Origin of the sequence: Curtobacterium sp. MCLR17_043 (assembly GCF_003224215.1) — a bacterium.
Classification (GTDB): Bacteria; Actinomycetota; Actinomycetes; order Actinomycetales; family Microbacteriaceae; genus Curtobacterium; species Curtobacterium flaccumfaciens.
Window position 1 is genome coordinate 115,344 of record NZ_QKLH01000010.1, and the last position, 48,749, is coordinate 164,092.

Annotated in this window: 46 protein-coding genes, 3 tRNA genes and 1 pseudogene; 27 read left to right on the plus strand and 23 right to left on the minus strand. The window is 71.3% G+C overall.

Annotated features, from left to right (window positions below; translation table 11 throughout):
• Positions 1 to 101: 101 nt before the first annotated feature.
• From DEJ03_RS11320 to DEJ03_RS11350, 7 genes are all read left to right on the plus strand, one after another.
• Complete coding sequence (locus tag DEJ03_RS11320) at positions 102 to 1,718, plus strand: ABC transporter substrate-binding protein (RefSeq protein WP_071405356.1); 1,617 nt, start codon at positions 102 to 104, stop codon at positions 1,716 to 1,718.
• Positions 1,719 to 1,802: 84 nt separating this feature from the next.
• Entirely contained in the window at positions 1,803 to 2,912 is a 1,110-nt protein-coding gene (locus tag DEJ03_RS11325; RefSeq protein ID WP_372439454.1) for an ABC transporter permease, read from the plus strand.
• Positions 2,913 to 2,914: 2 nt separating this feature from the next.
• Positions 2,915 to 3,940, plus strand: coding sequence for an ABC transporter permease (locus tag DEJ03_RS11330; RefSeq protein WP_110864662.1), 1,026 nt, complete (start codon positions 2,915 to 2,917; stop codon positions 3,938 to 3,940).
• Positions 3,937 to 5,634 carry an ABC transporter ATP-binding protein gene (locus DEJ03_RS11335; protein ID WP_110864663.1) on the plus strand — a complete coding sequence of 566 codons (1,698 nt, stop codon included), beginning with the start codon at positions 3,937 to 3,939 and terminating at the stop codon, positions 5,632 to 5,634. The genes DEJ03_RS11330 and DEJ03_RS11335 overlap by 4 nt, the downstream gene beginning before the upstream one ends.
• Positions 5,635 to 5,782: 148 nt before the next feature.
• Positions 5,783 to 6,712, plus strand: coding sequence for an ATP-binding cassette domain-containing protein (locus DEJ03_RS11340; RefSeq protein ID WP_110864664.1), 930 nt, complete (start codon positions 5,783 to 5,785; stop codon positions 6,710 to 6,712).
• Positions 6,709 to 7,719 (plus strand): D-isomer specific 2-hydroxyacid dehydrogenase family protein, encoded by a 1,011-nt coding sequence (locus DEJ03_RS11345; protein ID WP_258370772.1) that lies wholly within the window; start codon positions 6,709 to 6,711, stop codon positions 7,717 to 7,719. Before DEJ03_RS11340 ends, DEJ03_RS11345 begins: the two co-directional genes overlap by 4 nt.
• 115 nt (positions 7,720 to 7,834) lie before the next feature.
• Positions 7,835 to 7,907 (plus strand) — tRNA-Asn (locus DEJ03_RS11350).
• Positions 7,908 to 8,125: 218 nt separating this feature from the next.
• On the opposite strand, the gene DEJ03_RS11355 is transcribed toward DEJ03_RS11350, so the two are convergent.
• Positions 8,126 to 9,646 carry a phospholipid carrier-dependent glycosyltransferase gene (locus DEJ03_RS11355; RefSeq protein ID WP_110864665.1) on the minus strand — a complete coding sequence of 507 codons (1,521 nt, stop codon included), beginning with the start codon at positions 9,644 to 9,646 and terminating at the stop codon, positions 8,126 to 8,128.
• A gap of 52 nt (positions 9,647 to 9,698) precedes the next feature.
• Between DEJ03_RS11355 and DEJ03_RS11360 the strand changes: the two genes are divergently transcribed.
• Entirely contained in the window at positions 9,699 to 10,187 is a 489-nt protein-coding gene (locus DEJ03_RS11360; protein ID WP_071405350.1) for a hypothetical protein, read from the plus strand.
• Between the two features lie 74 nt (positions 10,188 to 10,261).
• Here DEJ03_RS11360 and def read toward each other — a convergent pair whose 3' ends face one another.
• Positions 10,262 to 10,837, minus strand: coding sequence for a peptide deformylase (gene def, locus DEJ03_RS11365; RefSeq protein WP_110864666.1), 576 nt, complete (start codon positions 10,835 to 10,837; stop codon positions 10,262 to 10,264).
• A 39-nt stretch (positions 10,838 to 10,876) separates the two neighbouring features.
• Here def and DEJ03_RS11370 point away from each other — a divergent pair, with 39 nt between their 5' ends.
• The 6 genes from DEJ03_RS11370 (at position 10,877) to DEJ03_RS11395 (ending at position 15,882) form a co-directional block, all read left to right on the plus strand.
• A complete protein-coding gene (locus DEJ03_RS11370; RefSeq protein ID WP_173033410.1) occupies positions 10,877 to 11,791 on the plus strand; it encodes a DMT family transporter in 915 nt (304 codons plus the stop codon).
• A 158-nt stretch (positions 11,792 to 11,949) separates the two neighbouring features.
• A complete protein-coding gene (locus DEJ03_RS11375; protein ID WP_110864667.1) occupies positions 11,950 to 13,161 on the plus strand; it encodes a glycosyltransferase in 1,212 nt (403 codons plus the stop codon).
• 13 nt (positions 13,162 to 13,174) lie between these two features.
• Positions 13,175 to 13,249: transfer RNA gene (locus tag DEJ03_RS11380), tRNA-Ile, on the plus strand.
• Positions 13,250 to 13,346: 97 nt separating this feature from the next.
• Positions 13,347 to 14,381 (plus strand): AI-2E family transporter, encoded by a 1,035-nt coding sequence (locus DEJ03_RS11385; RefSeq protein ID WP_309146894.1) that lies wholly within the window; start codon positions 13,347 to 13,349, stop codon positions 14,379 to 14,381.
• On the plus strand, positions 14,378 to 15,223 hold the full coding sequence (locus DEJ03_RS11390; RefSeq protein WP_110864668.1) for a DUF1684 domain-containing protein: 846 nt from the start codon (positions 14,378 to 14,380) through the stop codon (positions 15,221 to 15,223). The genes DEJ03_RS11385 and DEJ03_RS11390 overlap by 4 nt, the downstream gene beginning before the upstream one ends.
• 158 nt (positions 15,224 to 15,381) lie before the next feature.
• Positions 15,382 to 15,882, plus strand: a complete 501-nt coding sequence (locus tag DEJ03_RS11395; RefSeq protein ID WP_027465337.1) for a DUF3145 domain-containing protein — start codon at positions 15,382 to 15,384, stop codon at positions 15,880 to 15,882.
• Between the two features lie 240 nt (positions 15,883 to 16,122).
• On the opposite strand, the gene DEJ03_RS11400 is transcribed toward DEJ03_RS11395, so the two are convergent.
• From DEJ03_RS11400 to aceE, 6 genes are all read right to left on the minus strand, one after another.
• Positions 16,123 to 17,367 carry a beta-ketoacyl synthase gene (locus DEJ03_RS11400; RefSeq protein WP_110864669.1) on the minus strand — a complete coding sequence of 415 codons (1,245 nt, stop codon included), beginning with the start codon at positions 17,365 to 17,367 and terminating at the stop codon, positions 16,123 to 16,125.
• An 87-nt stretch (positions 17,368 to 17,454) separates the two neighbouring features.
• Positions 17,455 to 17,703: an acyl carrier protein gene (locus DEJ03_RS11405; RefSeq protein WP_017886710.1), complete on the minus strand. Its 249-nt coding sequence runs from the start codon at positions 17,701 to 17,703 to the stop codon at positions 17,455 to 17,457.
• Positions 17,704 to 17,825: 122 nt separating this feature from the next.
• Positions 17,826 to 18,878, minus strand: a complete 1,053-nt coding sequence (locus DEJ03_RS11410; RefSeq protein WP_071405345.1) for a beta-ketoacyl-ACP synthase III — start codon at positions 18,876 to 18,878, stop codon at positions 17,826 to 17,828.
• Positions 18,875 to 19,816: an ACP S-malonyltransferase gene (locus tag DEJ03_RS11415; protein WP_110864670.1), complete on the minus strand. Its 942-nt coding sequence runs from the start codon at positions 19,814 to 19,816 to the stop codon at positions 18,875 to 18,877. The genes DEJ03_RS11410 and DEJ03_RS11415 overlap by 4 nt, the downstream gene beginning before the upstream one ends.
• Before the next feature lie 95 nt (positions 19,817 to 19,911).
• Positions 19,912 to 21,138: a CdaR family transcriptional regulator gene (locus DEJ03_RS11420; protein ID WP_027465341.1), complete on the minus strand. Its 1,227-nt coding sequence runs from the start codon at positions 21,136 to 21,138 to the stop codon at positions 19,912 to 19,914.
• A gap of 7 nt (positions 21,139 to 21,145) precedes the next feature.
• Positions 21,146 to 23,890, minus strand: a complete 2,745-nt coding sequence (aceE, locus tag DEJ03_RS11425; RefSeq protein WP_110864671.1) for a pyruvate dehydrogenase (acetyl-transferring), homodimeric type — start codon at positions 23,888 to 23,890, stop codon at positions 21,146 to 21,148.
• Between the two features lie 241 nt (positions 23,891 to 24,131).
• Between aceE and DEJ03_RS11430 the strand changes: the two genes are divergently transcribed.
• The gene (locus tag DEJ03_RS11430) at positions 24,132 to 24,620 is read left to right on the plus strand and encodes a peroxiredoxin (RefSeq protein WP_071248033.1); all 489 of its coding nucleotides are present in this window, start codon (positions 24,132 to 24,134) and stop codon (positions 24,618 to 24,620) included.
• A gap of 56 nt (positions 24,621 to 24,676) precedes the next feature.
• A complete protein-coding gene (locus tag DEJ03_RS11435) occupies positions 24,677 to 25,603 on the plus strand; it encodes an alpha/beta fold hydrolase (protein WP_181422687.1) in 927 nt (308 codons plus the stop codon).
• 167 nt (positions 25,604 to 25,770) lie between these two features.
• Here the strand turns inward: DEJ03_RS11435 and DEJ03_RS11440 are convergent, their stop codons facing one another.
• The 5 genes from DEJ03_RS11440 to DEJ03_RS11460 form a co-directional block, all read right to left on the minus strand.
• Positions 25,771 to 27,357 carry an alpha/beta fold hydrolase gene (locus DEJ03_RS11440; protein WP_110864672.1) on the minus strand — a complete coding sequence of 529 codons (1,587 nt, stop codon included), beginning with the start codon at positions 27,355 to 27,357 and terminating at the stop codon, positions 25,771 to 25,773.
• Positions 27,354 to 28,334, minus strand: a complete 981-nt coding sequence (locus tag DEJ03_RS11445; protein WP_204166209.1) for an amino acid--[acyl-carrier-protein] ligase — start codon at positions 28,332 to 28,334, stop codon at positions 27,354 to 27,356. The genes DEJ03_RS11440 and DEJ03_RS11445 overlap by 4 nt, the downstream gene beginning before the upstream one ends.
• Positions 28,331 to 29,506 (minus strand): acyl-CoA dehydrogenase family protein, encoded by a 1,176-nt coding sequence (locus DEJ03_RS11450; RefSeq protein ID WP_071405339.1) that lies wholly within the window; start codon positions 29,504 to 29,506, stop codon positions 28,331 to 28,333. Before DEJ03_RS11450 ends, DEJ03_RS11445 begins: the two co-directional genes overlap by 4 nt.
• Entirely contained in the window at positions 29,503 to 29,790 is a 288-nt protein-coding gene (locus DEJ03_RS11455) for an acyl carrier protein (RefSeq protein ID WP_110864673.1), read from the minus strand. The genes DEJ03_RS11450 and DEJ03_RS11455 overlap by 4 nt, the downstream gene beginning before the upstream one ends.
• Before the next feature lie 81 nt (positions 29,791 to 29,871).
• Complete coding sequence (locus DEJ03_RS11460; protein ID WP_181422688.1) at positions 29,872 to 30,246, minus strand: holo-ACP synthase; 375 nt, start codon at positions 30,244 to 30,246, stop codon at positions 29,872 to 29,874.
• Between the two features lie 106 nt (positions 30,247 to 30,352).
• Here DEJ03_RS11460 and DEJ03_RS11465 point away from each other — a divergent pair, with 106 nt between their 5' ends.
• Positions 30,353 to 31,423 carry a hypothetical protein gene (locus DEJ03_RS11465; protein WP_110864674.1) on the plus strand — a complete coding sequence of 357 codons (1,071 nt, stop codon included), beginning with the start codon at positions 30,353 to 30,355 and terminating at the stop codon, positions 31,421 to 31,423.
• Positions 31,420 to 32,994, plus strand: coding sequence for a CoF synthetase (locus DEJ03_RS11470; protein ID WP_258370775.1), 1,575 nt, complete (start codon positions 31,420 to 31,422; stop codon positions 32,992 to 32,994). The genes DEJ03_RS11465 and DEJ03_RS11470 overlap by 4 nt, the downstream gene beginning before the upstream one ends.
• Positions 32,995 to 33,012: 18 nt before the next feature.
• Here DEJ03_RS11470 and DEJ03_RS11475 read toward each other — a convergent pair whose 3' ends face one another.
• The 5 genes from DEJ03_RS11475 to DEJ03_RS11495 form a co-directional block, all read right to left on the minus strand.
• Complete coding sequence (locus tag DEJ03_RS11475) at positions 33,013 to 33,564, minus strand: hypothetical protein (RefSeq protein WP_110864675.1); 552 nt, start codon at positions 33,562 to 33,564, stop codon at positions 33,013 to 33,015.
• Positions 33,561 to 34,541 (minus strand): aldo/keto reductase, encoded by a 981-nt coding sequence (locus tag DEJ03_RS11480; protein WP_110864676.1) that lies wholly within the window; start codon positions 34,539 to 34,541, stop codon positions 33,561 to 33,563. Before DEJ03_RS11480 ends, DEJ03_RS11475 begins: the two co-directional genes overlap by 4 nt.
• A 65-nt stretch (positions 34,542 to 34,606) precedes the next feature.
• Positions 34,607 to 35,140 (minus strand): hypothetical protein, encoded by a 534-nt coding sequence (locus DEJ03_RS11485; RefSeq protein WP_110864677.1) that lies wholly within the window; start codon positions 35,138 to 35,140, stop codon positions 34,607 to 34,609.
• A 42-nt stretch (positions 35,141 to 35,182) separates the two neighbouring features.
• Positions 35,183 to 36,049 (minus strand): hypothetical protein, encoded by an 867-nt coding sequence (locus tag DEJ03_RS11490; RefSeq protein ID WP_110864678.1) that lies wholly within the window; start codon positions 36,047 to 36,049, stop codon positions 35,183 to 35,185.
• Entirely contained in the window at positions 36,049 to 36,693 is a 645-nt protein-coding gene (locus DEJ03_RS11495; RefSeq protein WP_110864679.1) for a SatD family protein, read from the minus strand. Before DEJ03_RS11495 ends, DEJ03_RS11490 begins: the two co-directional genes overlap by 1 nt.
• A gap of 85 nt (positions 36,694 to 36,778) precedes the next feature.
• On the opposite strand from DEJ03_RS11495, the gene DEJ03_RS11500 reads away from it, so the two are divergent.
• Positions 36,779 to 36,851: transfer RNA gene (locus tag DEJ03_RS11500), tRNA-Val, on the plus strand.
• 47 nt (positions 36,852 to 36,898) lie between these two features.
• Here DEJ03_RS11500 and DEJ03_RS11505 read toward each other — a convergent pair.
• Entirely contained in the window at positions 36,899 to 37,255 is a 357-nt protein-coding gene (locus DEJ03_RS11505) for a putative quinol monooxygenase (protein WP_110864707.1), read from the minus strand.
• A 172-nt stretch (positions 37,256 to 37,427) separates the two neighbouring features.
• On the opposite strand from DEJ03_RS11505, the gene DEJ03_RS11510 reads away from it, so the two are divergent.
• Positions 37,428 to 38,360, plus strand: a complete 933-nt coding sequence (locus DEJ03_RS11510) for an AraC family transcriptional regulator (RefSeq protein WP_110864680.1) — start codon at positions 37,428 to 37,430, stop codon at positions 38,358 to 38,360.
• 8 nt (positions 38,361 to 38,368) lie between these two features.
• On the opposite strand, the gene DEJ03_RS11515 is transcribed toward DEJ03_RS11510, so the two are convergent.
• Positions 38,369 to 39,208 carry a helix-turn-helix transcriptional regulator gene (locus DEJ03_RS11515; protein WP_110864681.1) on the minus strand — a complete coding sequence of 280 codons (840 nt, stop codon included), beginning with the start codon at positions 39,206 to 39,208 and terminating at the stop codon, positions 38,369 to 38,371.
• A gap of 106 nt (positions 39,209 to 39,314) precedes the next feature.
• Here DEJ03_RS11515 and DEJ03_RS11520 point away from each other — a divergent pair, with 106 nt between their 5' ends.
• Positions 39,315 to 40,286 (plus strand): SDR family NAD(P)-dependent oxidoreductase, encoded by a 972-nt coding sequence (locus DEJ03_RS11520; RefSeq protein ID WP_110864682.1) that lies wholly within the window; start codon positions 39,315 to 39,317, stop codon positions 40,284 to 40,286.
• Between the two features lie 52 nt (positions 40,287 to 40,338).
• Here the strand turns inward: DEJ03_RS11520 and DEJ03_RS17965 are convergent, their stop codons facing one another.
• Positions 40,339 to 40,716, minus strand: coding sequence for a hypothetical protein (locus tag DEJ03_RS17965; protein WP_110864683.1), 378 nt, complete (start codon positions 40,714 to 40,716; stop codon positions 40,339 to 40,341).
• On the opposite strand from DEJ03_RS17965, the gene DEJ03_RS11530 reads away from it, so the two are divergent.
• The 3 genes from DEJ03_RS11530 (at position 40,715) to DEJ03_RS11540 (ending at position 42,385) form a co-directional block, all read left to right on the plus strand.
• Positions 40,715 to 40,957, plus strand: a complete 243-nt coding sequence (locus tag DEJ03_RS11530; protein WP_110864684.1) for a hypothetical protein — start codon at positions 40,715 to 40,717, stop codon at positions 40,955 to 40,957. The genes DEJ03_RS17965 and DEJ03_RS11530 overlap by 2 nt on opposite strands.
• 195 nt (positions 40,958 to 41,152) lie before the next feature.
• Positions 41,153 to 41,824, plus strand: a complete 672-nt coding sequence (locus tag DEJ03_RS11535; RefSeq protein ID WP_146237704.1) for a hypothetical protein — start codon at positions 41,153 to 41,155, stop codon at positions 41,822 to 41,824.
• Between the two features lie 78 nt (positions 41,825 to 41,902).
• A complete protein-coding gene (locus DEJ03_RS11540; protein ID WP_110864686.1) occupies positions 41,903 to 42,385 on the plus strand; it encodes a hypothetical protein in 483 nt (160 codons plus the stop codon).
• A gap of 143 nt (positions 42,386 to 42,528) precedes the next feature.
• On the opposite strand, the gene DEJ03_RS11545 is transcribed toward DEJ03_RS11540, so the two are convergent.
• Positions 42,529 to 44,700, minus strand: coding sequence for a phosphocholine-specific phospholipase C (locus DEJ03_RS11545; RefSeq protein ID WP_110864687.1), 2,172 nt, complete (start codon positions 44,698 to 44,700; stop codon positions 42,529 to 42,531).
• Between the two features lie 239 nt (positions 44,701 to 44,939).
• Here DEJ03_RS11545 and DEJ03_RS11550 point away from each other — a divergent pair, with 239 nt between their 5' ends.
• Both DEJ03_RS11550 and DEJ03_RS11560 read left to right on the plus strand, forming a co-directional pair.
• Positions 44,940 to 45,689 carry a GntR family transcriptional regulator gene (locus tag DEJ03_RS11550; RefSeq protein WP_146237705.1) on the plus strand — a complete coding sequence of 250 codons (750 nt, stop codon included), beginning with the start codon at positions 44,940 to 44,942 and terminating at the stop codon, positions 45,687 to 45,689.
• Between the two features lie 249 nt (positions 45,690 to 45,938).
• Positions 45,939 to 46,955 (plus strand): annotated as a pseudogene (locus DEJ03_RS11560) (cation:dicarboxylate symporter family transporter); the annotation flags it as partial.
• A gap of 26 nt (positions 46,956 to 46,981) precedes the next feature.
• Here the strand turns inward: DEJ03_RS11560 and DEJ03_RS11565 are convergent.
• Positions 46,982 to 47,494: a hypothetical protein gene (locus DEJ03_RS11565; protein WP_146237706.1), complete on the minus strand. Its 513-nt coding sequence runs from the start codon at positions 47,492 to 47,494 to the stop codon at positions 46,982 to 46,984.
• A 129-nt stretch (positions 47,495 to 47,623) separates the two neighbouring features.
• On the opposite strand from DEJ03_RS11565, the gene DEJ03_RS11570 reads away from it, so the two are divergent.
• Positions 47,624 to 48,466 carry a hypothetical protein gene (locus DEJ03_RS11570; RefSeq protein ID WP_110864690.1) on the plus strand — a complete coding sequence of 281 codons (843 nt, stop codon included), beginning with the start codon at positions 47,624 to 47,626 and terminating at the stop codon, positions 48,464 to 48,466.
• The last annotated feature ends 283 nt before the right edge of the window (positions 48,467 to 48,749 follow it).

A 48,749-nucleotide genomic window follows, 5' to 3' on the forward strand; every position in this document is an offset into this window, starting at 1 on the left:
TCCGTGACAGGGTGATACCAATGAGCGTTCCTGGCCGGGCACACAGACGTTCCACCCTCCGGCTCAGGACTCTTGCAATCATGACCAGAGAGGCAGCGGACATGGCATCCGTGACCAAGTGGGGCAAGCGCGGCATCGCGCTCGGCGCCGGTGCAGCAGCGACGGCGCTGGTGCTGACCGGCTGCGCGAGCAGCAGCGTGAGTGACACCGAACTGAACGGCCTGAGCATCGGGACGACGGACAAGATCACGTCCCTCGACCCGGCCGGTTCCTACGACAACGGCTCCTTCGCCGTGCAGAACCAGGTGTTCCCGTTCCTGATGAACACGCCCGTGGGGAGCCCGGACGTCGAGCCGGACATCGCCACGAAGGCGGAGTTCACGAACCCGACCACCTACGAGGTCACCCTCAAGGACGGGCTCGAGTTCGCGAACGGCAACAAGCTCACGTCGAGCGACGTGAAGTTCTCGTTCGACCGCGAGCTGAAGATCAACAACGAGAACGGCCCGCAGTCGCTGCTGGCCAACCTCAAGAGCATCGACACCCCGGACGACACCACCGTGGTGTTCAACCTCGACCACGCCGACCAGACCTGGCCGCAGGTGCTCTCGAGCCCCGCGGGTCCGATCGTCGACGAGGACGTCTTCAGCGCGACGAAGCTCACCAGCGCCGACGACATCGTCAAGGGCAAGGCCTTCGCCGGGCAGTACCAGATCAGCTCCTACAAGGAGAACGACACGATCCAGTACAAGACGAACCCGAAGTACGACGGCCTGCTCGGCAAGGCGAAGACCGACGAGGTCACCGCCAGCTACTACACCAAGGAGACCGACCTCAAGCTCGCCGTGCAGAAGGGCGACGTCGACGTGGCGTACCGCTCCCTGACGCCGACCGACATCTCGGACCTGCGCAAGGACGACTCCCTCAAGGTCACCGACGGCCCCGGCGGCGAGATCCGCTACGTGGTCTTCAACTTCAAGACGCAGCCGTTCGGCACCGGGCAGGACGACGCCGACGAGGCGAAGGCCCTGGCCGTGCGCCAGGCCGCTGCCGACGTGGTCGACCGTGCCCAGCTCGCGAAGGAGGTCTACAACGACACCTTCACCCCGCTGTACTCGATGGTCCCGGACGGCCTGACCGGCGCGGTCCAGCCGTTCAAGGAGATGTACGGCGACGGCGACGGCGGCGCGGACGTGTCCAAGGCGAAGAAGACGCTGTCGGACGCCGGCGTCAAGGGCAAGGTGCAGCTCGACATCCAGTACGCGCCCGACCACTACGGTTCGGCCTCGGACGACGAGTACGCGCTGCTCAAGCAGCAGCTCGAGGACTCCGGTCTGTTCACCGTCAACATCCAGTCGACGGTCTACACGACCTACGCCCAGGAGCGCACCAAGGACGCCTACCCCGTGTACCAGCTCGGCTGGTTCCCGGACTTCTCCGACGCCGACAACTACCTGTCGCCGTTCTTCACCAAGGAGAACTTCGTCCAGAACCACTACGACGACCCGGAGATCCAGGACCTCATCGCGAAGGAGCAGGCCGAGTCCGACCCGGACAAGCGTGCTGACCTGATCGAGCAGGCCCAGGAGCGCGAGGCCACCCAGATCTCGACGCTGCCGCTGCTGCAGGGCAAGTCCGTCGCGGTCGCCGGCAAGGACGTCAAGGGCCTGACCCTCGACGCCTCGTTCAAGTTCCGGTACGCCACCCTGAGCAAGTAGCACCAAGCCCCACGTGCAGGCCGCGGGCGTTCCCACGAGGAACGCCCGCGTGCCTGTGCAACGGCGACGAAAGGCACACACCCCGTGACCCTCAGCACTCCCGAGGCGACGCAGGACGTGAACGGCACCGATCCCACCAAGCCACAGGCACAACGCAGTGCCAAGAACAGTGGCGGCGGACTCGGCCGGTACATCCTCGTCAGGTTCCTCCTCATCATCCCGACCGTCTTCATCCTGGTGACGCTCGTGTTCTTCCTGATGCGCGTCATCGGGAACCCGATCACCGCGTCGGTCGGCGGTCGACTCACGCCGAGCCAGCTGCAGGAACGCCTGCACGCGGCCGGGTACGACCGGCCGGTGCTCGTGCAGTACTTCGAGTACCTCGGCAACATCCTGCGCGGCGACTTCGGCACCTCGTCGACGGACAACCGTCCGATCACCGACATCATCGTCACGTACGGCGGTGCGACCGCGGAGCTCGTGTTCTACGCGCTCATCGTCGCGCTGGTGCTCGGCATCCCGCTCGGCATGCTCGCCGCGTACACGCGTGACAAGTGGCCGGACGTGCTGCTGCGTGCGCTCGCGATCCTGACCTACGCCACGCCGGTGTTCTTCGGCGGTCTGCTGCTCAAGCTCGTCTTCTCGGTGTGGCTCGGCTGGCTGCCCCTCGGCGACCGGGCCTCGACCCGGGTGTCGCTCATCCTCGACGGCATCCCCGGCGCGAGCGGCATCTACATCATCGACGCGCTCCGCACCGGCAACGCCCAGGTCATCGGCGACGTGCTCCAGCACGCCGTCCTGCCCGCGCTGACGCTCGGCCTGCTCACCGCCGGCATCTTCCTGCGCCTGGTGCGCGCGAACATGATCGGCTCACTCGGCTCCGAGTACGTCGACGCCGCCCGGTCCCGCGGTGTGCGCGAGTCGCGGTTGGTGCGCACCCACGCGTTCCGTCCGGCCCTCGTGCCGATCATCACCGTGATGGGGCTGCAGATCGCGATGCTCCTGGGCGGCTCGGTGCTCACCGAGACGACCTTCGGGTGGCGCGGTCTGGGCTTCGAGCTCAACCAGTACCTGTCGGCCCGTGACTTCGTCGCGGTGCAGGGCATCGTCGCGATGCTGGCGGTGATCGTCGCGGTGACCAACTTCATCGTCGACGTCGTCGCCGCCCTGATCGACCCGAGAGTGAGGTTCTGACGATGGCCGACACCACCCTCGTCGATCGCCACGAGCCGCTCTGGAAGCGACTCCCCGTGGTGGTCCAGCTGCGCCGGAGCACCGGCTGGCAGCGCGCCATGCTCATCGTCGGCGTGGTCATCTGCGCCCTCTACCTGCTGGTCGCGGTGTTCGCACCGCTCCTCGCCCCGTACGGCTTCGGCCAGCTGCAGGGCGCGGACGGGCAGAGCTTCCCGCGCACCGGTGCACCGAGTGCCGAGCACATCTGGGGCACGACGGTCGGCGGCTTCGACGTGTTCAGTCGCGTGCTCTACGGCGCCCGCACGGCCGTGCTCGTCGTCATCGTCGCCGTGATCGTCTCGATCATCGTCGGTGTCCTGCTCGGCATGGTCTCCGGGTACCTGGGCGGCTGGCTCGACCGCGTCCTGGTGGTCGTGGCCGACGCCATCTACGCGTTCCCGTCGCTGCTGCTCGCGATCATCGTGTCCATCGTCATCTCCGGCGGCAACTCGAGCTACTCGGGGGGCATCATCGCGGCGGCGATCTCGATCACCGTCGTCTACGTGCCGCAGTACTTCCGCGTGGTGCGTGCCGAGGCCGTCCGGCTGAAGAACGACGCGTTCGTCGAGTCGGCGCGCGTGATGGGCACGAACCCGTGGCGCATCATGACGCGGCACGTCCTGCGCAACTCGACCCGTTCCCTGCCGCTCATCCTGACGCTCAACGCGAGCGACGCGATCCTGACCCTGGCCGGCCTCGGCTTCCTCGGGTTCGGCATCGGCCCGACGTCCGGTGCCGAGTGGGGCTACGACCTGAGCCGTGCACTCTCGGACGTCGCGAGCGGCGTCTGGTGGACCGGTGTCTACCCGGGTGTCGCGATCGTGGTGCTCGTGCTCGGCGTGACCTTCATCGGCGAGAGCCTGAACGACATCTCCGACCCCCGCCTGCGTGCACGCCGACGCCTGAAGCAGCTCGTGTCGACGCGCGACACGCGCGACGCCGAGGCACCGCGCACCGCCGGGAACGACACGGAAGGGACGGGCGTATGACCCCGACCACCCGCCTGCAACCGGGCGACACCACCACCGAGCCGGTCGTCGTCGTCGACGACCTGACCGTCACCTTCGCGACCGACGGCGGCGCCGTCGACGCGGTCAAGGGCGTCAGCCTCGACGTCCGCCCCGGCGAGGTGCTCGCCCTGGTCGGCGAGTCCGGCTCGGGCAAGTCCGTCACGGCCCGCAGCATGCTGCGGCTCATGCCGGAGACGGCGACACTCGGCGGCGCGGTGCTGCTCGACGGCACCGACGTCGTGTCGGTCGGCTCGCAGAAGCTCCGCGAGCTGCGCGGGACCGCCGGTGCGATGGTGTTCCAGGAGCCGTCGACCGCGCTCAACCCCGTCTTCACCGTCGGGTGGCAGATCGCCGAGGGGCTCCGTGCCCACGGCGGCGTGTCCAAGAAGGAAGCACGGGCGAAGGCCATCGACTACCTCGGCCGCGTCGGCATCCCCGACCCCGAGACCCGCGTCGACCACTACCCGCACCAGTTCTCCGGTGGGCAGAAGCAGCGCGTGGTCATCGCGAGCGCACTGGCCCTCGAGCCGAGCGTCATCATCGCGGACGAACCGACGACGGCACTCGACGTCACGGTGCAGGCCGAGATCCTCGACCTGCTGCGCCGGTGCCGCGACGAGTTCGGCACCGCGATCGTCGTCATCACGCACAACATGGGCGTGGTCGCCGACCTGGCCGACCGCGTCGCCGTGATGTACCAGGGCGAGATCGTCGAAGAGGCCACGGCGACGGCACTGTTCGCGACGCCGCAGGCCGACTACACCAAGCGGCTGCTCGCGGCGGTGCCCCGGCTCGAGGCGTCCACCGGGGTGGCCCGGCGCGCCGCGATCTCCGAGGACGTCACCCCGCTGGTGGAGGCGAAGGGGCTCGAGATCGAGTACCCCGGGCGGCTCGGTTCGCCGGCGTTCAAGGCGGTCAAGGGCGTCGACCTGGCGATCCGTCCGGGCGAGGTCCTCGGCCTGGTGGGGGAGTCCGGCTCGGGCAAGACCACCATCGGCCGGGCCATGGCGGGGCTGACGAAGGTCACCGGCGGCTCGCTCAAGGTCCTCGGCGCCGAGATGCTCGGGTACCGCGAACGCGACTTCAAGCACCTGCGCAAGGACATCGGGTTCGTGTTCCAGGACCCGGCGACCTCGTTCAACCCGCTGCTGACGATCGCCGAGTGCGTCGCCGAGCCGCTGGTCGTGCACAAGGAGGTCTCGAGCCCCCGTGCCGCGCGCAAGCGGGTGGACGAGCTGCTCGAGGCCGTGCAGCTGCCGGCCGCGTACGGCGACCGCTACCCGCACGAGCTCTCCGGCGGGCAGCGCCAGCGTGCATCGCTCGCCCGGTCGCTCGCGCTCCGGCCGAAGCTGCTCATCGCCGACGAGCCGACGAGTGCGCTCGACGTCTCCGTGCAGGCCCGGGTGCTCGAGCTCTTCCTCGAGCTGCAGCAGGACCTCGGCTTCGCCTCGCTGTTCATCAGCCACGACCTCGCGGTCGTCGGCGCGCTGTCCGACCGGATCGCGGTGCTGTACCGCGGCGACCTGGTCGAGACGGGCACGACGGCGCAGGTCCTCGGCGCGCCGCAGCACCCCTACACGCAGCGGCTCCTCGCGTCGCTGCCGGTGCCGGACCCAGCCGAGCAGGCGGAGCGACGGCGTACGCTGGAGCGACTGGAGAACGTCGGGTCCTGACCCGACGTGACCCGCCCTGGAGGCCCGCCCAGCGTCGTCGACGCACGCCGGGCCTCCAGGGCGGTCGTCTCCACTGCTGCACGCACGACGGACCTGCCAGGGCGGCCCGTCGCGAACCGCCGCCTGGGGGCGGCGTGGAAGGGGACCCATGATCGCGGTCAACGGACCGGCGGTCGTCGCGGACGACGTGTCGATCGAGTACCGGGGGGGACGCGGGGGCGAGTCCATCCGGGCCGTCGACGGCGTGAGCCTCACGGTCCGGCAGGGGGAGATCCTCGCCCTGCTCGGTGAGTCGGGATCGGGCAAGTCGACCTTCGCCGCCGCCATCGCCGGCCAGCTCGGATCCCACGGCGAGGGCGAGGGCGCCCTCCGTCGGCACATCGTCGGCGGCGAGCTGACCGTGCTCGGCCAGAAGACCCGGGGCCTCCGTCCCTCGTCGCGCAAGCTCGAACGGCTGAGCGGCCGGATCGGGTACCTGCCGCAGGACGGCGCCGACCGGCTCAGCCCGGACCTGACCGTCGGCGAGGCCGTCGCCGAACCGATCTACGCCCGCGACCGCCGGTTCGACCGGCGCGAGGCCGGGCTCATCGTGGCCCGGCTGCTCGACGCGGTGCACCTGCCGCTCGGGGCGATGCGCCTGAACACGTGGGAGCTGTCGAGCGGTCAGCGCCAGCGTGTCGCCCTGGCGAAGGCGCTCGTGCTCGAGCCCCAGCTCCTGGTCGCGGACGAACCAGCGCGCGGCGTCGACGTGCTCGTGCGGCAGTCCGTGCTCGAGGCCCTGGCGACGCTGCAGCGCGGCCGGCAGTTCTCCGCCGTCGTCGTGTCCAGCGACCTGCGCGAGGCCCGCGCCCTCGCCGACCGCGTCGCCGTGATGGCCGACGCCCGGCTCGTCGGGCTCGGCACCTTCGACGAGGTCCTCGACAACCCGGTCGACCCCTACGTGAAGACCCTCGCCTCGACCGCGGCCCGCGGCGTGAAGCGTCGTCCGGCGCCGACGACGGCCCGCCGTTCGTCGGCGCCGCGCCGTCCGCTCGCCGCCGGCACCGGCCCGCGCACCGACCGTCAGGAGAACGCGTGAGTGCCACTTCCCAGGGCCCCCGCGGCCACCGCGCCGTCGTCCCCACGTCGGGTGCACCGCTGCCGATCGACGCCCCGCAGCCCGGGCCGGTCGCCGTGCTGCCGGAACCGACGGACCTGCACGTGGACGCCGTGACCGAGGCCGGCGGCACCGTCGCCTCGCTCGACGCCGACACCCGCGGCGTCGTCTGGCTCGACCCTCGCGACCCGGCCGGCCTCGCCGACGCGCTGTCGTCGGCACCGGGGGTGGGTTGGGTGCAGCTGCCGTTCGCCGGCGTCGACGCCTTCGCGCACCTGATCCAGGAGCACGGCGACCGCGTGCTGTTCACCTCGGCCAAGGGTGCCTACGCGGAGCCGGTCGCCGAGCACGCGCTGGCATTGACCCTCGGCACGCTCCGTGTCCTGCAGAAGCGCGCTCGTGCGTCGTCGTGGGCCACCGAGCCCGAGGGTGTCTCGCTGTACGGGCGGAACGTCGTCGTGATCGGTGCGGGCGGGATCGCCCTCGAGTACCTCCGGCTGCTCGCGCCGTTCGACGTCGACGTCACGGTCGTGCGCCGCTCGCCCGAGCCCGTGCCGGGAGCCGCGCGGACCGTCACCACCGACGAGCTCGACCGGGTCCTGCCCGACGCCGACGTCGTGATGATCGCGGCGGCGATGACCTCGGGCACCGCGAAGCTCTTCGGTGAGCAGCAGTTCCGGATCATGAAGCCGTCCGCCCGGCTCGTGAACATCGCCCGCGGCGGCCTCGTGGACACCGATGCACTGGTCGCCGCCCTGCGCGCGGGGGAGATCGCCGCGGTCGGCCTCGACGTCACCGACCCCGAGCCGCTGCCCGACGGGCACCCGCTCTGGTCGGAGCCCGGCGCGGTCATCACCCCGCACCAGGCCGACACCCCGGAGATGGTCGCACCGCTGCTCGCCGAGCGCGTCCGGCTCAACGCCGCGGCGTTCCTCGGGGGCGACGGCGAGGGCTTCGTCGGCGTCGTGGACCCGGGCGCCGGGTACTGACACGGGGGCCTCGAAGCGCGGCGCGCCCGGGCGGCGTGTCCGATGCGGTGGAGGGCCTCAGCGTCCTGCTATGCTGTTACCCGTTGTTCGCACGTCATTCGCCAGCGGACAGTGATCCTCGATAGCTCAATTGGCAGAGCAGCCGGCTGTTAACCGGCAGGTTGTTGGTTCGAGTCCAACTCGGGGAGCGACAGGTCCTCATCCCTTCGGGGGTGGGGACCTTTTGCGTTGCGGACGGTGATGAAGACGCCGGCGTCTTCGATGCACGCCGCCCCGTGCTCGAGACGCCTCCGGATTCGGCGGTGTCTCGCCGGTTCGGGTGCGTCCTGGCGGGACGCCGGCGTCTGCGCGGGACGCCGGCGTGTGCCTGGACGCCGGCGTGTGCCTGGACGCCGGCGTGTGCGGGTCAGCGGTCGTCGGGCTCTTCGGGCTCTTCGGGCTCGATGCTGAGGGTGCCGTCCCGGTTGTTGTCGTTGATCACGCCGGTCTTCGTGACGTAGACGTCGAGGTAGTCGAGCCGGAAGTGCTCGAGCTGGTCGTCGTACTCCGCCAGGAACGCGCGGACCTGCTTCGGCATGGGGCGCCGGTCGTCGTGGCCGACCACCACCGCGTCGAACGGTCCGAGCTGCGGCTTCTGCGTGCCACGGTCGCCGAAGTAGATGCGCCAGGTGTTCGCGCTGAACCGGGCGAACAGGACGTTCTCGTCGTCCTTGCCACGGACCTCGAGCGCCTCCGTCAACATCGCGATGCCGCTCGGACGGGTCTGCACGACGGCGACGCCCAGCCGTGCGACGGGGATGAGCAGCGCGGCGACGAGCACTGCTGCCGCAATGCGTCCGAGGGGCGGCCGGACGGTCGCCAGTCGCCCGTACCCGATCGCCGCCAACGCGATGATGAACGGCATCCACGCGTCGTAGTAGTACGGCAGCGAGACGTTGGCGACGATGACGTAGAAGACGAGGAAGACACCGAGGGCGATGCCGAGGTACGCGACCAGGCGGTCCGGTCGGACGACGAGCGCGGCGACCACACCGATGGTCAGGACGGTGAGCAGCAACCAGCCCGTGCCGTCGGCGAGGAACGCGAAGTTCGCCCACCACGGTGCCGCCGGGTAGATCGTCCCGAGGATGGTCGTCGGGTGCCCGTGGGCGTTCTGCTGCGCCTGGAACCGGAGCATCTGCCCGATGGCCGCGAAGAGCCCGACCGGCAGGTAGACGACCACGAACACGACCACGAACGCGACGCCGCCGTACAGCGCACCGACCCCCAGGTCGCGCCACCGACGGAACAGCAAGGGGAGTGCTCCCACGGCGAGGACGAGCACTGCCGTCGACACCTTCGAGGTCACGGACAGTGCGAGCAGCGCACCCGCTGCGGCCACCCACCACCGGTTGCCGGTCCGCATCCAGCGCCAGGCCGCGGCGAGCGAGGCGACGGCGAAGAAGACCATGAGGGGTTCGAGCATCGCGAACCGGTCGATGCGGACGCCGATGACCGACCCGGCTTCCGCCCAGGACGAGCCCGAGCCACGCGGCGTCAGCCACCACATCGCCGCCGCGGTCAGGCCGGTCCAGAAGCCGACCTCGCGTCGCAGCCAGAGGAACAGGACGACACCCGTGCCGAGCATCGCGGTCGCAGCCACCAGCCTCGGTCCGAGCGGCCCCTGTCCCACCAGGAGCTGCGCCACGCCGTACACGTACTTCGCGAGCGGCGGGTGCTCGAGGTTGAGCGAGAAGTTCCCGTGCACGTAGGCCCAGCTCGCGCGGAGGTACACGAACTCGTCGTTCACGATGGTCGGACGGCCGAGGTGCCAGTAGGCGACGAACACAGCAGCCAGGGCGACGACCACGAGGGCCGTCGCACGGACGGGGCGGGAGTGCAGGCGGGGGATGAGGACCTCCAGGACAGGGCGATGCCGGACCATCATCGCAGGAGCCGCCGTACGGGTCGTCCGCAGCGCTTGCTGTTAGCGTTCACAGGTGCACCGTTCCCGTTCGCCTCGACTCACGCTCCTGGGCGTCGTCGTCGCCGTGACGGCGGTGCTCACCGGCTGCAGCAGCGTCGGCCCGGACACCGACGCGTCCGAGGACCCGACGAGCTCGGACACCGGCCTGGGCTCGGGCGCGTCGCCCGTGGTCTTCGCGTTCGTCTGCGCCGCCGACGGATCGGACAGCGAGACCTACACCACCTACTCGGCGGTGTGGGAGGCCGAGCGCGCCGACTGCTCGGCGAAGCGCCTGACCGGGTCGGTGCCGTCGAGCCAGCAGCAGGCCGCGGTGGCGGCGGCGCGCGGCGACGCGACCCTCGTCGAGCTCGCGAGCACGTGCGCGGTCCGCGGCTCGGCGCCGTGGACGTCGGCGGTCGCCGACGCGCGCGGCGCGCACGTGGCCGCCGGGCTCCTGCGGTACTGCCCAGGGCACCCGGAGACCGACCGCCTGCGCGACGCACTGGCTGCCTACCGGGGCTGAGCCGGGCCTCCAGGCCGCCCGCCGGACCAGCGACGGGCTGGACGGCACCGGGTGCCGACACTGACCGGCGTCAGTCAGCCCTCGGGGTGGTCGCGACCCGGCAACCAGGACTGGCCGGGGCCGCCCCAGCTGCTCTTGCGGATCGCCTTGGCGACCTGCTTGCCGTAGGGGTGCACCAGGCGGTCGGCGTAGAGCCAGCCGTCCAGGTGGTCGTACTCGTGCTGGAAGATCCGGGCCAGCCAGCCGTGCGCCTCGACCTCGAACGGGGTGCCGTGCTCGTCGAAGGCCCGCAGCAGGGCGCGTTCGGAACGGCGGAGCGGGAACCGCTCACCAGGGATCGACAGGCAGCCCTCGGACTCCTCGTCCTCGTCGAGCTCCTCGACCGATTCGGGGACCGGGGGCGTGATCCACAGGACGGGGTTCACGGCGGCGCCCCGGTGCAGGACGTCGTCGTCGTCGGTGTAGGAGTACACGAACAGGCGCTTGCCGACGCCCACCTGCGGACCGGCCAGGCCGACGCCCGGTGCCAGGTCCATGGTCTCGAGCATGTCGGCGACGAGGGTGCGGAGGTCGTCATCGAACGCGGTGACCTCGGCTGCACGCTCGTGCAGGACGGGTTCGCCGGTGATGCGGATCGGGAGAACGGCCATTCACCCAGGTTATCCGGCGGGGGACGGTAGCCTCGACGCGTGACGACGGACCTCCAGCTGCCCGACGCCGTGAGCAACCTCACGCCGTTCCAGGCGCTGATGATCCCGGTGGCGCTGATCGGTGCGGTGTTCCTGTCGCTCGGGGCGCAGTTCCAGAGCCGCGGGGTGCAGCGGGTCGAGGCGCGTCTCGGTCGGCAGTCGAAGGGGCTGAGCGTCAGGCACGTGGTCGGGCTCGTCTCGAGCGGTTACTGGGTGCTCGGCACGCTCATGCTCGGCATCGCGGTGGTGCTCCAGCTCATCAGCATCACGTTCGCGCCCCTGATCGTCGTGCAGCCCCTGGGTGCCGTCGCCCTCGTCATCACGACGTGGTTCTCGTCGCGGTCGTCCGGTGTGCCGCTCGGTCGTCGTGCGCGGCGCGCGGTGTGGACGTGCATCATCGGTGTCGGCATCTTCGTCGGGATCGCGGCGTTCGTCGGGCACGAGAGCGCGATCACCCGTCAGCAGCTCGTCACCGTGCTGGTGATCCTGGCCGTCGTGCTGGTGCTCGTGCTGGTGTCGTTCCGCCTGGTGGCCAAGCACCGCAGTGCGCTGTACTACATCGTCGGGGCGGGGGTGCTCTACGGGTTCGTGGCGACGCTGGCCAAGGTGGTGCTGAACCGGTTCGTGAACGGCACCTTCGACTGGTTGACCGTGCTCGCGATCGCCGGCGTGGTCGTGGCGGCGTCGCTCGGTGGGTACTTCGTGCAGAACGCGTACTCGAGCGGGTCGGCCGACCTCGTGATCGCGGGGCTGACGGTGATCGATCCGATCGTCGCGGTCGGCATCGGCGTCATCGTGCTCGGCGAGGCCTCGGGGGCGCCGTGGTTCGCGGTCGCGGGCTTCGTGGTGGCCGCGGGCATCGCCATCACCGGGGTGTTCCTGCTCGCCAAGCACCACCCGCAGACCCGAGCCTGACGCCGGCCGGCGCGGGCGACCGGCGCGCACGCGGCGGTGCACTCGCCGCGCACCCCGGGTGGTCGCCGCCCTCATCCGCGCGGCTGACGCGACCGTCGATCCCGGTGCGATAGCGTCACTGCCGACCAGCCATCGCCCACGAGAGGACGAACTCAGCCGTGTCAGGAGACGCCACCACCGCCACCGCCGGACCGACGGAAGCGACGGGCGGTCACCGACCGTTGCGCGTGCTGATCGCAGCGGACACCTTCGCCCCCGACGTCAACGGCGCCGCCACCTTCGCTGAGCAGCTCGCCGTCGGCCTGGCCGAGCGCGGGCACGAGGTGCACGTCGTGGCCCCGGCCTCGAGCCGCCACTACGGCACCTTCGACGAGGAGCACCACGGCGTCACGCTCGTCGTGCACCGCCTGAAGTCGTACAAGTGGCCGCTGCACCCGTGGCTGCGCTTCGTCTGGCCGTGGAGCGTCCGGAAGTGGACCGGCCCGATCCTCGACGCCGTCAAGCCCGACGTGCTGCACATCCAGTCGCACGTGGTCATCGGCCGCGGCATCGTGCACGAGGCGAACGACCGCGGCATCCGGGTCATCGCGACGAACCACTTCATGCCGGAGAACCTGCTCGAGTACACGCCGTTCGGCAAGTGGACGCTGCCCCTCGCGCTGAAGATCGCGTGGAGCGACGCCGCCAAGACCTACCGGCTGGCCGACACCATCACGACGCCGACGAACCTGGCCGCCGACTACCTGCGGAAGGCCATCGCCGGCCAGCAGGTCCTCGCGATCTCGTGCGGCATCGACGCGTCCCGGTACGTGGCGCGCGAGGGACGCCCGGTCAACAACGACATCGTCTTCGTCGGTCGCGTGGCCCCCGAGAAGAACCTCGACGTGCTCGTCCGCGCGGTGGCGCTGCTGCCCGCCGAGCTGTCCGCGACGCTGACCATCGTCGGCGACGGCGAGATGATCCCGAAGCTGACCGCGTTGGCGAAGGAGCTCGGGCTCGAGGACCGCGTGCGGTTCCTGGGGTTCGTCTCCGACGAGCGCAAGCAGGAGGCCCTGACCAACGCGACGGTGTTCGCGATGCCGTCGACGGCGGAACTGCAGAGCATCTCGTCGCTCGAGGGGATGGCGTCCGGGCTGCCCGTCGTCGCCGCCGACTCGATGGCGCTGCCGCACCTGATCGACGGCAACGGGTACCTGTTCACCCCGGGCGACGTGGACGACCTGGCGGCGAAGCTCACGACGGTGCTCACCGCGCCCGAGTCGGAGTACGTCGCGATGCGGGATCGCAGTCTGACCATGATCGAGGCACACGACATCAACCGCACGCTGTCGACGTTCGAGTCGCTGTATCGTGGTGAGCCGGTGGCCTGAGGGTCTCCGGCGAGGGGCGGTAGCCAAGCTGGTCAAGGCAGTCGGCTCATAACCGAACGATCCGCGGGTTCGAGTCCCGCCCGCCCTACGTGCACATGCCAAGGAAGCGCGACACTTCGCAGGACGACCACGCACCGACACCGAACGTCACCTTCGAGGTGACCCGTGGCGGTACCGGCGTGCGCGTGAACGCCTTCCGCCTCGGGTTCATGGGCGCCATCGGGGTGCTCGTCGCGCTGCTCGCCGGTGCGATCATCAACGAGCTCAGCACGGTGCTGGTCTACATCGGGGTCGCGCTGTTCCTGGCACTCGGCATCGACCCGCTCGTGTCGTTCCTGGAGCGGATCATCCCGCGCTGGTCCGCCATCACGATCGTCGTGGTCGCGGTCCTCGGGGCCTTCGCCGGCATCGTGTTCGCCGTGGTGCCGATCCTGGTGGAGCAGGCGTCGAACCTGATCCAGAACTTCCCCGACATCGTGCAGGACATCTCGCAGCAGCAGTGGGTGCAGGACCTGTCGAAGCAGTTCGCCGGGTCGTTCGACATCGACCACGCCCTGCAGTCGCTGCAGTCGTTCGTCGAGAAGCCGGGCAACCTGCTCAGCGTCGGCGGCGGGATCCTGGCGGTCGGCAGCGGCATCCTGTCCGGGGTCACCGGGGCGCTCATCGTCATCATCCTGATGCTCTACTTCCTCGCGTCGATGCGGGGCATGAAGCGTGCGACCTACCGGTTCGTGCCGGCGTCGCGCCGCCAGAACTTCATCGACGTGAGCGAGCAGATCACGCAGGCCGTCGGCCGCTACGTCGTCGGGCAGGTGTCGCAGGCGCTCATCAACGGCATCCTCAGCTTCATCTTCCTGCTCATCATCGGGGCGCCGCTGCCCGTGCTGCTCGCGTCGTTCGCGTTCCTCGGTTCGCTCATCCCGCTCGTCGGCACGCTCGCCGCCGCGATCGTCATCTCGCTGCTCTGCTTCTTCGCGTCGCCGGCCACCGCCCTCGCCGCCGCCATCTACTACCTCGTCTACATGCAGGTCGAGGCCTACCTGATCTCCCCGCGCATCATGTCGCGGGCGGTCCAGGTGCCCGGCGCGCTCGTGGTCATCGCGGCGGTCGCGGGCGGCACGATCGGCGGCGTGCTCGGCGCACTCGTGGCGCTGCCCGTCGCGGCGTCGGTCATCATCATCGTGCAGAAGGTCATCTACCCCCGCCAGGAGCAGGCGTGACGAGCGGCACCGGCGCACCGGACGACGCGGTCGTCGCCGCCTTCGCCGAGCACGTCCACGACCGTGACCGCTGGGCGCGCAGTGCCCGTGGGCCGCTCGCCCTGGTGAACGCCCAGCACGTCGACCATCCGCAGCCGGTCTGGCCGGTCCCCGGGACGTGGGCCCCGGCCGTCGGCGGACTCACCGTGACGGCCGAGGCCTCCGACGGCGTCGTCGTCGACGGCGTCCCGGTCGACGGCACGGTCCTGGTGGCCGGGGACACCGCCGTCGTGCCGTCGACCGTCGCGCTGCCGGACGGCTTCGCCGGCACCGTCAGCGGCGACACCCTGCGCGTCTGGGACCCGTCGTCCGAGGCGATCGCCCGCTTCGCGCAGATCGCCCGCTTCGCGTGGTCCGGCGACTGGGTGACGTCCGGCACGTACGTCCCGCTGGTGGGAGACGACCTGGAGGCCCGTGGCAGCGTCCGCGACGCCGCCGGCGACGCCCTGCCGGTCACCGGACACATCGAGACCGTCGTGGGTGGTGCAACGGTGCGCTTCGTCGCCGTCCGGTCGGCTGCCCACCGCGGAGCCCCGCGGCTGCAGCTCATCGTGCAGGACGCCACGAGTGCCCTGCCGGAGGACGACCCGGGCAGCACCTACTCCATGGGTCGATTCCTGTACCTCGACGACCCCGGCACGGAGGCCACGGTCGAGCTCGACTGGAACCTGCTGGTCCTGCCGCCGTGCGCGTTCTCGTACCAGTACGCGTGCCCGATCCCACCGGAGGACAACCGCGTCCCGGTGCCGATCACGGCGGGGGAGCGACACCCGGTCGACGCGGACGGTGCCGTCCTGCACTGATCGGGGTCGGTTCCTTGCCGTTCCCAGCCGCGGCGCTGCATAATGGGCGTGTCCCGTCGGGACATCACAATCGCATACCGATGGTTCCGTGGCCCCTCGGGTCAGGATCCTCCGCACCAGGTCGATGGGGAAGTCGCACCTGACGTATCGGAGGAACCGTGAACGGAACGACGACAGGAGTGCTCTACGTGCACTCCTCACCCCGCGCGCTCTGCCCGCACGTCGAATGGGCAGCAGGTCGCGCGATGAACCGCGCCGTGAACTTCTCGTGGCTCGACCAGCCCGCACAGGACGGTGCGCGCCGGACCGAGTACACGTGGACCGGTGCGGTGGGCGCCGGCGCCGCGATCGCGTCGGCCCTGCGCGGATGGGAACACCTGCGGTACGAGGTCACCGAGGAGCCGACGAGCGCCTCGGACGGCGGTCGCTGGATGCACACGCCCGACCTCGGCGTGTTCTACGCGCAGACCGACGTCACGGGCAACATGGTCATCCCCGAGGACCGGGTGCGCTACGCGATGGAGGTCGCGGGCAGCAACGCCCTCGAGCTGCACCGTGAGCTCCGGCTCGCCCTCGGGCAGGCCTGGGACGACGAGCTCGAGCCCTTCCGCCACGCGGCCGAGGGCAACCCGGTCGTCTGGCTGCACCGCGTCGGCTGAGCCAACTCGCAACACGCCGGCGTCTCGGGTGCGCCGGACGCCGACGTCGGGTGCGCCAGACGCCGGTGTGTCGTCCGGACACCGCCACAGACTCGAGACGCCGCCGAATACGGCGGCGTCTCGTCGTTTCCGGGGCGCCTCAGCGACACGACGGCGTGTTGCCGGGACTCCAACCGGCACCGGAACGACGGAAGCCCGCCCCGACGACGCGGGACGGGCCTCCTGGCAGGGTGGGACGGATCAGACGCTGCGGAACGCGACCACGGCGTTGTGTCCGCCGAAGCCGAACGAGTTGCTGACCGCGAGCAGGTCACCCTCGGGCAGTGCGCGCGGCTCGCGGGCCACGTCCATGACGATCTCCGGGTCCTGGTCGTGCAGGTTGATCGTCGGCGGGGCGACGCGGTTGTGCAGCGCGAGGACGGTGAAGACCGCCTCGATCGCACCGGCACCACCGAGCAGGTGACCCGTCGAGGACTTGGTCGCGGACACCACGACGTCGTCCAGGTGGTCCCCGAAGACCCGACGCATCGCGTGGTACTCGGCGACGTCACCGACGGGGGTCGAGGTGGCGTGCGCGTTGACGTGCACGACGTCCTCGATGCTCGCGTCGGCGTGCTCGAGGGCCTGCAGGACGGCACGGGCGGCGGCGCTGCCCTCGGGGTCCGGCGCGGTGATGTGGAAGGCGTCGGAGGTGATGCCGGAGCCGGCGACCTCGGCGTAGATCGTCGCGCCGCGGGCCTCGGCGTGCTCCTTCGACTCGAGGATGAGCGCCGCTGCGCCGTCACCGAGCACGAAGCCGTCACGCGTGACGTCGTAGGGACGCGACGCGGTCTCGGGGGAGTCGTTCCGGCGCGACAGGGCCTGCATCGCGGCGAACGCGGCCAGCGGGAGCGGGTGCAGCGCGGCTTCGGCGCCACCGGTGATGACGATGTCGGCGTCGCCGTCGGCGATGTGCCGGTACGCCTCGGCCAGCGACTCGGTCGACGACGCGCAGGCGGACAGGTAGGTGCGGGCACCACCACGGGCGCCGAACTCCATCTCGATGGCGGCGGCGGGTCCGTTCGCCATGAGCATCGGGACCGTCATCGGCAGGACGCGACGCGGACCCTTCTCGCGCAGGGTGTCCCAGGCGTCGAGCAGCGTGTTGACGCCACCGATGCCGGTCGCCCAGTCGACGATCAGGCGCTCGGGGACGACGGACTCGTCGTCGATGCCGGCGTCGGCCCAGGCCTCGCGCGCCGCGACGAGCGACAGCTGCGACGAGGGGTCGAGGCGCTTCGACTCGGGGCGGGTGAGCTGGTCGGTGAGGAACCGGCGCGCCTGGCCGGCGAACTCCACGGGGAGTTCGAGCTCGGCGTAGCGGGGGTCCTCGATGCGGGTGATGCCGGACTTGCCGGCGAGCAGCGCGTCCCAGGTGTCCGGGGCGGTCGCGGCGAGGGGTGAGATCGCACCGATCCCGGTGACGACGACGGTCTTCTTGGTCATGGGACGACGTGTTCTTTCGTTGGGGTGAACAAGATGAGCGCCACGGCCCGCAGGGGTCCGCGGGCCGCGGCGCTCAGGAAGCTCGTGTCAGGCCTGGGCCTTGACGATGTAGTCGACCGCGTTGCCCACGGTCTTGAGGTTCTTGACCTCTTCGTCCGGGATCTTCACGTCGAACTTCTCCTCGGCGTTGACCACGATGGTCATCATCGAGATGGAGTCGATGTCGAGGTCGTCCGTGAAGGACTTGTCGGCGGCGACGGTGTCGGTGGCGATACCGGTCTCGTCGTTGATCAGCTCGGCCAGGCCGGCGAGGACTTCTTCGTTGGACAGGGCCATGAGTGTTCTCCTTGAAGGGGGGTGTCGTTTGACCGTTGACCAGCCTAGGGCACGCGGGGTCCGGGTGCGCGGAGGCTCGTCGGGATGGGGACCGGGCGCGCGGGTGCGCGACCGGACGGGGATCAGGGGAGGACGACCACCTGGGCACCGAACACGAGTCCGGCGCCGAAGCCGATCTGCAGGGCGAGGCCGCCCGACAGGTCCGGGTGCTCCTCGAGCAGGCGGTGCGTGGCGAGCGGGATGCTCGCGGCGGAGGTGTTGCCGGTGGTGGTGATGTCGCGGGCGATCGTCACCGTCTCGGGCAGGCCGAGCTGCTTGGCGAACTCGTCGATGATGCGGATGTTCGCCTGGTGCGGCACGAACGCGGCGAGGTCCTCGGGGCGGACGCCGGCGGTCTCGAGCGCCTGGCGGGCGACCTTGACCATCTCCCAGACGGCCCAGCGGAACACCGTCTGCCCGGCCTGGCGCATGGTCGGACGCGGTGCCCCGGCCTCCCACTCGTTGTAGGTCGCGGTCATGCCGATGGCGTCCCACTTCGAGCCGTCGGAGCCCCAGATGGTGGGGGCGATGCCCGGGAAGTCGCTCGGGCCGATCACGGCCGCGCCGGCACCGTCCCCGAGCAGGAACGAGATCGAGCGGTCGGTCGGGTCGACGACGTCGCTGAGCTTCTCGGCCCCGACGACCAGCACGTGGTCGGCGAGCCCGGACTTGATGAACGAGTCGGCCTGGGCGATGCCGTAGGCGTACCCGGCACAGGCGGCGCTGATGTCGTACGCGGCGGCCGGGGTGGCGCCGATGCGCTCGGCGAGCAGCGACGCCATCGACGGGGTCGCCACGGTGTGCGTGACGGTGCTCACGAGCACGACGCCGATCTGGGACGGCTCGATGCCGGCCTTCTCGATGGCCTCGCGTGCGGCGGCCTCGGCGAGGTCGACGGCCTCGACGTCCTTGCCCGCGCGCTTGCGGGTGATGATGCCGGTGCGCTGGCGGATCCACTCGTCGGACGAGTCGATCGGGCCGACGAGGTCGTCGTTCGGCACGACGTTCTCGCCGCGGGCGGCGCCGAACGCCAGGATCCGGGTGAACTCGTGGCCGCGGCGCTGCTGGAGCAGCGGGCGCGCGGATCCGGTCGGGAGGCCCGTGGGGGCGTCCGTCGGGGTGGTCGGGTCGGTCATGCGGTTGCGTCTGCTTCCTGGCCCGCGCGCTGCAGCAGGTCGATCGCTGCAGGCAGGTCGTCGGGGGTCTTGATGGCGACGGTCGGCGTGCCGCGGAGGCCGCGCTTCGCCAGGCCGACGAGGGCACCGGCGGGTGCGAGCTCGATGATGCCGGTCACGCCGGCGGCGGAGAAGGACTCCATGACCGCGTCCCAGTGCACGGGGCTCGCGATCTGCTGGACCATCAGGTCGACGAAGCGGCGCCCGTCGTCGACGCGGGAGCCGTCGGCGTTGGTCCAGATCGGCAGGGTCGGGTCCTGCACGGTGGTGGCGGCCGCGACTGGGGCGACCCGCTCGACGGCGGGGGCCATGTACCGGGTGTGGAACGCACCGGCCACGGCGAGCGGGATCACCCGGGCCTTGGCGGGCGGGTCGGAGGCGAGGGCCGCGATGGCGTCTGCGGCACCCGCGACGACGGTCTGGCCGCCACCGTTGTGGTTCGCGGGCACGAGGCCGTGCTCGGCGAGGGCTGCGGCCACCGCGTCGGCGTCGCCACCGAGGACGGCGGCCATCGAGGTCGGCTCGAGCGCTGCGGCGTCCGCCATGGCCCGGCCGCGCTCGGCGACCAGGGCGACGGCGTCGGTCGGCTCGAGGATCCCGGCGACCGCGGCGGCGGTGAACTCGCCCACCGAGTGTCCGGCGACCCCGCCCACCAGCGCACGACGGCCCTCGGCGAGCAGTGCGTCGGCGGTCACCAGGCCGGCGGCCACGATGAGGGGCTGTGCGAGCGCGGTGTCCTTGATGGTGTCCGCGTCGGAGTTCGTGCCGTGCTCGGCGAGGTCGACGCCGATCGACTCCGACCACTGCCCGACTCGTTCACGAACGGTGGCGTCCTCGAGCCAGGGGGCGAGGAAGCCGGGGGTCTGGGAGCCCTGTCCGGGCGCGACGACGACGATCACCGGACAATCCTCGCGTTCTCGTCCCGCGGGGCCCGCGTGGACTTCCCACACGAATCCCCGCGGGACATTGTCGGTTCTCTACCGTCCGGAGCGCTCTAGCGTCGGGGTGTGATGCGGCGACGGCCGGTCGCGGACTCGGACATCGCGCCGAGGATGAGCGCCGACTGCACGATCAGGGCGTCCCGGGCGTGCGTGGCGTCCCACCCGATGATGTCGGCGACCCGGCGCAGGCGGTAGCGCACGGTGTTCGGGTGCACGAAGAGCTCGCGCGCCGTGGCCTCGAGCGACCGGCCGGTGTCCAGGTAGCACCACAGCGTCTGCAGGAGCTCGGTGGACTGGTCCTTGAGTGGGACGTAGATGCGCTGCACCAGGGCCGACCGGGCGAGCGGGTCGCCGGCAAGGGCCCGTTCGGGCAGCAGGTCGTCGGCCAGGGCCGGACGGGGCACGCCGCGCCAGGCACGCGCGACGGCGAACCCGGCGAGGGCGGCCTTCGCGCTGGTCGAGGCGTCGACGACCCCGGGGACCTCGTTGCCGAGCACCAGGTGGCCCTCACCGAACAGCGGCTCGAGGGCCTGCGCGATGGTCGTGAACGAGACGGGCTCCTCGCCCTCGGGGACGTCGTCACGGGGGGTGGCGCGGCCGATCACCACGACGAGCCGCGACCCCTGGACCCCGACGAGCACATCGGCGTCCATGTGCCGTGCGGTGCGGCGGACCTGGTCGACCTCGAGCTGCTTCGGTGCGGTGCCGACGAGCACCGCGACCTCGCCGTGGCCGTGCCACCCGAGGGCAGCGATGCGGGAGGGCAGTTCGTCGTCGTACTCGCCGGAGAGGATCGAGTCGACCACGAGCGCTTCGAGCCGGGCGTCCCACAGACCGCGGGCCTCGGCCGCGCGGGCGTAGACGTCGGCGGCCGCGAACGCGATGTCGCGGGAGTACTTGAGGATCGCCTCCTGCAGCATCTCGTCGTCCGCGGCGCGTTCCTCGACCACGGTCACCACGACGCGGATGAGCTGCAGGGTCTGCTGCAGGCTCACCGAGCGCAGGAGTTCCCGCGGGGCGGACCCGAAGACGTCGGCCGCGGCGATCCACGGCGTCGACGCGGTGCCCTCGAGCCAGCTGATGAACGAGGTGATGCCGGCCTGGGCGACGAGGCCCACGGCGGAGCGGCGCCCCGGTGGCATCTCGCTGTACCAGGGGAGCGTGTCCTCGAGCCGCTTGATCGTGGCGGTGGAGAGTTCTCCGGACACCTGACGGAGCCAGGAGAGCGCACGCTCACGCGCGCTCTCCTGGCTCTCGTGGTCCGGGCGGACCGTCGTCACGGGTTGATCAGCTCTCGCCGCCCGCGCTGCCGGTGGTGCCGGCGGTCACGTCGTGCAGGCGGTACTTGTCGATCGCCTGCTGGACGAGCGCGCCGTCGACCTTGCCCTGGCGGGCGAGCTGCTGCAGCGTCCGCACGACGACCGAGGGGCCGTCGATGTGGAAGAAGCGGCGAGCGGCCGGACGGGTGTCCGAGAAGCCGAAGCCGTCGGCGCCGAGGGTGGCGTAGTCGGTCGGCACGAACGGGCGGATCTGCTCCTGCACCAGGTGCATGAAGTCGCTCACGGCGACGACCGGCCCCTCGGTGCCGAGCAGACGCTCGGTGACGAACGGCGTGCGGGCCGGCTCGTTCGGGTTGAGGAACGCCTGCTGCTCGGCGGCCACACCGTCGCGGTACAGCTCACCCCAGCTCGTGACGCTCCAGACGTCTGCCGACACGCCCCAGTCCTCGGCGAGGAGCTGCTGCGCCTCGAGGATCCACGGCACGGCGACACCGGACGCGAGCAGCTGGGCCTTCGGGCCGTCGTGCTCGCTCGACTTGAGCAGGTACATCCCCTTGAGGATGCCCTCGACGTCGACGCCCTCGGGCTCGGCCGGCTGCACCAGCGGCTCGTTGTAGACCGTCAGGTAGTACATGACGTTCGGGTCGGCGTGCTTCGGCGAGCCGTCCTCGTTCGTGCCGTACATGCGGTCGAGGCCGGCCTTGACGATGTGGCCGATCTCGTAGCCGTACGCAGGGTCGTACGAGACGACGGCGGGGTTCGTCGTGGCGAGGAGCGGCGAGTGACCGTCCGCGTGCTGCAGGCCCTCGCCCGTCAGCGTGGTGCGGCCGGCGGTCGCGCCGATCATGAAGCCACGGGTCATCTGGTCACCGGCGGCCCAGATGGCGTCGCCGGTGCGCTGGAACCCGAACATCGAGTAGAAGACGTAGACCGGGATGAGCGGCTCGCCCTGCGTCGAGTACGAGGTGCCGACCGCGGTGAAGGCCGCGAGGGCGCCCGCCTCGTTGATGCCGACGTGGATGATCTGGCCCTGCGGGCTCTCCTTGTACGCCAACAGGAGCTCACGGTCGACCGACGTGTAGTGCTGGCCGTTCGGGTTGTAGATCTTCGCCGACGGGAAGTAGGCGTCCATGCCGAACGTGCGTGCTTCGTCCGGGATGATCGGAACGACGCGGTCACCGAAGTCGGGCGAGCGCAGCAGGTCCTTCAGCAGGCGTGCGAACGCCATGGTGGTGGCGACCTCCTGCTTGCCGGAGCCCTTCTTGACGACCTGGTACTTCGAGTCGTCCGGCAGCGTGAACTGCGTGTACTTCGTACGACGTTCCGGCACGTAGCCACCGAGCGCGCGACGACGCTCGTGCATGTACTGGATCGCCTCGTCGTCGTTGCCCGGGTGGTAGTACGGCGGCGTGTAGGGGTTCTCTTCCAGCTGCGCGTCGGAGATCGGGATGCGCATCTCGTCGCGGAACTGCTTGAGGTTGTCGAGCGTGAGCTTCTTCATCTGGTGGGTCGCGTTGCGGCCCTCGAAGCTCGGGCCGAGGCCGTAGCCCTTGACCGTCTTCGCCAGGATGACGGTCGGCTGGCCCTTGTGCTCGGTCGCGGCCTTGAACGCGGCGTAGACCTTGCGGTAGTCGTGGCCACCGCGCTTGAGGTTCCAGATCTGGTCGTCGGTGTAGTCCTTGACGAGCTCGAGCGCCTTCGGGTCGCGCCCGAAGAAGTTCTCGCGCACGTAGGCACCGTTCTCGGCCTTGTACGTCTGGTAGTCGCCGTCCGGCGTCTGGTTCATCAGGTTGAGGAGCGCGCCCTCGGTGTCGCGGGCGAGCAGGTCGTCCCACTCGCGGCCCCAGACGACCTTGATGACGTTCCAGCCCGCACCGCGGAAGAACGCCTCGAGCTCCTGGATGATCTTGCCGTTGCCACGGACCGGGCCGTCGAGTCGCTGCAGGTTGCAGTTGATGACGAAGTTCAGGTTGTCGAGGCCGTCGTTCGCGGCGACCTGGAGCTGCCCGCGGGACTCGACCTCGTCCATCTCGCCGTCGCCCAGGAACGCCCAGACCTGCTGGTCCATGGCGTCCTTGATGCCGCGGTTCGACAGGTACTTGGCCTGCTGCGCCTGGTAGATCGCGTTGATCGGGCCGATGCCCATCGACACGGTCGGGAACTGCCAGAAGTGCGGCATGAGGCGCGGGTGCGGGTACGACGACAGGCCGCCGCCGGCGTGCGACTTCTCCTGCCGGAACCCGTCGAGCTGGTCCTCGGAGAGGCGACCTTCCATGTACGCGCGGGCGTACATGCCGGGGGAGGCGTGGCCCTGGAAGAAGACCTGGTCGCCACCGGAGGGGTGGTCCTGCGCGCGGAAGAAGTGGTTGTAGCCGACCTCGTACATCGCGGCGCTCGACGCGTAGGTCGAGATGTGCCCGCCGACCCCGATGCCGGGACGCTGTGCGCGGTGCACCGTGATGGCCGCGTTCCAGCGGATCCAGCGGCGGTACCGGCGCTCCAGCTCTTCGTCGCCGGGGAACTCCGGCTCGTTCTCCGGCGCGATGGTGTTCACGTAGTCCGTCGTCGGGACCATCGGCACACCGAGGTGCAGTTCCTTGGACCGCTTGAGCAGGCTCAGCATGATCTCGCGACCGCGCTGGTGTCCGTGGGTCTGGACCAGCCCGTCGAGGGACTCACGCCATTCGGCGGTCTCCTGCGGATCCTGGTCGTTCGCCCCGGCGCTGTACGGGTCCTGGTCGTTCACCGTCACCCTTGACCTCGTTCGTTCTCGTGGTGGTGGACATGGTGGCTCCGGTGGTCGGGTCGCGACCGGCTGGGGCCCCGTCCACTCTAGGCCCCAGGACCGACGCTGATGCTGATGGTGACGTGCAGGTGGACGGGTGCTTGCATTCGCGTGTCGTCGGCGTAGCATGGCCGATCGTGCACACGCGATCCGCGGCGCACGGACCCGACGGGCACACCCCACGCCCGAGGAAGAAGCACACGTAGCGATGGCACTGGAGATCGGCTCACTCGCGCCGGACTTCGAGCTCCCGAACCAGTTCGGTGAGCACGTCCGACTCAGCGACTTCCGTGGCAACCGCCCGGTCGCACTCGTCTTCTTCCCGCTGGCGTTCTCGTCCGGGTGCACGAACGAGCTCTGCACCCTGCAGGACAACATCACGATGTTCCAGGACCAGCGCATCGAGCTGCTCGGCATCTCGGTCGACTCGAAGGCGACGCTCCGCTCGTTCGCCGAGACGAACGGCTACGACTTCGAGCTGCTCGCCGACTTCTGGCCGCACGGCGCGGTCTCGAAGGAGTACGGCGTGTTCCTCGAGAACAAGGGCTTCGCCACCCGCGCGACCTTCGTCATCGACGTGCAGGGCCGCATCAAGGCCTCGATCATCACCGAGCCCGGCCTGCAGCGCGACGTCGCCGAGTACAAGGCGGCCCTCGACCGGCTCGCCGCCTGCTCGGCACCCGTCCCCGTCGGCTAGCGTTCCGAATCCCTCCTGACGGACGCGTCCGCGTCGACGGTCGGACAGGAGGCCCGGTGCACGCCATCGACACCGACCCGCGTGGTCACGGGGTCGCCGCTGATGCGTACGCCCCGTACCCGGTGCGCGTCACGCCCGGCGCCTGGGGGCTGACCCGCACGGTCGTGGAGGCCCAGACCGGGCCCGTCGTGGTGCACCACCGCGCCGGCCCGGACCCGCTCCTGCTGCTGCACGGCGTCGCGGGCTCCTGGTCGACGTGGACACCGTTGCTGCACGCCGCGGACGGGATCGGGGACCGCGGGCTGGTGCTCGTCGACCTGCCCGGTTGGGGGTCCTCGCCGGCTCCGGACGGTCCGCTCGGGCTCGACGCCGTCACGGGTGCCGTGTCGGCGGTCCTCGGTGCGCTGGGCCTCGGCGCGGTCGACGTGGTCGGGCACTCCATGGGCGCGTTCGTCGGGTTGCACCTGGCCGTGGTGGCGCCCGAGCGGGTGCGGTCGCTCGCCCTGGTGTCCGGCACCACGGTCGCGACCGCCGGTGCGGCTCGGCACCCGGTGCGGGCGCTCGGCACCCTGCCGGCGTTCACCCTGCTGCGTGCGGGCCTCACGATGACCGGTGGCGCCGCGCGTCCGCTGCTCCGGGGGATCGCGCGGATCGGTCTGTTGCCGCTCGTCGCGGCGCCGGTGTTCACGCACGTTCGACGTCTGGACCCGAGCGTGCTCGAGGCCTTCGTCGAGGAGCTCCGGCCGGAGCAGTTCACCGAGGCGGCACGGTCGGCGGCGGCGTACGACGTCGACCGGTGGCGTGCCGTCACCTGCCCGGTGACGGCGATCGCCGGACAGGACGACGTGTTCGCCCGCGTCTCGGACCTCGAGGCGCTGCGGGCGCTCGTGCCGCAGGTCCGGACGGTCCTGCTCCACGACTGCGGGCACTTCGCCCACGTCGAGCGTCCCGATGCCGTCGCGCGGGAGCTCGGCCTGCGCTGAGCCGACGTGGATGCGTGTGCATGTGGCGACACCACACGAGTCGTACGACGCGTGGATCGTCGGAACATGCACCCGCATCGGATGCGTGTGCATGTGGCGACACCACACGAGTCGTACGACGCGTGGATCGTCGGAACATGCACCTGCGCTGAGCCGGGCGGGGCGCGTCAGGTGTGGACGGGGAACGTCGCCGCGACGCGGGAGCGCACCTCGGCGACCACGGCCTCGCGCATCGTCGGGGAGAACAACGCGTGGTCGCCGTCCTCGACGCGGACGACGGACACCGAGCCGCGACGGTCGTCACCGGGCCAGCGCCGGACGGCCTTCTGCCCACCGAGCCGGTCGAACAGGGCGGCGTCCTCGGGGGCGACGATCACGACGACGTCGGTGCCGTGCTCGACGAGCGGGCGGACGTGGCCGACGACGCCGCCCATCCGGTCGCGGCGGGCGATGCGGTCGCGGACGGCCTTCGGCACGAAGCGGTTGTACCGCTCGCGTACCCACATCCGGGCGGGCGACGGGGCGTCGATCGCCCGGACCTCGTCCGCGTACGAGCCGGGCTCTGCCGGGACGCGACGGTAGTCGTTCGGGCTGATCTCGACGACCAGGCGCGGGGCCTCCTCGACGGCGCGGCCCGCGACCCAGGCGCCGGCGCACATGCCGACGAGCACGAGCCGGTCCGAGGGGGTGGCGAGTGCGGTGACGACGGCGGACTGGTCCTCCACCCACTCCTGGGCGAACAGGAAGCTCCGCTCGTCCTCGTGCACGCCGGTGCTCTCGCCGGTGGCACGACGGTCGACCCGGACGACCCGGGCGCCGTCGCGGGCGAGGGCGCGGGCGAGTTCGACCTGGTAGTCGGTGGCCCCCACGCGGTGCTCGGCGCCGCCGCTGTGGAGCACGACGACGGGGGCGTCGTGGTGCTGGGCGGACGAGACGGTCTCGATCCCGAACAGCCCCTGATCGCCGAGGTGCACGATCCGCTCCGACACGCGGCCGTCGACGTCGAGGACCTCGTCGAGGACGGGCGTGCGGACGGGCACCGCCGTCTCGGGCGCCCAGGTGTCGAGCCAGGCCACGACGGTGTCGACGGCGGCTCCGGGGATGCGGGCGTGGATGCTCGTGCCGTCGAGGAGCTCGGCGCTGCCGGTGACCTCGGTCACGTCGACGTCACCGAGGGGCCTCGGCGGCCGGGCGCCCGGACGGACGAGCGCGACGGTGGGCCCGGTGCGCGGGGCGAAGGCGAGGTCCGCGAGTGCGGCGGCCTCGTCCGGCTCGACGTCGAACCCGATGAGGCTCTCGACGCCGTCGACCACGCGGTCGGGACCGATCGTGATGGTCGCGAGGGCGCGCTGCCGACGGAGCCACCCCTTGCCCGATGCCGGGGCGTCCCAGACGACGAGGCCGTCGGTGTCCGCGGCCGCGTTCGCCGCGACGAGGGCCGCCGAGGCCAGCCCGACGAAGGCGACGTGCTGCACCCCCGTCGTGCGGAGCACGGCGGCGGCGTGGCGTGCGGACCGGACCTGCGCGTCGGGCGCGGTGTCGGGTGCGCCGTCACCACGTCCGGACGGGTCGTAGCGCACCGAGGCGATGCCACGGGCCTCCAGGCGGTCGGCCAGCAGACGGAGCGTGCGGTACGCGATGACGCCCTCCTGCCCGAGCGGCGGGCAGATCACGACGCCGGCGCGCGCGGCGGCGGGGAGCTGGACCGCTGCGCGGATCGCCGGCGATCCGGACCAGCCGTGCAGCGTGGTCACAGGGCGAGGGCGGCGCGGGCGGACGCCGGCCAGGCGTCGAGGTCCGTGCCGTGGGCGGCGAACAGGGCGATGGTGATGCGTTCCAGGCCGAACGCGATGCAGGCGCTGTGCGCGACCTGTCCGTCCTCGGTGCGGAGGCCGAACGAGGTGCCGAAGTGGTCCTCGTGCAGGTTCGCGGAGCTGATCGCGGTGGCGTCGTGGTCGGGGCCGTAGACCTTCGTCACGAACTCGAACTTGAGCGCCTGCTCGACCTGGTTGCGGGCGAGCATCTGCCCGACGCGGCCGAAGAAGGGGTCGTTGGCGGGGACGACGTCGATCTCGAGCCCGAACGACTCGAGCAGCGCGCGCATCACCGGGATGCTGCCGTCCCGGTGGGCCGCCGCGGACGCGGGGGTGCCGACGTGCACGAACTCGTGCATGTGGAAGGCCTGCAGGCGCATCGGGTCGAGCGAGGGCTCGCGGCGGAAGGAGTCGCCGAGGACGTCGAAGAACCGGCCCTGCTGCGGCACGGTGTCGCCGATCAGGCCGTAGACCGGGTGGCAGACCGCGGGGGTGAGCATGAGGTCGGCCGGCTCGAGGAACCCCTCCCAGCGCTCACCGCGCTCGCGGGCGGCGAGCAGTGCGCGGTGGGTGCGGTCGTCGCCGGTGAACCCGGAGATCGACGCGGCGAGGTCCGGGAACGACGCGATGTAGTCGGTGCGCTCGAACGACGCGAGCGGCTCGACCGGCGGGAAGCGCAGGACCTCGGCGCCGAGGTGCTGCTGGCTGCGGACCGCTGCGGCGTCGACTGCGGCGTACACGCGCTCGAAGACCCCGGTGCGGCCGTAGAGGCCGGGCGTGCCGAGGTCGAGGAGGACGCCGTCGGTGAGCAGGCGGGCGCGGAGGGCTGCGCGGGCGGCGTCGAGCGCGGCTGCGTCGGCGGCGGTGTCCGCGGTGGTGGTGTCGGTGGTGTGCGTGGTGGTGTCCGTGATCGTCACAGGATCACTCCCGTCATGATGGCCAGGTCGGCGTCGTTCTTGAGGAGACGGTCGTTGCTCACCATGACGGCGGCCCCGTGGGCGTCTCGGAGGTGTCGGGCGATGCTCATCGGACCCGAGGCGGCGTAGCCCGCGATCCCGACGATGCGCAGCGCCTTCGTGACGATGTCGGTGACGCGCTCGGACGCACCGATCTTCAGGGCGTTCGCGGCCAGGGCGTACGCGCTCGAGGCCAGCACGTCCGGGTCGTCGGCGGCGGCGTCGAACCGTTCGGCGGCGTGGCGCACCGAATCGGCGAGGGCCTGCAGGTCGACCAGGAGCTCGGCGAGCCGGAGGGCACCGGGCGGGGTCGTCCCGACGGCGGCGCGGGCCTGCTTCCGGACGGCGCTGCGGGCACGTTCTGCGGACGAGACCGCGATGCCGAGCCAGACCGAGGCCCAGAGCACGTGCGACACCGGCAGGACGGTCTGGGCGGAGATCGCGGCGTAGTCGTCGCGGAACACCCGGTCGGTCGTCGTCTCGGTGTCGAGGATCCACCCGTTGCTGCACGTGCCGCGGAGCCCCATGGTGTCCCAGGTGGACGTCTGCGACAGGACCATCGTGTCGGTGCGGCAGATGAGCAGTCGCTGGTCCGACGCCGGGGCGTCGGGGTCGCGACGGGCGGTGACGAACACCGCGTCGGCCTCGGTGGCGTACGAGATCACCGGCGCGTCCTTGCGCAGGCGGATCCGGCCGTCGTCGGTCGGCTCGATGGAACACGTGGACCGCCGGGCGTCGCCTCCGACGCCACGCTCGGTGGTGGCTGACGCGACGAGTGCCCCGCCCCGGACGGCCTCGATCGTCTCGAGCACGCCGGCACCGTCGCCGCCGTGCCGCCAGAGCGCCATGACCTGGCCCTGGTGCATCGCGAACACCATGCCGGTCGCGGCGCAGGCCCGGCCGAGTTCGGTCGCGATCGCGGAGAGCTCCGCCACGGAGGCACCCTCGCCACCGTGCTCGGTCGGCACCGCTGCAGCGAGCAGGCCGTACTCCCGCATCGCGGCGATGGCCTCGCGCGGGGGTCGGGCGTCGCGGTCGACCTCGTCGGCGAACTGTGCGGCGACCTCGGCCACCGCGCTCGCACGCTCGGCGAAGCGGTCGACGACCGACGGTGCCGGCAGGACCAGGGTCACGAGGCGAGCTCCGCCGCGGCGGTGATCGACTCGACGCTCGCGAAGGTCGACCGGTTCAGCACCGAGTCGGGGAACTCGACGTCGAGGTCCGACTCCACCGCGAGCATCACGTTGACGGTGGCGTGCGAGGTCAGGCCGAGGGCGTAGAGGTCGGCGATCGACGCGACGTCCCACGCGTCGACCGTCAGCCTGCCGTGCTCGGCGAGGGCGCGACGGACGGCCCGGTCGGTGGCCGTGTCGGCGATCGTCGCGGTGCTGCTGGAGGGGTTCGGGTCCTGTTCCATGACTGCAACCGTAAAGAGGAACGGCCCTCGGGAAACCGCCGTGCAGGTGCGGGAAACCGCACCCCTGTCCGGAGCGCCGGGTCAGCGCTCCGAGAGGGCCACCGCCGTCGCCACCGCGAGCCCCCGTTCGTGTGCCAACGAGACCGCGATCGGGCCGCACCCGATCGACTCCGCCAGGGCCGCGGCCGCTCCGGACAGCTCGACCGTGGGGGCACCGCCGGCGTCGAGCACGACGGCGACGTCACGCAGCGGGATCGCCTGGTCCGGAGCCGGCCGGAGCAGTTTCACCACGGCCTCCTTGCCGGCGAACCGGGCAGCGAGGCGCTCCGGGTCGTCGCCCGTGTCGGTGCGTTCCCGCAGGGTGAACACCCGGTCCAGGTACCGCTCGCCGTGGGCCGCGACGGCGTCGACGACGTCCTCGACCGCTGCGAGGTCGGTACCGGTGCGGATGGTCATCACGAGGAGCAGGCTACGCAGCACTTGTCCACAGTGCATGCCCTGACCGGCATGGGGGACACCGCGGGTTCGTATGATCGTCGCCAGGGACCACCGAGGGGGAACGATGGCATCACCGTGGACGGGCATCATCGAGGACGCGCGGCACTACCCGTCGCCGCACAACTCGCAACCGATCGTCGTGCGCGTCGAGGACGACCGCACCGCGACCGTGTTCTACGACCTGCGACGGGGGTTGCCGGCGGAGTCGTTCGGCATCCCGTTCGGGCACGTCTGCGCCGGGGTGTTCCTGGCGGGGCTCGACGTGGTGGCACGGGCGCACGGGTTCACCGTGCAGGAACGGCTCGACCACGCCGAGATGGACTTCGGTCGACTCGGCGACGGTCCGGCGCACGACGGGACGGCGCACGACGGGACGGCGGACGACCACCTGCACCGGCTCGGCACGGTGACGTTGCGTCCGCACGTGGTCACCGCGGACGACCGGGAGGCCCTGGCCGGCTTCCTCGCACGGCGCACCTCACGCAGGCCCTACGACGCAACGCTCGTCGACGCCACCGCGATCGAGGCCGCGTCCGCCATCGCGTCTGCTGCCGGGCAGCGCTTCCGCACCACCGACGACCGGGCCACCGTCGACGAGATCGTGCGCGTCAACCAGGAGACCCTGTTCGACGACCTGCAGCACGACGCCGTGCACGACGAGATCCTGCACTGGCTGCGGTTCTCGAAGCGACAGGCAGCGGCCACCGGTGACGGGCTGTCCGCCGAGACGATGCTCATGCCCGGCCCGGTGCTCCGGTTCGCCATGGAACACCGCGGACTCTGGCAGGCCCCGGGCATCGGCGGGGTCTTCCGCACGGTGTACCTGTCCACCATGCGGGGCGTCCGACAGCTCGCCTGGCTCGAGGGACCGTTCAGCACCCCGGCCGAGTACGTCGAGGCCGGACGGGTCTTCATGCGCATCTGGCTCGAGTTCTCCGCACGCGGCATCGCCATGCACCCCTTCGGCACCGTCATCACCAACCCGCGGTCTCACGCCGCGTTCGTGGAACGTGCGGGCGTCGACGAGTCCGACGGGCGGATGGCCTGGATGCTGTTCCGCTTCGGACACAGCGACCCACCACCCCTGGCACACCGCCGACCCGCAGCAGCGATGACCGTGGGCGGTGCCCGGTGAAGCGCGCAGCGGTGTTCTCGGTGGTGTGGGTGGTCGAGACCTTCGTCGCACTGTTCATGCCCCGCGTCGGCACCCACAAGCTCCTGCTCACGCCCGGCATCGAGCCGCTCCGCTGGACCCTCGGACGCTGGCGCGCCTGGCGGACCGCGGAACGGGCTGCGAAGCGGGTCCCCGCGTACCGCGCGTTCCTGGCGGAGTCGGGACGGGCCTCCAGGCTCGACACCCGTGGCGGGATCGCCGCAGCGATCTCGGGACTGCCCGAGATGGACAAGGACTCCTACGTCAAGCGCTGGAGCATCCCCGAGCGCTGCATCGACGGACGCCTGCCCCGACGCGGCGTCGTCGTCGACGAGTCCAGCGGGTCGAGCGGCACCCCGACCAGCTGGGTGCGCGGCCCCGACGAACGCCAGGCCACCCGACAGCTGCTGCAGCTCGGGTTCTCCCGCACCGCCAAGGACCTGTCGAAGCAGCCGTTCGTGCTCAACGCCTTCTCGCTCGGGGCCTGGGCCACCGGGATGAACGTGACCGCCTCGCTCACCGAGTCCTCCATGATCAAGTCGATCGGCCCGGACCGCGACAAGATCGTGCAGACGATGCGCGAGTTCGGCACCGACTTCACCTACATCATCTGCAGCTACCCACCGTTCCTGAAAGCCCTGTTCGAGGACGACCGGCTCGACTGGAGCCAGTACACGATCGTCGCCGCGTTCGGGGGCGAGGGCATCAGCGAGAACATGCGCGCCCACATCGAGCAGTACGCGCAGGCCGTGCTCGGCTCCTACGGGGCGAGCGACCTCGAGATCAACCTCGGCATCGAGACGCCGTTCAGCGTGCAGCTCCGCCGGGCGATCGCCGCCTCACCGGAACTCTCCGCCGCCCTGACCAAGCAGGGCGAGTACGGGGTGCTGCCGATGGTGTTCCAGTTCAACCCGTTCGGCTACCTGATCGAGACGAACGACCTCGGCGAACTCGTCGTCACGATCGCCCGCTCCGAGAACATCAGCCCACGCATCCGCTACAACATCCACGATCGCGGACACGTGGTGCGGATGAAGGAGCTGCGGTCCGTGCTGCGGGCGACCGGACACGCGGCGCTCGCCGCGGAGGCCGAGCTCGACCTGCCGCTGCTGTTCCACTACGGCCGGTCCGACCTGTCCGTCGACTACAACGGCGCCGTCGTCGCACCCGACGTGGTGCGGGACGTCGTGTACGGCGACCCGGAGCTGCTCGAGGCCGTCGAGAACCACCGGCTGATCAGCTACGAGGACGACCGCGGTGACCGGCAGCTGCACATCGCGTTCCAGCTCGCCTCAGGTGCCGGCGGGTTCGACGCCGATGCCGCTCGCGGAGCCGTGATCGTCGAGCTGCGGCGGTTGAACAAGGACTTCTCGAACGCGATCCGCACGGCGCCGCCCGGCACGCTGCCGACGGTCGCGTTCTACCCGTACCGGACGGGACCGTTCCGCGAGGACGGCAAGAAGCTCAAGAACGAGTACGTGTGGCAGCTGCCGGCCGGGTCGGTCGAGCAGTGGGACCTGGACCTGTCGTGGGTCGCGGCGAAGGAGGCCTGAGCCGAGCCGGTTCCGGCGCTAGTCGTACTGCGGCGGCCACTCGAAGGGCGCCGGCAGGTGCGGGACCTCGCCGACGGTCGTGACGACGAGGACGATCTGGCGCAGGTCCGTGAGCTCGATCGAGCGCGGGTTGCCGATCCTCCGGTGTCCGTCGACCCACACCGTCAGTTCGCCGCGCAGGCCACCGACGTGCTCCGGACCGAGCGAGACACCCCACTCGTCGAAGAACTGGCCGAGCGTGAACGTCTGCTCCGTCGGGGACTCGACGTGCACGATGCCCGACGTGTCGTGCGTGTGGATCTCGGCGGCGAACTTCCGGCTGTCCGAGTGCCCGACGTTCGCCGGGACGGTCACCGGTTCGTTGCCGTCCAGGATCGTCAGGTGCGTGTGCACGTGCTCGGCCAGCCGTTCACCCCAGACGTTCCGGAGCCCCGCGGACTCGGCGCGGGCCGTCAGATCGGTCGGCCGTGGCCAGGGCGGAGCGTCGCGGGCGGTGGCCGGTCCGGATGCGGCGCACCCGGACAGCAGCAGGAGTGCGGCCACCGCGACCGCGACGCTCCGGCGTCTCACCAGCGGTCGTGGACGCTCGCGCGGAACCACGTGTCGTACAGGTCGTGCACGGTGGCGTCGAGCCCCTCGATCGGCGGCAGGTCGCCGGCGGCGGCGTTCGAGCGCGCCTGCTCCGGGTTGCGCGCGCCGGGGATCGCCGCGGTGACGCCGTCCTGGGCGATGATCCACGCGAGCGCCGCCTGCGGGACCGAGACGGCGTCCGGCAGGGAGGCCGCGAAGGTCTGCGCGGCGCGCACGCCGTCGTCGTAGTCGACGCCGCTGAAGGTCTCGCCCTGGTCGAAGGCCTCGCCGTTGCGGTTGTAGTTGCGGTGGTCGCCCTCGGCGAACGACGTGTCGGTCGTGTACTTGCCGGAGAGCAGCCCCGAGGCCAACGGGACGCGCGCCAGGATGCCGACCCCTGCCTCCAGGGCGGCCGGCAGCACGCGGTCGAGCGGCTTGAGGCGGAACGCGTTGAGGATGATCTGGACGCTCGCGACGCCGGGCCGGGCGATCGCGGTGAGGGCTTGGTCGGCGGTCTCGACGCTGACGCCGTAGGCGGCGACCGAGCCGTCGGCGACGAGCGCGTCGAGGGCGTCGTAGACGGCGTCGTCCTCGTAGACCGGGGTCGGCGGGCAGTGCAGCTGCACGAGGTCGAGGGTGTCCTGCCCGAGGTTCTTCCGCGAGCGGTCCACCCACTCGCGGAAGTTCGCGGCGACGTAGTTCTCGGGGACCTGGTCGGCGCGACGGCCCATCTTCGTGGTGATCGTCAGCGGCACGTCGGGGTTCGCGGCACGCCACGCGCCGATGAGCTGCTCGCTCCGGCCGTCGCCGTAGACGTCGGCGGTGTCGAACAGGGTGACGCCCGACTCGACGGAGGCGTCCATGACGGCGTTCGCGTCGGCTTCGGAGACGGGACCCCAGTCACCGCCGAACTGCCAGGTGCCGAGACCGATGGGGGAGACGGAGCGGCCGGTGCGGCCGAGGGTGCGACTCTGCATGGATCCGAGCGTAGTCAGAGGCGCACGGGCGGGGTTCAGCCGGGCAGGGTTCAGCCGCGCGGGGTTCAGCCGATCGTGGCGACCCCGCGGCGCAGGAGCGCTCGCGCTGCCCGCGCGCGGGGGATGACCCAGACGGCTGCCCACAGGGCCATCGCACTCCAGAGCAGGATGAGCATCGTCGTGATGAGCGTGCCGTGCTGGTCGCGCATCGACCAGGTCATCGCGATCCACAGCACGCCGAGGACGACCTTGCCCCAGCCGGCGCCCTCGCGGTCGGCCTGTGCCTGCACGAGCGGGATCCACTGGTCTGCCGGCACACCCGCGGGCACCTGGCCGTCGGCGATCCACTCGCGGACGACGATCGACCCCTCGTAGCCGCCCTCGGCGCGCCAGGCGCGGCGCTGCAGGACGACGGCGATCGCGGCACCAGCCACGGCGGTCGGGACACCGGCCGAGACCAGGACGGTGGTGGTCGCCTCGGTCCACGAGGACAGGACCAGCATGACCAGGACGACGGCGAAGGCCGCGCCCGTCACACCGGCACCGAGCAGGCGGAGCCGCCCGGCTTCGTCGAGGACACCGACTCCGACACCGTTCACGGGGGAGAGCGTACCTGCGGTGATCGGGGGCCGGGCTGTTCGTCAGCCCAGTGCCAGCAACCAGCACATGCCGGCGGCGGCGAAGGCCATCGCCCAGCTCACCAGGCTGCCGATGAGGAAGTACTCGGCCTGGTACCCGGTCGTCTCGCGGCGGATCTCGGGGAACCGGACGATCCCCTTCGCGGCGATCAGCGCCGCCACGACGGGGAAGGCGCCGGCCAACGAGAACCCGGCCAAGAGCAGGCGCTCGATCGGACCGATCATGCGTCCGCCCTTGAGGGTGACCGTGCCGTCCGTGTCCGTGTCCGTGTCCGTGTCTGCCCCGGGTGCCCGGGCGGTGCGGCGCCAGTCGAAGCGCTTCCGGCGGGTCGGTTCGGCCGCCACTGCACCGAGCCGTGCGTCGGGCGACAGCCCCGGCGGCAGCGCCTGGGCGACGACCACGTTGGCCGAGTCGACCAGGAACAGTGCGGACCCGATGCCGGCGACGAGCGCCGCGAGCGGCACCGCTCCGACGAACGCCGGGCCGGCGTCACGGTGCCAGTCGACCACGAAGCCGGAGGCGTCGGCAGCCGGTACCCAGAGCAGCAGCACGGCGACGGCGACCGCGAGCAGGACGGCCGGCCAGGACCCGGAGCGTCGGAGCCAGGGGAGTGCCTGATCCCGACCGCCGGGTGCGCCACCGGACCGCACCGGGATCGTCGTCGCGACCCACAGGGCTGCGAGGACGACCGCGACCAGCACCGACCAGACCGCGAGGCCGAGGCCGAGCACCGCCACGGTCGTCACGACGGCCCAGAGCAGGACGATCGCCGTGGTGGTCAGCACGCGCCGAGGTGCCGCATCGGTCCCGGTCCGTGCGCGGACGACGTCGGCGAGCCCGACGAGGGTCAGGAGGACTCCGGCGAGCATCAGCGGCCCCCGTCCCCGAGGACACGCAGCCCCTCGACCAGGGCGGCGACGCCCGACTTCTGCACGGACTGGGACACCGCCGACGGGGTGATCCCCTCGTCCGCGGCGATCTGCGCCTGCGTCCGACCCTGCACCAGACCGAGTGCGATCCGGCGGGCACGGGGCGCGAGCCGCGAGACGACGTGGTCACGGCTGAGGAAGTAGGCGTTCACGAGTCGCTCCGTCGTTCCGTGGCGGTCGTCGGCGTCGTGGTACCAGGACCGCAGGAACGCGGTCCGGCCGTCCTCGCGCCGGTGGGTCTCGTTGATGGCATCCCGCGCCGACCACCAGCCCGGGCCGTCCTGCAGCGGGCCGGTGCCGCCGGTGCCGATCGTCCGGACCTGCCCGCGGCCGATGCCGAGGCGGATCTGCACGGTCGGGGGGAGTGCGAGGGTCGCGGCCGTCGTCGCGACGAGGGCGTCGGTGAGCGTGGCGTAGATGACCTGGAACTCGTCGCCGACGGTGGCGCGGAGGGGGTCGAGTGCGGTGACGTCCGCGGTACTGTCGAAGGCGTGCTCGACGTCCTGCTGGGCTGCGGAGCGGTCCTCGAGCGTGCGGGAGTCGACCAGGTCGACGATCACGGCGATCACGGGCTCGGACTTCATGGGTTAAGCGTAGAGCTTCATATCGTGGAAAGTAAGTCCGGGGCTAAACTTCATCGGCTGCCGCGACGCCCTAGGATCGTGGTGAGGGCCTTTAGCTCAGCTGGTAGAGCGCCACGTTTACACCGTGGATGTCGTCGGTTCGATCCCGGCAGGGCCCACCGAGCCACCGCTGGCCGGTCTCCCACCAGCACCGGCCAGTGATCAGTCAGTCGCTGAGGGGCGACAGCCATTCGGCTTCGAGGTCGCCTTCGACGAGGTCCGCGAGCTTGCCGAAGTAGTCCTGCATGTGCGGCTGCTGCACGTGGCGCGCGATGTCCGCCCCGGAGGACCACCGCTCGTAGAACGCGAACGCCCCGGGCTGCTCCTTCGTGGTGTGCACCGAGTACTGCTCGTAGCCGTGCTCGGATCGCACCGCGGGGATGATCGCGCGGATCGCGTCTTCGAGTTCCTGCTCCTTGCCTGCCCGGGCGCGGGCGAACCCGTAGACGGCCACCGGGGTCGTCGAGGCCAGGACGTCGGCGGGCATCAGGCCATCGGGGACGGTGTCTTCGGTCGTGCTCATGGTGACTGCTTCCTTCGTGTCGTTGCCGTCCCGAACGAGTGCTCCGGACGTCGCCAACGCTAGGAGCGGCCGGTGTGACGTTCAATGCCCATGAGGACCAGTTTCATGTCCGCAAGGACCATCCGGAACGGCTCTCTGGTCCGTTCGGGAAGTCAGGCGTACATTCGTCGACGTGGACGTCCTCTCCGAAGTGCTCGACGTCTCCGGAGTCCGGGGAAGTGCCGGCGCCCGGATCGCGGCCGCCGGGGACTGGGGCGTGGAGTGGGTCCGGGATCGCGACGCCGTCGTCTACGCGGTCACTGCCGGTGTCGCCTACCTGACGGTCGAGGGCGGTGCCTCGAGGCTCCTGACGACGGGCGACGTCGTCGTCCTCACCACCGGCGCCGCCCATGCGCTAGCCAGTGCGCCCGGCGTCGGCATCCACTCCTGCGACGTCGCGGCCGCCGACGAGGCACGCCGGGGTGGTGGCCTCCTGCGTCTGGGTGACGGGGACGAGCAGACCCAGATCCTGGGCGCTTCGTACTCGCACGACCCCGCTGGATCCACACCGGTCTTCGCCCTGCTTCCTCCGGTGATCCACCTCCGGGCCCAGCAGCTGGACGCGCGCCTCGCGGACATCGTCCGACTCATCGGGCACGAACTCGCTCGTCCCGGCCTCGCGACCCACCTCGTCCTCGATCGTCTCGTCGACGTCCTCCTCGTCGCGATCCTGCGGACCTGGCTCGCCTCCTCGCCGGAACCCGGCGCCTCGTGGTGGGGAGTCCTCCGCGACCCGCTCCTGATGCGCGCTGTCACGAGGATCCACGACGCTCCCGGTCACCCCTGGACGACCGAGGCGCTCGCACGCGAGATCGCGACGTCGAAGCAGACGCTGGTGCGCCGCTTCCGGACGTTCGCAGGCACCACGCCGGGGGAGTACCTCACCCGCTGGAGGATGAACCTCGCAGCGCGTCGACTCCGTGACACCGACGACGGCCTCCAGAAGATCGCCGCCGACGTCGGGTACACCTCCGTCTACGCGTTCAGCCGAGCGTTCAGCCGTGAACGGTCGCTCCCGCCCGGGCGGTACCGAACGGTCACCCGCGCAGGTGAGCGGCCCGTTTGACGGGTGCACTACTCGCTGATCGTCGATGTGCTTGCCGTGCCCATGGACAGCAGGATCAGCGCGCGCGCCGTTGCAGAGCCGGCCTCGCAGCCGTAGACGACGAGCTGCAGGCCGGGTGACCCCTCGACGGCGAAGGTGTGGGCGTCGAACTCCAGCCGCCCGACCTCCGCGTGCTCGAACTGCTTCGCGGTGGTCGTCTTGCGCCGTACTCGTTGCGTGCTCCACCGTTCGGCGAACTCCGGGCTGGCGTCGTTCACTTCCGCGATGAGACGGAGGAGGCGCGGGTCACTCCCGAACTCCGCGGTCGCCGCCCGCACGCTCGCGACGGTTGCGTCTGCGGCGCGGGTCCAGTCGGCGTGGAAGTGCCGCGCCGTCGGGTCGAGGAAGGTCATCCGCACGAGGTTGTCGAGCCGTCCGAAGGGTGCGTACACTGCACGGGCCAGGGCGTTCGCGGCGAGGACCTCGTGCGCGGGGTCGATCACGAACGCGGGGTGCGTCGACCACGAGTCGAGCAGCTGCCCGAGAGCCGGCGTCACCGACGTCGCCACGCGGGGGAGTCGCGGGGAAGCAACCAGCCCTGCCAACGCGAACAGGTGGGCGCGCTCGTCGCCCTCGAGCTCGAGCCCGTCGGAGATGCCCTCGAGCACGGCGGCGCCGGGGCTCACCTCCCGCCCTTGCTCGAGGCGTGTGTAGTAGTCGACGCTGACGCCGCCCAGCACCGCGAGTTCCTCCCGGCGGAGTCCGGGCACCCGGCGGACACCGCCGCCTGGCAGTCCGAGCGACTCCGGGGTGAGGCGGCCGCGGACCGCGCGCAGGTACGCGGCGAGGGTGAGGTCGTCGGCGGGCATGGGCACGGGACCAGGGTAGGTGGCAGGAGCGCCGCCTCCCTGGTCCTGCCGCACCCCGGCAGGACAGGGCGATGGTCCGGGACTGCGCGGCGTCGAGGCTGGGAGCATGGACACCAGCAGCGCACCCCAGCCCGTTCACCCCTACCTCGGCCTCTGGGTCACAGCCGATGGCGGTATCCGCCACGAGCTGCGGCCCGACGGCCGCTACGTGGAGGCCCGAGGCGACCGTGAGGCGGCGTACGTGGGCACCTACGAGGTCGACGGCGACCACATCGACTACCGAGACGACACCGGCTTCACCGCGGACGGCGACTTCAGGGACGACGTCCTGCACCACGCGGGCATGGTGCTGCGCCGACGGAAGGTCGTCCTCGTGACGGGCGCCTCGAGCGGCATCGGTCGCGCGGCGGCGATCCGCCTCGCCGCGGCCGGCCATCCCGTCGTGCTCGGGGCCCGGCGCACCGACCGGCTCGACGAGCTCGTCACCGAGATCGAGGGGGCGGGCGGTACGGCGATGGCAGTGCCGCTCGACGTCACCGCTCTCGCCTCGGTGCAGGAGTTCGCGGCTGCTGCCCAGGCACGCTTCGGGCGGATCGACGTGCTCGTCGCGAACGCCGGCGTGATGCCGCTTTCGCCCCTTGCCGCAGGCCTCGTCGACGAGTGGGACAGGATGATCGACGTCAACGTCCGCGGCCTCCTCCACAGCATCACGGCGACACTGCCCACGATGCTCGCGCAGGGCACGGGCCACGTCGTGACGATCGCATCCGTCGGTGCCTACGACGTCTCGCCCACGGCTGCCGTCTACTGCGGCACGAAGTTCGCAGCACGGGCGATCACCGAGGGGTTGCGTCAGGAGTCACCGCGCGGAATCCGTGTCACCACCGTGTCGCCCGGAGTCACCGAGTCCGAGCTCGCCGCAACGATCACCGACGCCTCCGCCGCCGCCGCGATGGTCGTCTACCGTGCCGAGTCGATCTCCGCCGACGCGATCGCCCGCGCCGTTTCCTACGCGGTGGCCGAGCGACCCGACGTCGACGTCAACGAGATCGTCGTGCGGCCTGCGGCCCAGCGTTGAGTTGCTCCGCAGTGTCGCAGCGAGCCGCCGGGCGCGGCCCGACGCGTGGCTGTCACCCCGAGAGAGCCATGTCTCGATCGGCGATCCTCATCGAACGCGAGAGGCTCGGCGTGCCCGGTGTGTGAGGGTGATCGCGGCGAGAGCGAGGACGATCGCTGCCGCTGCGGCTGCGGCTGCCCACCTGCCGCGCAGCGAGCGCCGACTCGTACTGCCGTTTCGTCAGGACGACATCGGAGCCCTCGGGGGTCGGCCAGAAGAACCCCGGCGCAACCTGGCCGGCCTCGACGGTCGCTCCGACGCAGATCACGAGTGCAACAGCGCTCAGCGCGATGAGGGCGATCGCCCACCAGCGTGGGGCTGGTCGACGCGTCATGGGATCGCGGTAGCGGTCCTCACCGATCACCCTGCGTCCGGTAGCGTCATGCTCCATGACCGAGATGCAGCGACGCAGTCTGCTCGAACGGCTGATCGGCAAGCCCCTGCCGTGGCTCGTTTGGGTGTGGGCGGTCATCGCGCTGGTCTGGCTCGTCCTGGCCGTCGTCGAACCGTCAGGGTTCCACACGCAGATGGCGGTCCTCTGGATCATCCTCGCCGCCGTGCAGATCGGCTCGGTGTCCTACGCCCGTGCGCAGGCGCGGAAGCGTGCTCGGAACGCAGGCGACGACTCGTAGCTGGCCCGACGCCCGCGCCCGGCACACGTCGCTCGCGTCGCAGGGCTGCACTTCGTCGTGCTCCGGAGATCGCTCCGCGGGTCTGGACAGACCCCGGACGTGTGACCCGCGCGGCGCGCCGCCGCTGGGACCCGTAGGCTCCGAGGCGGACCCACCGGTGCACGGGGCGCACGGTGGGAGCCAAGGGGGAACCACGTGTCCATCACATCCAGGATCACCACCGCGGGGACGGCGACCGTGATCGTCGTGCTCGCGCTCTCCGGCTGCGCCAAAACCGGCACCACGGCACCGGGGGTGGAACGGGCCACACCACGGTCGTCGGCACCGACACAGGCACCGACACCGACGCCGGCACCGACGGAGACGCCGACCGCGCCGGCCACCGCCGACTCCGTCACGAAGGACCTCACGTTCGAGGACGGCGACGCGCTCTCGGCGAGCACGCTGCCCGCGTTCGGGCTCGAGGTCTCGGCGCTCGACGGCTGGGAGCAGACCGGCGAGGATCCGACCACCGGGTCGCGGGAGTACACGAACGCCGACGGCTCCGTCGCGACGATCACGCAGCAGCGGCTCACCGACCTCGATCCGACGATCGGGGACCGTGCCGCCACCGAGCAGCTGTTCACCGCGGCAGGGCTCCCGGCCGACCGGCTCGAGGAGCAGCTGCTGCCGACGATCACCGGCGGCACGGCGCAGTTCCTGTCGATCGCCGGGCACAACACCGACGGGTCCTGGTCTGCGACGGTCGCGCGCGCCTTCGCGAAGCCCGGGGCCGCGCTCATCGTGAAGGTCCGGACGACGTCGCAGGATGCGCTCCGCCCCGACCTGCACGACATCCTGGTCAACGCGCAGGTGGTCGTCGCCTAGCGATCCGAGCCGGTGCGACGGGTCGCCCGACGGTCCGGGGCATCGAGTCGCCGCGACGGCTCCGTAGGCTGAGTCGTCGTGCGCCGCTCCGTCCGTCTCCTGACCGTCCTCGTGATCGTCACCGTGTTCGCCGTCGGGGTCCTGGGGACGGTGGTGTTCATCCAGCGTGTGCTGGCGGATCCGGCAAGCGACGTCGCCTGGGTCGGCACCGTCCGGGCGGCGGGACTCATCGTCATCGGGGTCATGCTGACGCGGCTCGGACGGCGAGCGATGCCCGCGGCCGTCGAAGCGATCGACCTGCGCGCCGACGCCGGTCCGGTGCGGCCGCTCACGGTCGTGGTGTGGGTCGTCCTCGGTGCCACCATCTACTCGATCCTGCGCGGCTGGACGGTGAACGTCCCCGTCGCGGCGGCCGTCGGCGCGATCGTGGTGGCGTTGCCGTTCGTCGAACGCTTCCTGGACCGGGTGCTCGCCCGGCAGACGGCCGGCGACGACACCGACACCGACACCGCGACCCGGGTTGCACCGGTGGCACCCGCCGGGACCGCCGCCGACGCGTGAGACAGCAAGCGAGACGGCACGCGGGACGGACGTGAGACGGTCACGAGACGAGACGGGAGGCCCGGTGCCAGCTGGCACCGGGCCTCCCGTCCGTCGTGGACGCGACCTGACCGCCCCTGCCGACCCACGCGGGTCGGCCCCCCTCAGCGCTCCGCGCGCCCGGCGAAGCGGTACCGGAACCCGGGCACACCGTCCGCGGTGACGACCACGTCGTAGTACCCCCACTCGTCGAGCGGCCAGTGCATCGTCTTGTGCCCGGAGCCGCGGACGTGCGCGGTCTCGCGGTGCTCCACGAAGTCGTTGGCCACGAGCACGAAGCGGAGCTCGGCCCGGCCGGTGTTCTCGAGCAGGAGCTGCAGGGTGCGCCGACCGCGGGTGTCCCGGACGACCGAGACGTGCGGGACGCCGCCGGTCGCCCGACCACCGACCGCGACGGTGCCGGCGAAGCGCCGGAGGAACCGGTCGGGTCCGTAGACGCTGACGTCGTAGGCACCGGCGGTCGTCGTGGTGTCCCATGCCCAGTCGGCGGTGGCGCCCACGGGGACGGTCTTCGGGTGGGCGGCGAACGGCATCGCGGTGTTCGGGTAGACCAGGAAGTTGACCCCCTGGCGACCGTCGTTCGCGAGCGTCACGGTGACCCGACCGGTGCTCCGGTCGACGGTCGCGTCCGCGTGCTGCCGGTAGGGCAGCCTCCGGCGGCGGACGGTGCCGGGCTCCTGGACGGGCACGGTCTGCGCGCCGATCGCGGGTTCCTCGACGGGCGGCTTCGCCTGGTCGGCGTCGGCGGCCGCCACCAGCGCGCGGGTCTGCTCGATGCCGGGGACGACGTCGGTACCGGGGATGCTCGGGTCGGGGGCGCTGAAGTCGAAGCAGCTGGTCAGGTCTCCGGAGACGGTCCGTCGCCAGTCGGAGATGTTCGGCTCGCGGACGCCCGTGACGCGTTCGAGGAACTGGATCACGGACGTGTGGTCCGCCACCTGCGAGTTGACCCACCCGCCCCGGCTCCACGGGGACACCACGGTCATCGGCACGCGCGCACCCATGCCGATGGGCAGGCCGTCGACGTACTCGTCGGGGGTGCCGGGTTCGGCGAACGGGGGGACGACGTGGTCGAAGTACCCGTCGTTCTCGTCGTAGTTGACGAGCAGGACGGTCGAGGCCCAGGTGTCCGGGTTGCTGAAGAGCGCCTGCACCACGGCGTTCGTGTAGTGGGCGCCGTAGTCCGGGCTGGCGGCCGGGTGCTCGCTCCAGCCGTAGGGGGCGACGACGTACGACACGGTCGGCAGGCTGTTGGTCGCGCAGTCCTGCCCGAACTGGCTGAGCAGGTGGGTGACGTCGAGGCCCTTGCCAGAGTTCGGCTTCCACCCGTCGTGCAGCCCGGCACGCGCGGCGAGCTCCTGCTGGGCGGGGTCGGAGGACGCGAGCGCACGGTGGTACTGCTCGAACAGCCAGAGCGGGTTGTCGCCGTAGTCGCCGACGTACGGGTCGGCTGCGCTGTCACCGACCTCGTCGTTGGCGTAGGTCTTCCAGGTGACCCCGGCCGCCTGCAGTCGTTCGGCGTAGGTGGTCCAGGTGAACACCGGTTCGTAGTCCGCCGGGTTGTCGGTCGCCGGTCCGCCCTGGGCGCCGCGAGGGTCTATCGTGCCGGACCACTGGTACAGCCGGTTCGGCGTCGTGGGCCCGTTGAGCGAGCAGTGGTAGTCGTCGCAGACCGTGAACGCTCCAGCGAGTGCGCGCTGGTAGGGGATGTCCTCACTCGTGAAGTAGCCCATCGTCTGGGCGCTCTTCGCGTCGACCCACCGGTTCCAGGCACCGCCGTTCCACGCTGTGTGCCCACCGCCCCAGGAGTGGTCGAGGCCGTCGGCGTTCTGCGCGTTGAACCGGGTGGTGTCGAGCCGGAACGGCAGCATGGCGCCGCCGTCGGTCCGGGCCGCCGCCGGCTGGTGGAAGACGTCGTGTCCGGTCGGCAGCTCGAGCGCCTGCTTGTCCGAGAACCCGCGGACCCCGGGCATCGTGCCGTAGTAGTGGTCGAACGACCGGTTCTCCTGCATGAGCACGACGACGTGCTTCACGTCGGCGATCGTGCCGGTGGGGACGGCACGGGCGGTCGCGGCGCTGGCACGGGCGGCCGTGCCCGGGCCGAACGCAGACCCGGCGGCGACACCGGCCATGATCGCGGCTGCTCCGCCGACCAGGACCGTCCGGCGACTCAGGCCGGGGCGGACCGCTGCGGTGTACGCGGCGTCCGGGGTCAGCGGTGGTGCGGCGTCCAGGCTGACGTCGGGTGCGCCGTGTTCGGGCTTCCTCGTGCTCATCGCAGGCCTTCCAGGTCGGTGGGAGTGCGGGCGCCGCGGGGGAGGAGCACCCGTCAGCATGACAACGAGGTGCGCTGAACCGTGCCTTGCCCGGCCGTGGCGGCGGGGTGAACGCGTCCGGTGGAGTCGGGATCGACCTGTCCAGGTGCACCGAGGCTGGGCCCTGTGGTTCCGGTGTCGATCCCACGAGAACTCCGACGCACCTGGACAGCTCGGCCGCAGCGGGGGAGGATCACCGGGTGCGACCACTGTTCCGGGACATCGCCGAGGACCTCGCCGACCGGGTGCTCCGCGGTGAGTTCGACGCCACGGGTGTCCTGCCGGCCGAGCACGACCTGGCGGCCGACTACGCCGTCGCGCGCGGCACCGTGCGGAACGCGCTCGAGCTGCTCCGCGACCGGCAGGTCCTGACGGCACGTGCCGGCTCCCGCTGGCGCGTCCGCACCACGACGCTCGGCCACGACGCCGGCGCGCTCGAGTCCTTCGGCCAACTGGCGAGGGCCCGGGGGCACGAGCCCGGCGGTCGGGTCGTGGCGGTCGAGGAACGGCCGGCCACCGTGCGCGAGCGGCGCCTGTTCCGCGCCGCGCACGACGAGCCCGTCCTGCACGTCGTGCGGGTGCGCTCCCTCGACGGTGTGGACGTCATGCTCGAGCGCACCGCCTACGCGCCGTGGGTCGCCGCCGTCATCCGGACGATCCCCGGCGGGCAGACGTCGGTGTCGGCGACCCTGGAGGACCGGTTCGGCATCCGGGTCGGTGCCGCCGTCACCACCGTGGACGCGCTGCTGGCGGACGACGCCGACGCCGCGCTCCTCGGGCTCCGGCCCGGCGCGGCCCTCCTGCAGGTACGTCGGTCCAGCACCGCCGAGGACGGCCGCCCGCTCGAGGCGGGCGACGACCGGTACGTTGCCGGGACCGTGCCGCTCCGGATCCGGACGGCGTCCGCACCGGCACCGCGGACCGGCACCGGGCACGACGACGCGGGGTGAGACGGACGGGAGGCCCGGTGCCAGCTGGTACCGGGCCTCCCGTCCGTCTCCACTCGACCCCACGACGTGGGCCGGCAGGCGGGGTCAGCGTTGCTGTGCGTCGTCCGCGGCGGCGGCCGCCGCCAAACCGGCCTCGATGACGTCGACGGGGTCCGGCAGGGCCGCGATCGACGCCGCGACCTGACGGCTGCGGGCGCGGTGGGTCGGAGACGTCAGGACTTCGTGGACCGCCCGACGGATCGCCGCAGGATCGACCCGTCGTCGCTCGACGCCTCGGCCGTGGCGGCGAAGACCGCCGGCGGCACGGCGCCGGACGCGGGGACCTTCATCCTCGACCTCATCCCGTCGAGCGTCGTGAACGCGTTCGCGACCAACGACATCCTGCAGGTGCTCGTCTTCGCGGTGTTCGTCGGCGCGGCGATCGCCGCCATTGGCAGTGACCGTGCGCGGCCGCTCGTGCGGGGCCTCGACCTGTGCCTCGAGGTCGTCTACCGGATCCTGGGCTGGGTGATGCGTCTGTCGCCGCTCGGTGCGTTCGGGGCGATGGCGTACGTGGTCGGGCGGTACGGCATCGACACCCTGGGGTCGTACGGGCTCCTCATCGCAGCCTGCTACGGCGCGGCGGCGGTGTTCATCGTGGCGCTGCTCGTCGGCGGGCGGCTGCTGTCCGGGGTGCCGATCTGGCGGTTCGTCTGGCACACCCGCGCCGAGTTCGGGCTTGCCCTGGGCACCGCGTCGACCGAGGCCGTGCTGCCGCGGATGATCACCCGGCTCACCGAGGTCGGCGTCTCACGGAGCGTCGCCGGGCTCGTCGTGCCGACGGGGTACTCGTTCAACCTGGACGGGGCGGCGATCTACCTGTCGATCTCGCTGCTGTTCCTGACCCAGGCGTTCGGGGTGCCGCTGACGCTCGAGCAGCAGGTGGCCGCACTCGGGGTGCTGCTGCTGACGTCGAAGGGCATGGCCGGGGTGCCGGGCTCGTCGTTCCTGGCGCTGTCCGCGACGGCGACGAGCCTCGGGCTGTTCCCGGTCGCGGGCGTCGCGCTGCTGCTCGGTGCCGACCGGATCATGGACGCGATGCGGGTGAGCGTCAACCTGCTCGGCAACTGCGTCGCGACGCTCGTGGTGGCGCGGTGGCAGGGCGAGCTCGACCGTGAGCGGGTGGATGCGGTGCTGCGGCCCGGGCGCGGGGTGCGGCCGTCGTCGGAGCTGGAGCCTGCTGCGGGTGCATCGGGCGGAGTGGCGGTGTCGACGCCGGCTCGGTGAGGGCTCGGGGCGCGCTCGCGGCGCGGTCAGCGTTCGAGGACGGCGCGCTGCTGGTCGTACTGCTGGCGGGTCCGGTGGCCGCCCATCTTGCGGACGACTGCGCCGGAGGGGTCACGGGTGATGCGCCACCAGATCGCGGTGCAGAGCGCGTCGACCGGGACGATCGCACCGAGTCCGACCAGGAGCTGCCGACCGAGGTCCGTGCGCCACGGCAGCCCCGAGACCTCGAGCGCGGTCACTACGAGCAGGCACACCACGATGGTGATCGGGCTGAGCCAGAGCTTCCGCACGGAGCGCTGACGCGCCGAGTCGAGTTCCGGCAGCAGTGCCAACGGCAGCGTCGAACCGATGTGCTCGCGCGGCTCGCCACCGACGATGACGGCGGTCGGGCCGGGGGTGGGAGCTGGGTCGTCCGCGTCCGTGGCGGGTCGCCACACCACGTCGTCCAGGAACTCGACCTCGTCGTCGATGCGGAACCAGCCGCCTTCGAAGCCGTCGGCAGCGGCGTCGGGATCGGCGCGAGGCGTGGTCGTGGTCACGTCGGTCATCTTGGCAGCAACCAGGGCTGCTCCGGCACCACCGATTCGGGGGTGGGCGGAGGCGTCGCTCGGGCCCCGATCGCGTTCTGCTGACAGGATGGTCCGGACACCACGGGGGCGGGGGCCGGCATGGGCACGGAACAGCAGGACTGGCGAGACCAGCGGACGGGCCCGACGACGGGGCGGGGCAACGCGATCGCCATCGCGCTCGTGCTGCCGGTGCTGCTCGTCGTGAGCTGGGCGGTCCAGATCGGGGCGTACCTGGCGCGCGACTTCGGGTCGATGGACGACCGGCTCGGAGCAGGGGGCGTCCTGACGCGGCTGGTCATCGGCGCCGTGCTCGCCGTGGGGATCCCTGTGGCGGTGCTCGTCGTGCAGGTCCGGGCTCGCCGGCGTGAACCGCGCCACTCACTGGTCGCCGTCGTCACGGCGATCGTCGTGCTGGTCATCGCCGTGCCGTGGAACGGCCTGGTCCTGACGTCACAGGTGCGGAGCATGGCCGCCGATGCCCGGCAGTGGGCGCAGCCGGCGACCGCCGCCGAGCGGCACTTCGCCGACGGTGACGCCCGGGCCACACTCGAGCGGATCGGGGACCGCACCGTGCGGATCCTCGGCGGCGACCGGAAGTCCGCCTACCGCGATGGTGAGCGAGCCGGTGGTGCGTACAGTGAGGAGTGCCAGCTGTCGAACGCGCACCAGGGAGTCCGGTGGCGGTACTGGTACCACCCGGGGGAGTACACCGACGAGCACGGCAAGGAACTCCTGCCCGAGGACCACACGCTGATCGAGGGCGCCAACCGCGACGTGGACCGCGTCCGCGCGTACTGGGAGTCCGAGGGCATCGACGCACGGTCCGAGGCGGACATGGTCCCCGACCAGATCTCGCCGGCCGCAGACTGGCTCGAGAGCACCTCGTCGTACACGCGGCCCGGTCCGGATGTCGACTTCAGCACGATCTGCCTGGTGCGCTGAAGGTACGCCCCGTGGTGGGGCCTCCGGGCAGATGCGTCGTGGGGCCCCTTGCCCTGCCCTCGTCGGGGTATGCGTCCATCGCCTCGACCCAGCTGCCGTGCCCGGGCTCATCCGCTCTCCGTGGACGATCCCGCGCGGGGCACCGTCGCCGGAACCTCTTCCAGACCAAGTGTCTGGACACTGTTCACGCGGACGGATTCGGGCGGGGGGGGGGGGGGGGCGCCTCTCGGAGTGCCCGGAAGCCGATGGGTAAAGGGGGGGGGGCGGGGGAAGGGGGGCCGCT

Coding starts and splice junctions, on each gene's coding strand:
- DEJ03_RS11465 (WP_110864674.1), top strand. CDS start 30,353: ATGGCATCACCGTGGACGGGCATCATCGAGGACGCGCGGCACTACCCG.
- DEJ03_RS11400 (WP_110864669.1), bottom strand. CDS start 17,367: ATGACCAAGAAGACCGTCGTCGTCACCGGGATCGGTGCGATCTCACCC.
- DEJ03_RS11330 (WP_110864662.1), top strand. CDS start 2,915: ATGGCCGACACCACCCTCGTCGATCGCCACGAGCCGCTCTGGAAGCGA.
- DEJ03_RS11490 (WP_110864678.1), bottom strand. CDS start 36,049: ATGCTCGCCGGAGTCCTCCTGACCCTCGTCGGGCTCGCCGACGTCGTC.
- DEJ03_RS11570 (WP_110864690.1), top strand. CDS start 47,624: ATGGGCACGGAACAGCAGGACTGGCGAGACCAGCGGACGGGCCCGACG.
- DEJ03_RS11355 (WP_110864665.1), bottom strand. CDS start 9,646: ATGATGGTCCGGCATCGCCCTGTCCTGGAGGTCCTCATCCCCCGCCTG.
- DEJ03_RS11405 (WP_017886710.1), bottom strand. CDS start 17,703: ATGGCCCTGTCCAACGAAGAAGTCCTCGCCGGCCTGGCCGAGCTGATC.
- DEJ03_RS11340 (WP_110864664.1), top strand. CDS start 5,783: ATGATCGCGGTCAACGGACCGGCGGTCGTCGCGGACGACGTGTCGATC.
- DEJ03_RS11505 (WP_110864707.1), bottom strand. CDS start 37,255: ATGAGCACGACCGAAGACACCGTCCCCGATGGCCTGATGCCCGCCGAC.
- DEJ03_RS11335 (WP_110864663.1), top strand. CDS start 3,937: ATGACCCCGACCACCCGCCTGCAACCGGGCGACACCACCACCGAGCCG.
- DEJ03_RS17965 (WP_110864683.1), bottom strand. CDS start 40,716: ATGGAGCATGACGCTACCGGACGCAGGGTGATCGGTGAGGACCGCTAC.
- DEJ03_RS11520 (WP_110864682.1), top strand. CDS start 39,315: ATGGACACCAGCAGCGCACCCCAGCCCGTTCACCCCTACCTCGGCCTC.
- DEJ03_RS11430 (WP_071248033.1), top strand. CDS start 24,132: ATGGCACTGGAGATCGGCTCACTCGCGCCGGACTTCGAGCTCCCGAAC.
- DEJ03_RS11530 (WP_110864684.1), top strand. CDS start 40,715: ATGACCGAGATGCAGCGACGCAGTCTGCTCGAACGGCTGATCGGCAAG.
- DEJ03_RS11515 (WP_110864681.1), bottom strand. CDS start 39,208: ATGCCCGCCGACGACCTCACCCTCGCCGCGTACCTGCGCGCGGTCCGC.
- DEJ03_RS11320 (WP_071405356.1), top strand. CDS start 102: ATGGCATCCGTGACCAAGTGGGGCAAGCGCGGCATCGCGCTCGGCGCC.
- DEJ03_RS11455 (WP_110864673.1), bottom strand. CDS start 29,790: ATGGAACAGGACCCGAACCCCTCCAGCAGCACCGCGACGATCGCCGAC.
- DEJ03_RS11410 (WP_071405345.1), bottom strand. CDS start 18,878: ATGACCGACCCGACCACCCCGACGGACGCCCCCACGGGCCTCCCGACC.
- DEJ03_RS11545 (WP_110864687.1), bottom strand. CDS start 44,700: ATGAGCACGAGGAAGCCCGAACACGGCGCACCCGACGTCAGCCTGGAC.
- DEJ03_RS11495 (WP_110864679.1), bottom strand. CDS start 36,693: ATGAAGTCCGAGCCCGTGATCGCCGTGATCGTCGACCTGGTCGACTCC.
- DEJ03_RS11480 (WP_110864676.1), bottom strand. CDS start 34,541: ATGCAGAGTCGCACCCTCGGCCGCACCGGCCGCTCCGTCTCCCCCATC.
- def (WP_110864666.1), bottom strand. CDS start 10,837: ATGGCCGTTCTCCCGATCCGCATCACCGGCGAACCCGTCCTGCACGAG.
- DEJ03_RS11460 (WP_181422688.1), bottom strand. CDS start 30,246: ATGACCATCCGCACCGGTACCGACCTCGCAGCGGTCGAGGACGTCGTC.